We start from the raw sequence: 55682 nt of genomic DNA on the forward strand, positions 1-55682 counted from the left end.
CCCCGCTCCCCGGGTGCTCCAAACCCACACCCCCGCCGGTTCCCCCCCCCCCCCCCCCCCAACCACCACCCCCGGGGGGGCCCCGCGGGCCCCCCCCCCGCGGCCAACGCGATTAAACTAGTCGCCCGCTCCCGCGGTCTCTGAATCAGGAAGTTCAGAGCGCACGCCCCTGCATGGCCAAGACCTGCGACTACGCACACCAGTGGTTCAACACCCAAGGCTGGAAGCCCTTCACCTTTCAAAAGACGGTGTGGGCGGCGGTCAAGCGTGGCCAGTCGGGGGTGCTGCACGCCAACACCGGCGCCGGTAAAACCTACGCCCTGTGGTTCGCCGCGCTCAATCGCTACGCCAGCTCGACCGCACCCGGTACCAGCGATACTCCACGCCGGCGCAAGCCCGTGGCGCCCCCGCTGACCGTGCTCTGGATCACCCCGATGCGCGCCCTGGCCGCCGACAGCGCCCGTGCGCTGCAGGCGCCGCTGCCCTCTCTGGGCATTGCCTGGAGCGTCGGCCTGCGCACCGGAGATACCAGCGTCAGCGAACGCGCACGCCAGGGCCGGCGCCTGCCCACGGCGCTGATCACCACTCCGGAAAGCCTGACCCTGCTGCTGGCCCGCGCCGATGCCGAAACCGCGCTGGCGACCTTGCGCATGGTGGTGGTGGATGAATGGCACGAATTGCTTGGCAACAAGCGTGGCGTGCAGTTGCAACTGGCCCTGGCCCGCCTGCGCCAATGGCACCCGGAACTGATCGTCTGGGGCGTTTCCGCCACCCTGGGCAACCAGGCTTATGCCGAACAGGTACTGATCCCCCAGGGGCCGGCCCTCAGCGTGCAAGGCGACAACCGCAAGCCATTGCAGGTCGACACCCTATTGCCGGCGGTCATCGAGCGCTTCCCCTGGGCCGGGCACATGGGGCTGCGCCTGCTGCCCCAAGTGGTGGCAGAAATTGACGGCAGCCCCAGTTGCCTGGTGTTCACCAACACCCGCGCCCAGGCCGAGGTCTGGTATCAGGCGCTGCTCGAAGCACGGCCGGATTGGGCCGGCCTGATCGCCCTGCACCACAGCTCCCTGGCCCGGGAAACTCGTGACTGGGTGGAGCGCGCGCTCAAGGATGGGCAACTCAAGGCGGTGGTCTGCACCTCGAGCCTGGACCTGGGGGTGGATTTCCTGCCGGTGGAGCGGGTGCTGCAGATCGGTTCGGCCAAAGGCGTGGCGCGCTTGATACAGCGCGCCGGCCGCTCGGGCCATGCGCCGGGGCGCGCCTCGCGGGTGACCCTGGTGCCGACCCACAGCCTGGAACTGATCGAAGCCGCTGCCGCACAGGACGCGGTGGCCCAGCGCCGCCTCGAACCGCGCACCTCGCCGCACAAGCCCCTGGACGTGTTGGTGCAGCACTTGGTGAGCATGGCGTTGGGCGGCGGTTTCGAGCCGGCGCAACTGCTGCAGGAAGTACGCAGCACCTGGGCCTACCGCGACCTCAGCGACGCCGAATGGGCCTGGGCCCTGGCCTTTGTGCGCCACGGCGGGCTGTCCCTGACCGCCTATCCCGACTACCGCCGAGTGGAGCCGGACGAACAGGGCATCTGGCGCGTGCCGGATGCGCGCCTCGCCCGCCGCCATCGCATGAGCATCGGCACCATCGTCAGCGACGCCAGCCTGCAATTGAAGTTCTGGAGCAAGGGTGGTGGCGGCAAGACCCTGGGTAATGTCGAGGAAGGTTTTATCGCCCGCCTGCGTCCGGGAGATGGTTTTTTGTTCGCCGGCCGCCTGCTGGAACTGGTGCGGGTGGAAAACATGACTGCCTATGTACGTCGCAGCACCGCGAAAAAGGCCGCCGTACCGCGCTGGAACGGCGGACGCATGCCACTTTCCGGGGAGCTGGCAGCTGCGATGATCCAGCGTTTTGGCGAAGCTGCCCAAGGCCAGTATCGCGGCCCGGAAATGCAGCGGGTGCAGCCCCTGCTGGAGCTCCAGCAACGCTGGTCGAGCCTGCCGACGCCGCAGACACTGCTGGCGGAAACCCTGAAATCCCGCGAAGGCTGGCATCTGTTTCTTTACCCCTTCGCCGGCCGCCAGGTGCACCTGGGCCTGGCCAGCCTGCTGGCGTGGCGTATCAGCCAGCGCCAGGCCATCACCTTTTCCATTGCGGTCAACGACTACGGCCTGGAACTGCTCAGCGCCACGCCCATCGACTGGCACCACTCATTCAACGGCGAGCTGTTAAGCCGTGAGCAACTGCTGCCCGATGTCCTGGCCAGCCTCAATGCCGGGGAGCTCGCCCAACGGCGCTTTCGCGAAGTGGCCCGTATCGCCGGCCTGGTGTTCGCCGGCTACCCCGGCGCGCCGAAAAGCACGCGCCAGGTGCAGGCGTCCAGCAGCCTGTTCTTTGAAGTGTTCAAACAATACGACGCCGGCAACCTGCTGCTGGCCCAGGCTGCCGAGGAAGTGCTGCGCGAAGAACTGGATGTGCAGCGCCTGGAGCAGACCCTGGCCCATATCAGCCAGTTGCGGCTCGACCTGCATGCCATCAAACGCACAACGCCCCTGGCATTTCCGTTGCTGGTGGAGCGTTTCAGGGAAAGCATGAGTTCGGAAAAACTCGCCGACCGTATCGCGCGGATGGTCAGCGACCTGGAAACCTCGGCTGACCGCGCAGGCCGATCATGAGCGCGCACTGCCCGGTCACCCTGGCGGGTGAAACCCTGTGGTTGCTGGCGGAAAAAGCCATCTACTGGCCCGCCCGGCGTTGCCTGCTGATTGCCGATGCGCATTTCGGCAAGGCCGCCGCCTATCGCAGCCTGGGCCAGCCGGTACCCCGGGGCACCACCGCGAGCAACCTGCTGGTGCTTGAAGGGTTACTGGCCAAACTGGACTGTGAGCGGCTGATCTTTCTCGGCGACTTCCTGCATGGCCCGGGCTCCCAGGTCGAGGCCACCCTGGCGCCCTTGCGTGCCTGGCGTCAGCGGCATCAGGCACTGCAGGTGACCTTGATCCGCGGCAACCACGACCAGCGGTCCGGCGATCCGCCGGCCGACCTGGATATCGAGGTGGTCGATGAACCGCTCAGCCTCGGGCCCTTCGCGCTGTGCCACGACCCCGTCCCACGCGCCGGCCAGCACGTACTGGCCGGCCACGTGCACCCGGTGTATCGCTTGCAGGGCAAGGGCCGGCAAAGCCTGCGCCTGCCGTGCTTTCAACTGGGACATGAAGTCAGCCTGCTGCCGGCATTCGGCGCCTTTACCGGCGGCTATCGAATAGCGCCGATGCCGGACAGCCGGATCTATGTGGTGGGTGAGCAACGGGTCTGGCCAGTCAGTTGAGCGTCCAGCGCAGCGCCTGACTGGCCATCGACCGGCCTCAGGCCACGGGGACGGGAGGCGGTTCGTCCGGCAGGGTCGGTTCGCCGGGCTCGGTAGGCTGGTTGGGTTGCGGGGTATCGGGATCAGGCTGGCCAGGGATGCCGCCTGCCATGCTGGCCGGATGGGCCAGGAGGGACCAGGCCAGTACACCGACCTGATTGGGTTCAAGCCTCGCCAATTCGGCGCTTATTCGCGGATCGATCTTCATAGGACACTCCTGAGCTAAGCGCGGCCCGCCTTGCGCGAACCGGGGCAGTACACTCATAGAGTGCCTGCCGGCTCAGGAATTCCCACAGTTCGTCAGATCAATGACTCAGGTACGCGGCAGAGTCACGCCACGCTGGCCTTGGTACTTGCCGCCACGGTCCTTATAGGACACTTCACATTCTTCATCTGATTCCAGGAACAACATCTGTGCCACGCCTTCATTGGCGTAAATCTTCGCCGGCAGCGTGGTGGTGTTGGAGAACTCCAGGGTCACGTGACCTTCCCACTCGGGCTCCAGCGGGGTCACGTTGACGATGATCCCGCAGCGCGCGTAGGTGCTCTTGCCGAGGCAGATGGTCAGCACATTGCGCGGAATACGGAAGTATTCGACGGTGCGCGCCAGGGCGAAGGAGTTCGGCGGGATGATGCAGACGTCGCTTTTGATATCGACGAAGCTCTTTTCGTCGAAGTTCTTCGGGTCCACGGTGGCCGAATTGATGTTGGTGAACACCTTGAATTCATCGGCGCAACGCACGTCGTAGCCGTAGCTCGAGACACCGAAGGAAATCACCCGGTCGGCGCCTTCGCCACGCATCTGGCGCTCGACGAAGGGTTCGATCATCCCGTGTTCTTGCGCCATGCGGCGAATCCACTTGTCCGATTTGATGCTCATGGCGGGTGTCCTGAAATAGCGAGGTGGAAAAATTCTGTCCGGCATCTTACCGGGGCAGGTCGCCGGGTTCAAAGACTGGGGCGTTTTTCTCGCTAATCCCCGCAATCCCTGGGGCTTCCCGGGGTTGACCGACACCGTCAGTCACGAAAACAGAGAAACCTTCGCAAAGACCATTGGCACGTTCCGGAAAAAGGGTTAAGGTGGCGCCACTGTGCTGCTTGTGTCACTGAGAATCTCTACACGATGTTGAATTTCGATCCAACCATCTCCAAGAATTTTTCCTGCTCTTTGCACTCAGTCTCGGCCAGGGCTTTTCCTGAGTCGCAGTTAACTTTGTCCAAGGAGATACACCATGTCTAATCGCCAAACCGGTACCGTTAAGTGGTTCAACGATGAAAAAGGCTTCGGCTTCATCACTCCACAATCCGGTGACGACCTGTTCGTACACTTCAAAGCAATCCAATCCGACGGCTTCAAAAGCCTGAAAGAAGGCCAACAGGTTTCTTTCATCGCTACCCGCGGTCAGAAAGGCATGCAAGCTGAAGAAGTTCAAGTTATCTAACTTGTACTGATCCAGTAAAAAGCCCCGCCCTCAAAAGCGGGGCTTTTTTGTGCCCGTCTGTTTTGTCTGCAGCGCTGCAACTCAAGACGGACCGAGCCCTCAGGCCCGCCTTGAATCAGCCAACTACCAGGTGACGCCAAAACCTGCGGTGTAGCGAGTCTTGCTCAGGTCGCTGTCTTCGGTGCCACTGATCACGTCTTTCTCGGCCTTGAGATTGAGGGAAGCCCAGTCGGTAACCTTGTACCGCAAGCCCATCTCGGCATCCAACGCGTAATCCGCCACGCCCGATAATGGCCTGCCCACCTCGCCCGTAGTGAAGAACTCGACTCGCTTGCCGATCAGGAAGCGGTTGTAGTCCCACTTCATGGCCAGGGAATAGAAGTTGTCCTTGCCGCCATCGGAATATTCGTAATCGGTACGGTTGAGCAGCGAGCCCAGGGAGAATGCACCCAACTCGTCATCCCAGAACTGGTAGCCCGGGCCGGTACCCACCACCCGCTGACGAGACAGGTCTTCAACCTTGTCGCGCTTGTAGGTCAGCCGCCCCTGCCAGAACCACTGATCAGTGATAAAGCGATCCAACGCGTACTCGGCTCGCCAGTTGTCCGTGGTCACCACGTCATCCTGGAACTCGCGGTTGTACTCGCCTTCGGCGGTGTGCCGCCATTTGCCGTGACGGGCCGAGGTCTTGAAGTCGACGTCGTAGTCGTCTGTATCCTTCTCCGCGCGCTGATAATCCAAGGCCACGTCGACGTGCCCTTTCCAGATCAGATCCTCGACCACCGGCTTGGGCTTCATGATCTGCTGGATACTGGCCAGCTCGACCGTGCGCGGCGCCTCACCATTGGCCAAAACCACCTTGCCATCATCGGCAGGCGTCAGCGATTTGGCCTTCTCGCCGGTGTAGGCGTCTTGCTTGACCAGCAACTCCTGATCGCTTTCCAGGGTCTTGACCTGTTTCCAGTCGATCGGGATCGCCCCGGCGTAGTCGGTCTGGATCAACAGCTTTCCGCCGTCGAACACCTTGATCTTGCCGCTTAACCGGTCACCGTTCTTTAACCAGACGGTGTCGGCCAGCAAGGGCGTGGAGGCGCTGAAGACAGCGAGGCACAGCAGGGTTCTTGGCAACATAAGCAAATACAGGGCTCGAGTTTGCGAAAAAAAGCGGCATTATCCCGTTGGATCAGGCCTTAGCTAGGACTGACCCAGGCATTTATAGTGAGTTCAATTCTCACTCCCTATTAAATGACTGCCCCGACCAACGACCGACAGGCAGATCAGGAACCACAAACGTGACCGAACCGAGCGACGCCGCTGAAAGCCCCGCGCAAATCCGACGCACGGCACTCTACCTGACCCTGGCCCAGGTGCCATCCGGCAAGGTTGTGAGCTACGGCCAACTGGCGGACATGGCCGGCTTGGGGCGAGCGGCGCGCTGGGTCGGACGCACCCTCAGCCAATTGCCGGCCGACACCAGCCTGCCCTGGCACCGGGTCCTGGCCGCCGGCGGGCGTATCAGTTTGCCTGCGGGCAGCCCCTCGGGAGATGAACAGCGTGCGCGCCTGCGCGATGAAGGTGTCGTTATCCTGAACAATCGGGTGGATATTCGGTGCCATGGCTGGCGCCCGGTAGAGCACAGCGGTTAGAGTGCGCGCTTTGTTTCCGCAATCTGAGGCAGACTCCAGCCCATGCCCCGTAAAACCTGGCGCGCCGCGCTCGCCGCCTATGCCAGCCCCTCGACGCTCGTGCTGTTGCTGCTTGGTTTCGCCGCCGGCTTGCCATACATGCTGGTGTTTTCGACCCTTTCCGTCTGGCTGCGTGAGGCCGGTGTGGCCCGCGAGACCATCGGCTATGCCAGCCTGATTGGCCTGGCCTATGCCTTCAAGTGGGTGTGGTCACCCCTGCTCGATCAATGGCGCCTGCCACTGCTGGGCAAACTGGGCCGCCGCCGCTCCTGGCTGGTGCTGTCCCAGACCCTGGTGATTCTCGGCCTGATCGGCATGGGTTTCTGCGACCCGCAAAAACATTTGTCCTGGTTGATCGCCATTGCCGTGGTCGTGGCCTTCGCCTCGGCCACCCAGGACATCGCCGTCGACGCCTATCGCCTGGAAATCGCCGATGACAGCCGCCAGGCCGCCCTGGCTGCCAGCTATATGTCCGGCTACCGAATTGCCGCGCTGCTGGCAACCGCCGGCGCGCTGTTCTTCGCCGAAGGTTTCGGCTCCACCGGCTTCAACTACAAGCACTCAGCCTGGACCGGCACCTACGTCCTGTTTGGCTTGCTGATGGTGCCGGCCTTGCTGACCACCCTCTTCATGCGCGAGCCGCCGGTGCCGCTGCGCACTCAGTTGTCGGCCGGGCGCTACAGCTTTGTTCACCAACTGATGTCGGTCTTCGTGCTGATCGTGCTGCTGGTCTCGGTACCGGCCATGTTCACCCAGCTGTACAACACCGACTTCGCCAGCGTGCTCTTCGGCGCTGCCAGCCCGCTTGACCTGCTGCTGGACGACCGCGCCTTCCTGCGGGCGATTCTCTACATCACCCTGACCACCCTGTGCTTGTCCACCATGGGCCGCCGTGGCCTGGCGCCGGTACTGACACCGGTCAACGACTTTATCCTGCGCTACCGCTGGCAGGCCTTCCTGCTGCTGGGCCTGATCGCCACCTACCGCATGTCCGACACCGTGATGGGCGTAATGGCCAACGTGTTCTACATCGACCAGGGCTTTACCAAGGACCAGATCGCCAGCGTGAGCAAGATTTTCGGGCTGATCATGACCCTGGTCGGCGCCGGCATGGGCGGTCTGCTGATCGTGCGCTTCGGCATTTTGCCGATTCTGTTCATCGGCGGCGTCGCCTCGGCCGGCACCAACCTGCTGTTCCTGATGCTGGCCGACATGGGCGCCAACCTGCAGATGCTGGTGGTGACCATTTCCCTGGACAACTTCAGCTCAGGCATGGCCACCTCGGCGTTCGTCGCCTACCTGTCGAGCCTGACCAACCTCAAGTTCTCCGCCACCCAGTACGCCCTGCTCAGCTCGATCATGTTGCTGTTGCCGCGCCTGATCGGTGGCTACTCCGGGGTCATGGTGGAAAAGTTCGGTTACCACGACTTTTTCCTGATCACCGCCCTGCTCGGCGTGCCGACCTTGATTCTGATCGCCCTGCACTGGTTCCAGGAAAGTCGCCGCTCCGGGCCGACTGCCACGCCGGAACCCGTCACGACGCCTGCCGCCGCCAGCGAAAATTCATAGCAAACCCCGGGGGTTGCGGGCTTTGGCCTGCCTCCCCCGCCCGGCCCGGCCACACGCCTGTACGCCAGCGGATCTCGCCCGTACAATGCTCCGTCATTTCTCGTCATCAGCAACCGACAACGGCCAACCATGCGCACCAGTCAATTTTTGCTCGCCACACAGAAAGAAACGCCTTCCGACGCGGTCGTCATCAGCCACCAGCTGATGCTGCGCGCCGGCATGATCCGCAAACTCGCCTCGGGCCTGTACACCTGGCTGCCGATGGGCTTGCGAGTGATGCGCAAGGTCGAAGCCGTCGTTCGTGAAGAAATGAACGCCGCCGGCTCGCTTGAAGTGTTGATGCCGAGCACCCAGCCGGCTGAGCTGTGGCAGGAATCCGGGCGCTGGGAAGAGTACGGCCCCGAGTTGCTGCGCTTCAAGGATCGTCACGGCCGCGACTTCTGCGCCGGCCCGACCCACGAAGAAGTGATCACCGATCTGATGCGCAACGAGTTGAGCAGCTATAAGCAGCTGCCGATCAACCTGTACCAGATCCAGACCAAATTCCGCGATGAAATCCGCCCACGCTTCGGCTTGATGCGCGGCCGCGAATTCATCATGAAGGACGCGTACTCCTTCCACGCCGACCAGGCATCGCTGCAAGTCACCTATGACCGCATGCACCAGGCCTACTGCAACGTCTTCACCCGCCTGGGCCTGAAATTCCGCCCGGTTGAAGCCGACAACGGCTCCATCGGTGGCGCCGGCTCCCACGAGTTCCACGTATTGGCCGAATCCGGCGAAGACGACATCGTCTTCAGCAACGGTTCCGACTACGCGGCGAACATCGAGAAAGCCGAAGCCGTGCCACGGGAAACGTCCCGCCCTGCACCAAGCGAAGAGCTGCGCCTGGTAGACACCCCGGAGACCAAGACCATCGCGGCCCTGGTGGATAAATTCAATCTGCCGATTGAAAAGACCATCAAGACCCTGATCGTGCACGCCGAAGAAGAAGGCAAGCTGATCGCCCTGGTGATCCGTGGCGACCACGAACTCAACGAAATCAAAGCCGCCCAGCAGCCAGGCGTGGCCAGCCCGCTGGTCATGGCCTCGGATGCCGAACTGCGTGACGCCATCGGCGCCGGCGCCGGTTCCCTGGGCCCGCTGAACCTGCCTCTGCCGATCATCATCGACCGTTCGGTCGAGCTGATGAGCGACTTCGGCATCGGAGCCAACATCGACGACAAGCACTACTTCGGCGTCAACTGGGAACGCGACCTGCCAGTTCCGACCGTTGCCGACCTGCGCAACGTGGTGGCCGGCGATCCGAGCCCGGATGGCAAGGGCACTCTGGAAATCAAGCGCGGCATCGAAGTCGGGCACATCTTCCAGCTGGGCAACAAGTACAGCAAGGCGATGAAGTGCGAAGTGCTGGGCGATAACGGCAAGCCGGTGACCCTGGAAATGGGCTGCTACGGCATTGGCGTATCCCGCGTGGTAGCCGCTGCCATCGAGCAGAACAACGACGCCAACGGCATCATCTGGAGCGACGGCCTGGCCCCGTTCCAGATCGCCCTGGTGCCACTGCGCTACGAAACCGAACAGGTGCGCGAAGCCACTGACAAGCTGTACGCGGAACTGACCGCTGCCGGCTTTGAAGTGCTGCTGGACGACCGCGACAAGAAAACCAGCCCGGGCATCAAGTTCGCGGACATGGAGCTGATCGGCATTCCTCACCGGATCGTGGTCAGTGACCGCGGCCTCGCCGAAGGCAACCTGGAATACAAGAGCCGCACCGAAGCCGAGGCACAAGCGTTGCCGGTGGCTGACGTACTGTCCTTCCTCCAAGCCCGTATCCGTCGCTGAAACCAGATCAAGAGAAGTCATGTTCAAGCGAAACACCTTAAACCTCGGTGGTGCCGCCCTGTGCGGCACCCTGTTGCTCAGCGGCTGTGCCAATCAGATGTCACAACGCAGCGAGCACGAGGAGCGGGTCGAGCGTAAATTGCTCGATCACAGCCTGCAGATCGATGTCGGTGAGCCTAAGGTGCTTGAGCTGCCGCAACGCCGGGTTCGTATCCACGAGCAGAAGACCTTCGAAGTCACCGAATTCGAGGTCACCCGCCGCTATGATCGCTATACGCCCTACCAGCCCTGGCGCGAACTCTATGAGATCCCGGCAGGCCTGGTGGCGGTCGTCGCCGGCGTCGGCGCCAATGTGGTCAACGTCTTCGCCCTGGGCAACCTGCCGGACAGCGTCACCAAGGACTGGATCAGCTACGGCGTAGCCGGGCTCAACCCGTTCATGAACGTGCAGTCCCACGGTCGCGCGCAGCAGAACCTGGCGGGCATCGATGAAGTCCAGCGCGACAAGCGCGTGGAGTATTCGAGCCTGCCTTGGAGCGAGCGCCCGGTGCAGGTCACGGCCGGCAAGCTGACCCACGAGCTGAGCACTGACCGCAACGGCGTGTTGCGCCTGAACCTGCTGGACAGCCCGTTCTCCGAACAGGACCTGAACCACGTCGGCAAGCTGCTGATCCGTGTCGAAGATGCCCAGGATGACGTGCACACCGACTCCTCCCTGGCCATCAGCGGCAACCTGCGCAACAAATTGCTCGAAGCGCACACGCTGATCTACGACGACCTGGAAGACGACGAAGTGAGCCAGTGGGTACACCGGGTCAAGCGCCTGTCGGAACTGGGCCTGGAAGAAGAAGCCAGTGAGCTGGAACAAAGCCTGATCGAACTGACCCGCAACGACCCGGAACTGCAAAGCGAATTTCTCAAGTCGCTGACCAAGAACGCCGGCCGTCTGGTCGCCGACCCTGGCGCCAACTGACCCCCTGCGCAACCGATCGCCGGCTTACCGGTGATCGGCTTGCCACCTCAGCGATTGAACAACTCCAACTGTTCATGCCCGCCGCGCAAATCCTGCAATCGCACGCCAATCCCCAGCAAGCGTACCGGCTTGCCGCCGCGCTTGAACGCCTGGGTCAGCAACTGCTGATAGCTTTCCAGATCCCTGCCGGCCCCCGCCTGCTCCAGCGTGGTTTGGGTGAAGTCGTGGAATTTCACTTTGACGAACGGCTTGCCAGGTCGATAGCTGCTGTCGATACGTTCGATGCGCCCGGCCAGGGTCGCCATCAGCTCGGGCAGCTTGTCCAGGCAGGCTTCCAGATCCGGTAGATCGACGTCGTAGGTATTTTCCACGCTGATCGATTGCCGGCGGCTGTCGTTCTGCACCGGGCGCTCATCGATGCCACGCGCCAACCCCCACAGCCGCTCGCCAAAACTGCCGAACTCGCGCACCAGCGCCAGCTTGGTCCAGTCGCGCAACTCCTCACAGTTGACGATACCGAGCCGGCCCAGCTTGTCGGCGGTGACCTTGCCCACGCCATGCAACTTGTTGACCGGCAGCGCCGAGACAAAATCCTCCACCAGGTCCGGGGTGATCACAAACAAGCCGTTGGGCTTCTTCCAGTCACTGGCGATCTTGGCCAGGAACTTGTTCGGCGCGACCCCGGCCGACACCGTGATATGCAACTGATTGGACACCCGGCGCCGAATATCCTGGGCGATGCGCGTGGCACTGCCGGCGAAGCTCTGGCTGTCGGATACATCGAGGTAGGCCTCATCCAGCGACAGCGGCTCGATCAGGTCGGTGTAGTCGCGAAAGATCGCCTGGATTTCCTTCGACGCCTCGCGGTAGGCGTCCATCCGCGGCTTGACGATGGTCAGGTCCGGGCACAGGGTCAGCGCGTGCCGCGAAGACATTGCCGAACGCACGCCATAGGCCCGCGCTTCGTAATTGCAGGTGGCAATCACCCCGCGCCGCTCCGCCGAACCGCCCACCGCCAGCGGCTTGCTGGCAAGCGTCGGGTCATCGCGCATTTCGATGGCGGCGTAGAAGCAATCACAGTCGATATGGATGATTTTGCGCTGCGTCATATAAAGGCAGAGTTCACGGACAGAGGTAACTATAAACCGGGCCGGCAGTATCTCACTGACACCTGTATATAGCACCAGTGCTTTGATTCCTCTGATATGAATGTAGGAAAAATCCGCGATGAATTTATTTCTTCAATCGTTCGCCCCCCTTCAATAGAGCTGAAAGCCCCGTGCGACAGGCCTCGCAGCCCCTTCCAAGGCCCCACCAGAGGCGCTAAGCGATTGAAGGAGAAGAGGTTTTCTTGAATTAGCATTTGACAGCCCAGCATTCCTCTGTAGAATGCCGACACACAGACGCGGGATGGAGCAGTCTGGTAGCTCGTCGGGCTCATAACCCGAAGGTCGTCGGTTCAAATCCGGCTCCCGCAACCAAACATCAAAAAAGGCTACTCGAAAGAGTGGCCTTTTTTGTGTCCGCAGGTTTTACCCCTTCCCGGCTCAGCCAGTCCGAAGCAAAAGCAAAACCCCTTGCAGGACCATGACTTACCCGCACTGATAACCGTTCAACGCTTATTTGACCCGTTTCTGCATTAACGGTTGACACTCAAGCGTTCGTCTGTAGAATGCCGCCACACAGACGCGGGATGGAGCAGTCTGGTAGCTCGTCGGGCTCATAACCCGAAGGTCGTCGGTTCAAATCCGGCTCCCGCAACCAAACATCAAAAAAGGCTGCTCGAAAGAGTGGCCTTTTTTGTATCCGTCGAAAAAGTTCTTTCGCAACAATGATCTGGCAATGTATGGCGATGCGTCAGCCGGCGCCCCCGACTCTTCTTATGCAGACTATGCTCAGTCGCAAACGACACCCTTTTGACACGCAAGGGTGCACAGTCGTCGACCATGGCAAGACGCGTTAATATTTGAAATTATTTTTTCTACAGGGATTGGTAACTTGGCTGGATACCTCCATCCTGTCGCGCACAATCCAAGAGGTGATTGATGCGCGCCAACTCGTCTGATTCACAAGACACCGATACCGTTACAGCGACCCAACCGATCACAGTCACTCGTTTGCGCTGGCTGGACCTATTGAGCAAATACCGCCAGCCCATCGGCCTGGCCGTGACCCTGCTGCTGTTCGCCATCGCCCTGATCGCCTGTCGCCACCTGCTGAGCGAGCTCGACCTCTACGCCCTGCATGACTCGATTCTGGAAGTGCCGAAACCGGCGCTGCTGGGCGCCTTGGGCGCAACCATTGTCGGTTTCATCATCCTCCTGGGGTATGAATGGTCCGCCAGCCGTTATGCCGGCGTCGACTTGCCGGCGCGGACCCTGGCCCTGGGCGGCTTCACCGCCTTTGCCATTGGCAATGCCATCGGGCTGTCACTGCTGTCCGGCGGTTCGGTGCGCTACCGACTCTATGCCCGGCATGGCGTGGGCGCCTCCGATGTGGCCCATATGACCCTGTTCGCCAGCCTGTCCCTGGGCTGCGCGCTGCCGCCGCTGGCTGCATTGGCCACCCTGAGCAACCTGCCGGCGGCCTCCGCGGCCCTGCGCCTGCCGGAAAGCCTGCTGGGCGGGATTGCGCTGGCGGTCCTGTTGCTGGCTGCCGTGCTGACCATCGGCATTTACCGTCGGCGCCTGCCGGAACAACCGCTGCGCGACAACCTGCTGGTCAAGGCCGGGCGTCGCACCCTGCGCCTGCCGGGCCGACGCCTGACCCTGCTGCAATTGCTGATCACCGCATTCGACGTCGCCGCTGCCGCCACCGTGCTGTACCTGCTGTTGCCCGAGGCTCCGCCCTTTGGCGCGTTCCTGCTGGTGTACCTGCTGGCCCTGGCCGCCGGTGTACTCAGCCATGTGCCCGGCGGTGTCGGGGTGTTCGAGGCGATTCTGCTGGCCGCCTTCGCCGATCAATTGGGTGCCGCGCCCCTGGCCGCCGCCCTGCTGCTGTACCGGCTGATCTATGTGGTGCTGCCGATGCTGGTGGCGTGCATTCTGCTGCTGATCAATGAGGCGCAACGGCTATTTCAGTCTCGCCAATCGCTACGCGTCGCCTCTGGCCTGGCCGCGCCGATCCTGGCGGTGCTGGTATTCCTGTCCGGGGTGGTGCTGCTGTTTTCCGGGGCCACGCCGGAGATCGACACCCGCCTGCAACACATCGGTTTTCTGATCCCCCATCGCCTGGTGGATGCCTCGCACTTTGGCGCCAGCCTGATCGGCGTGCTCTGCCTGCTATTGGCCCAGGGCCTGCGCCGTCGCCTGTCGGCGGCCTGGATGCTGACCACCATTTTGCTGCTGGTGGGCGCCCTGCTCTCGCTGCTCAAGGGCTTTGACTGGGAAGAAGCCTGCCTGATGACCCTGACCGCCAGCCTGCTGGCGGTGTTCCGGCGTTCGTTCTATCGCCCGAGCCGTCTCACCGAACTGCCGTTCTCGCCGCTGTACCTGGTGGCCAGCGTCTGCGTCTTGGGGGCCTCGATCTGGCTGCTGCTGTTCGCCTATCAGGACGTGCCCTACAGCCATCAGCTGTGGTGGCAGTTCACCCTGGACGCCGATGCCCCACGTGGCCTGCGCTCCCTGCTGGGTGCCGCGGTGTTGCTGGTGGTGGTCTCGCTGACCTGGCTGCTGCGCACCGCGCGCCCGGTGATCCACCTGCCCACCCCCGAAGAGCTGGAAAAAGCCGCCAAGATCCTTATGGCCTCCTCCCAGCCCGATGGCGGCCTGGCCCTGACCGGTGACAAGGCGCTGCTGTTCCACCCCAACGACGACGCGTTCCTGATGTACGCCCGTCGCGGGCGCAGCCTGGTGGCCCTGTACGACCCGATCGGGCCGACCCAGCAACGGGCCGAGATGATCTGGCAGTTCCGCGACCTGTGCGACATCCACCATGCGCGCCCGGTGTTCTACCAGGTGCGTGCGGAGAACCTGCCGTACTACATGGACATCGGCCTGACCGCGATCAAGCTCGGTGAAGAAGCCCGGGTCGATCTCAAGCGCTTTGATCTCGAAGCCAAGGGCAAAGAGATGAAGGACCTGCGCTACACCTGGAACCGAGGCACCCGCGACGGCCTGTCGCTGGAGATCCACGAACCCGGTCTTGCGCCGATGGACGAGCTGAAAGTCATCTCCGACGCCTGGCTGACCGGCAAGAACGTGCGCGAGAAAGGCTTCTCCCTCGGCCGTTTCAGCGATGAGTACCTCAAGCACTTTCGCATCGCCATCATCCGCTTCGAAGGGCGCCCGGTGGCCTTTGCCAATCTGCTCGAGACCTACGGCCATGACCTGGCCAGCCTCGACCTGATGCGCGCCCACCCCGACGCGCCCAAGCTGACCATGGAATTCATGATGGTCGGCTTGATCCAGCATTATAAAAACCATGGCTACGCCCGTTTCAGCCTGGGGATGGTGCCGTTGTCAGGCCTGCAACCGCGTCGCGGCGCACCGCTGACCCAACGCCTGGGTTCGATGGTGTTCCGCCGCGGCGAGCAACTGTATAACTTCCAGGGCTTGCGCCGCTTCAAAGACAAATTCCAGCCTGACTGGGAACCCCGTTACATGGCCGTGCCCGCCGGACTCGATCCGCTGGTTGCCCTGGCCGATACCGCCGCCCTGATCGCGGGCGGCTTGACTGGATTGGTGAAACGCTAATGATTCAACGCTCTTGGCGGTATGTACTGGCCACCCTGGTGGTGCTGGCCCTGATGGCGGGCGGTGGTTACTGGTTCTGGAATCGTCCAGCCCCCGAGCCGACCCTGGAACACCTGAGCCAGGCCGATGGCTCGACCATGACCCGCGTCATCCCCGGCACCACGCCCAAGGCCCAGGTGGCCGTGGCGGTCCTGGCCGACGCGACCCTCAGCGACAACCAGCTGCTGGCCCTGAGCCGGGGCGGTGCCGCGCAGATCGTGCAAGTGATCGTGCCCAAGGACGACTGCAAGGCCCAGGAACAAGCCCTGCAAAACGCCCTCGGCCAACTCAACGGTCCAGCGACCCTGGTCAGCGGCATCGGCCCAGGCGCAGCCCTGGCCTGGCGCTGGGTAGCGACCCAGAACAATGACAAGGCCCAGGCCGTGTCGGTGGGCTTCACCATCAACGAGCCGGGCTGCAGCGACCCACTGCCGAAAACCCTGGCCCACGGCCATTGGCTGGTGGCCTGGAACGACAACCCGGACGACGAAAGTGCCGGTTTCGTACGCGACACGCCGAACGCCACCACCAGCATCAGCGACTACGACATCCACCTGCCCCAGGTGCTGAACAACGAACTGCGCAAACTGCTGGTGGGCTCGGAAAACGGCGGCCTGAATATTCCGGTGGTGGAAGTCCCGGCCGGCCAGGCCAAGGACACCGTGACCCTGTTTCTTTCGGGTGACGGCGGCTGGCGCGACCTGGACCGCGATGTGGCCGGGGAAATGGCCAAGATCGGCTTCCCGGTCGTGGGCATCGACACCCTGCGCTACTACTGGCAGCACAAGACTCCGGAACAAAGCGCCACCGACCTCACCGAGCTGATGCAGCACTACCGGCAGAAATGGGGCACCAAGCGCTTTGTGCTGACCGGTTACTCGTTCGGTGCCGACGTCTTGCCGGCCATCTACAACCGCCTGCCGGAAGCCGAGCAGCAGCGAGTGGATGCCATTATCCTGCTGGCCTTCGCCCGCACCGGCAGCTTCGAGATCGAAGTCGACGGCTGGCTCGGCAACGCCGGCAAGGAAGCCGCCACCGGCCCGGAAATGGCCAAGCTGCCCGCCGCCAAAGTGGTGTGCATCTACGGTGCCGAAGAAGTCGACGAAAGCGGCTGCACCGACAAGACCGCCGTGGGCGAAGCGATGAAGCTGCCCGGCGGCCACCACTTCGACGAGAACTACCCGGCCCTGGCCAAGCGCCTGGTGGATGCCATCGAGAAGCGCCAAAGCAAAGCCGAGGAGTGATCCTGACGCTGCGCAAACAGCCTCCGCCGCCTTAGGGTTGCGGGGGCTTTTTTACGCGTGCTGCAGCCGGGAACCGAGGGTCGGCGGCAACATGCCGTACCGTTTGGCTGCGCAATACCGGATGACTCCCGATGACCTCGTAGGCAAACTCCGAGAATTGCGTAGGGGGTGCGTTTTGGGCACTTTGCTGCCTTGTTGGCCTGCGCTTCGACGGGCTAGGCTCCGGGTGTCGCTGACTATTCAGTGACCGGGCTTGGAAACCCGAAGAATCTGGGCAACTAGCACCCCCGTTGTGATTGCAGACGAATTAACGCCTGCAGTCCATCAGTTATGGCGGCTGTGCGCGGGAGACCTTCGAGGTCTGCCGGTTTCCTGGTTCCCGGTTTTCCAACCTGCGCACAGCTGCCACCCATTCGCTTGGAAACGAACGTGGCAGCTCCTCAAATTCAGGAGTTGGACCATAAACAAAGCAAACCCGCCTCAGCTATCAAACCTGAAAACTGTCGGCTTAACCCATTTCATCTACTGCTCAGACCATCCCCTATTCCAGGTCAGCCCCGGCGCCCCCATCGGCGAAGCCCTGGCCCAAGCCTCCGACCTGCTGTCCCTGGCCAAGGCCTTCGCCGAGGACGCCGTCTACAGGAGAGACAGCGACCGCCACGCCTGGGCCGCCCATTACCTGACCGCCTTGGGCAAGGCGGTGATTGACGATGTGCTGCAAGGGCTGAGCCTCGAAGTCGCCTGCCATTGATCCCCCAGAAACCAAAAAGCCCCCGCTGCCGGCAGGCAACGGAGGCTTTTTTGGGGGAGCGCTTACATCTCGACCTGGGTCCCCAGCTCGATCACCCGGTTCACCGGCAGATTGAAGAACCGCAGGTTGCCGTTGGCGTTTTTCAGCATGAAGGCGAACAGCGCCTCGCGCCAACGGGCCATGCCCACCAGCTTGGAGGCAATCACCGTCTCGCGGCTGAGGAAGTAGGTGGTACGCATCGGGCTGAAGTCCAGGTCGTCCAGATGGCACAGCTTCAGGGCTTCCGGAACGTCCGGCTCGTCGGTAAAGCCAAAGTGCAGGATCACCCGGAAGAAGCCCTCGCCGTAGGAGTCGACCTCAAACCGCCGCTGCGCCGGCACCCGGGGAATATCCTCATACACCACCGTCAGCAGCACCACTTGCTCGTGCAGCACCTGGTTATGCAGCAGGTTGTGCAACAAGGCGTGGGGCACCGCGTCCGGGCGCGCAGTGAGAAACACCGCCGTGCCCTGGACCCGGTGCGGCGGCTGCACGCGGATACTGCTGATAAAGATCGGCAGCGGCAGGCCACCTTCGTCGAGGCGATCCACCAGCAATTGCTTGCCGCGCTTCCAGGTGGTCATCAGCACGAACAGCACGATCCCGGCGATCACCGGGAAGGCACCGCCCTGGACGATTTTCGGCACGTTAGCGGCGAAATACAGGCCGTCCACCAGCAGGAAACCAATGGACACCGGCACCGCCAGGATCGGTGGCCATTTCCACAGCAGCAGCATCACCGCCGACACCAGCACCGTGGTCATGAGCATGGTCCCGGTCACCGCGACGCCGTAGGCCGAGGCTAGGGCCCCGGAGGACTCGAAGCCCAGCACCAGCAGGATCACGCCGACCATCAGCGACCAGTTCACCGCGCCAATGTAGATCTGGCCTTGTTCGGCACTGGAAGTGTGTTGAATGTGCATGCGCGGGATGTAGCCGAGCTGGATCGCCTGGCGAGTCAGGGAGAAGGCGCCGGAAATCACCGCCTGCGAGGCAATCACCGTGGCCAGGGTCGACAGGCCGACCAGGGGAATCAGCGCCCAGCTCGGTGCCAGCAGGTAGAACGGGTTGCGCGCGGCTTCCGGATCGCCCAGCAGCAAGGCGCCCTGGCCGAAGTAGTTCAGCACCAGCGCCGGCAGCACCAGGATAAACCAGGCACGGGCAATCGGCTTGCGGCCGAAGTGGCCCATGTCGGCATACAGCGCTTCAGCACCGGTCAGGGCCAGGACCACCGCGCCGAGGATGGCGACGCCGATGCCCGGGTGCACGATAAAGAAGCGCACGCCCCATACCGGGTTCATCGCGTTCAGGACTTCCGGGTGCTGCAGGATGCCGTACACCCCCAGGGCGCCGAGCACCACAAACCAGGTGACCATGATCGGCCCGAACAGGATGCCGATGCGCGCAGTGCCATGGCTCTGAATCAAAAACAGCGCCACCAGCACCACCAGCGACAGCGGCACCACCCAATGGTCGATGCCGTCGAACGCCAGCCCCAGGCCCTCGACCGCCGAGAGCACGGAGATAGCCGGGGTAATCATGCTGTCGCCGTAGAACAGCGCCGCACCGATCAGCCCGCACACCACCAACAGGCTGCGCAGCTTCGGGTGCCCCGCCGCCGCGCGCCGCGCCAGGGCGGTCAGGGCCATGATCCCGCCTTCACCCTGGTTGTCGGCCCGCAGCACGAACATCATGTATTTGAATGACACGACCCAGATCAGCGACCAGAAGATCAGCGCCAGGATCCCCAACACCCCATCATGGTTGACCTGGACTCCATAGCCGCCGGAAAACACCTCTTTAAGGGTATAGAGCGGGCTGGTACCGATATCGCCATACACCACCCCGACTGCGGCTACCAGCATCCCCAGAGGCTTGGCCGCAGAATGCTCGCCGCCCACCGCCTGACTACTTGCCTGACCCATCTACCACCACTCCTACTACCCAGACCGGGGCTTGATATGAAAAGCCTGGCAACAAAAACACGCCAAGCCTTAAAACCTGCGCAGCATGCGCTGTTTTACCTGTTGTTACAGACGAACGGTTGACTGCGTCATTTCACTAGCAAGCAACGGCGCGAAGCATAGCGCAGCACTCGTCGTATTTCCCTGCATAAAGCTGGTCAAGTGCTTTCAGCATCGCTAGAATTGCGCACTTTTTGATCAGAGGCGCAGCCAGCGCCCAACCGTCGCACTTGCCCCCCAAGTGATTCGACACCATACCGAGGTTAGACATGTCCACCCCCTCCACGCCGGCCAACCCGAAAGTCGGCTTCGTTTCCTTGGGCTGCCCGAAAGCCCTGGTCGACTCCGAGCGCATCCTTACCCAACTGCGCATGGAAGGCTATGACGTGGTGTCCACCTACCAGGACGCTGACGTCGTGGTCGTCAACACCTGCGGCTTTATCGACTCGGCCAAGGCTGAATCCCTGGAAGTGATCGGCGAAGCCATCAAGGAAAACGGCAAGGTCATCGTCACCGGCTGCATGGGTGTGGAAGAAGGCACTATCCGCAACGTGCACCCCAGCGTACTGGCCGTCACCGGCCCGCAACAGTACGAGCAGGTGGTCAACGCCGTGCACGACGTGGTGCCACCGCGCCAGGACCACAACCCGCTGATCGACCTGGTGCCGCCCCAAGGCATCAAGCTGACCCCGCGCCACTACGCCTACCTGAAGATTTCCGAAGGCTGCAACCACAGCTGCAGTTTCTGCATCATCCCGTCGATGCGCGGCAAGCTGGTCAGCCGCCCGGTGGGTGATGTGCTCGACGAGGCCCAGCGCCTGGTCAAGTCCGGCGTGAAAGAGCTGCTGGTGATCTCCCAGGACACCAGCGCCTATGGCGTCGACGTCAAATACCGCACCGGGTTCTGGAACGGCGCGCCGGTGAAAACCCGCATGACCGAGCTCTGCGAAGCCCTGAGCAGCCTCGGCGTCTGGGTCCGCCTGCACTACGTGTACCCGTACCCGCATGTGGACGAGCTGATCCCGCTGATGGCCGCCGGCAAGATCCTGCCGTACCTGGACATCCCGTTCCAGCACGCCAGCCCGAAAGTCCTCAAGGCCATGAAACGCCCGGCCTTCGAAGACAAGACCCTGGCGCGGATCAAGAACTGGCGCCAGATCTGTCCCGAGCTGATCATCCGCTCGACCTTTATCGTCGGCTTCCCGGGTGAAACCGAAGAAGACTTCCAGTACCTGCTGAACTGGCTGACCGAAGCCCAGCTCGACCGCGTCGGCTGCTTCCAGTACTCGCCGGTGGAAGGCGCGCCGGCCAATGACCTGGACCTGGACGTGGTGCCCGATGACGTCAAGCAGGACCGCTGGGAGCGCTTTATGGCGCACCAGCAGGAAATCAGTTCGGCGCGTCTGCAACAGCGCATCGGCAAGGAAATCGAAGTGCTGATCGATGAAGTCGATGAGAATGGCGCGGTCGGCCGCTGCTTCTTCGACGCTCCGGAAATCGACGGCAACGTGTTTATCGATGGCGCAGGCGATCTCAAGCCGGGCGACAAAGTCTGGTGCCGGGTTACCGATGCAGACGAATACGACCTGTGGGCCGAAACCCTGTAACGGGTAAAAAAATCGAAAAGCCCTGCTCTCTTCCCGAGATGCGGGGCTTTTTTAGGTCTATCGTTTGCTCAACAGACGGCCTCCATCAAGGCGGCCAGGCACAACACAGGACCCGGCGGCATGCGCCAGCACGCGATCATCCACACCCCGAAAAACAGCGACTACGCGGAACTGACCCGGGTCTGGGAGGCGTCGGTACGCGCCACCCACGACTTCTTGCCGGACAGCTACATCGAACTGCTGAAAAATCTGGTGCTGACCCGCTACCTGGATGCGGTGATGTTGATCTGCACCCGCGACCATCGCCTGCAGATCACCGGGTTTGCCGGGGTGGCCGCGGGCAAGATCGAGATGCTGTTTATCGACCCGGCCCATCGCGGCCAAGGCCTGGGCCGGCAGTTGCTCAAGTACGCCGTCGAGCACCTGAATGCCTGCCAGCTGGACGTCAACGAACAGAATCCGCAGGCCCTGGGGTTCTATTTCAAGCAAGGCTTCGAAGTCATCGGCCGCACGGAACACGACGGCATGGGCCAGCCTTATCCGCTGCTGCACATGCGCTTGAAACAGCCGCACCTGCAAGCCGGACGCGGCTAAAAGCCACAACCGGCAAATGGACCCGGGATTAACCGGCGCCGGGCAGGTACAATGCCCACCCCCTTTTACTGCGGCCCCTGTCATGACTGACCCGATTCGTCTCTCCAAACGCCTCATCGAACTCGTCGGCTGTTCCCGCCGGGAGGCTGAGCTGTTCATCGAGGGCGGCTGGGTCACGGTGGATGGCGAGGTGATCGACGAGCCGCAGTTCAAGGTCGAGAACCAGAAGGTCGAGCTCGACCCGGAGGCCAAGGCCACCGCACCGGAGCCGGTGACGATTCTGCTGAACGTGCCGGTGGGCATGGATGCAGACAGCGCCATGGCCAGCATCAGCGCCGACACCCTGAGCGAGGAGCATCGCTACGGCAAGCGCCCGCTCAAGGGGCACTTCCTGCGCCTGACCGCCAGCAGCGACTTGCAGGCCAACGCCAGCGGCCTGCTGGTGTTCACCCAGGACTGGAAGATTTTGCGCAAGCTCACCGCCGACGCCAGCAAGATCGAGCAGGAATACGTGGTCGAGGTTGAAGGCGACATGGTGGCTCATGGCTTGAACCGCCTGAATCACGGCCTGACCTACAAGGGCAAGGAGCTGCCGCCGGTCAAGGCCAGTTGGCAGAACGAAAACCGCCTGCGCTTTGCCATGAAAAACCCGCAACCGGGCGTGATCGCCCTGTTCTGCCAGGCCGTCGGCCTGAAGGTCGTCGCCATCCGTCGGATCCGCATCGGCGGCGTGTCCATCGGCAAAGTGCCCCTGGGGCAATGGCGCTACCTGTCCGGCAAAGAGAAGTTCTAAGACCTCTGCCGCCGCCTTACATTTCGGCGCCGCAGCCTATGCGGCGCCCACTGCTGAATATCAGGATTGCACACCATGATTCATAACGACGTACTGCGCAGCGTGCGCTACATGCTCGACATCAGCGACAAGAAAGTCATCGAGATCATCAAACTCGGCGGCATGGACGTGGCCCTGGCCGACCTGGTGACCTACCTCGACAAGAAAGAGGAAGACGAAGAAGGCTTCGTCCGTTGCCCGGATGAAGTCATGGCGCACTTCCTCGACGGCCTGGTGATTTTCAAGCGTGGCAAGGACGAAAGCCGTCCGCCGCAGCCGATCGAAGTCCCGGTGACCAACAACATCATCCTGAAAAAACTGCGGGTGGCCTTCGAACTCAAGGAAGACGACATGCACGCCATCCTCAAGGCCGCCGAGTTCCCGGTGTCCAAGCCTGAGTTGAGCGCGCTGTTCCGCAAGTTCGGCCACACCAACTACCGTCCGTGCGGCGACCAGTTGCTGCGCAATTTCCTCAAGGGCCTGACCCTGCGCGTCCGTCCCTGAGCACCTCGGAGGCGGCTGACTACGGTCACCGCCTCCGCGCATGACGCCGTATTCCCTGTAAAAATAGTGGCTCCGCTGCACCCACCTGACGACTAGGGTAACCCCTTACTCCAAGCCCTCAGGACTCGCCATGCATCCCTACTTCTCCCTGCAAGGCCGCACCGCCCTGGTGACCGGCGGCACCCGTGGTATCGGCAAAATGATCGCCAAGGCCTTTGTCGAGGCCGGCGCCAGCGTTTACGTGTGCGCGCGCGATGCCGAGGCCTGCCGGCAGACCGCCGAAGAACTCGGCGCCCTGGGGCAATGCCGCGGGCTGGCTGCCAACCTGGCCACCGAAGAAGGCGTGCAGCAATTGGTCGCGCAGCTGGAGCAGGAGGTCGCCCAACTGGACATCCTGGTGAACAACGCCGGCACCACCTGGGGCGCACCGCTGGAAAGCTACCCGGTCAAGGGCTGGGAGAAGGTCATGCAGCTCAACGTGACCTCGGTCTTCACCTGCATCCAGCAATGTCTGCCGCTGCTGCGCAAAGCCGGCTCGGCGCAGAACCCGGCGCGGATCATCAATATCGGCTCGGTGGCGGGCATTTCTTCCTTTGGCGAACAGGCGTACGCCTACGGCCCGAGCAAGGCTGCCCTGCACCAGTTGTCGCGGATCCTGGCCCGCGAGCTGGTCAGCCAGCACATCAACGTCAATGTGATCGCTCCGGGGCGCTTTCCGAGCAAGATGACCCAGCACATCGGCAACGATGAGCAGGCACTGGCGGAAGACACCGCGCTGATCCCCATGGGGCGCTGGGGGCGCGAAGAGGAAATGGCCGCGCTGGCCATCAGCCTGGCGAGTACCGCCGGGGCCTACATGACCGGCAACATCATCCCGCTGGATGGCGGCTTCAGCCTCTGAAGGAGCGGCGTTCGCGGGCGCTGGCCGCCGGGTGCGCTATCATGCGCGCCTCACCCGGCCTCGACCCCTGACCATGACCTACAGCGTTTCCCCCATCGGCTTCGTGCGTTCCTGCTTCAAGGAAAAATTCGCCATCCCGCGCCAGCCACAACTGGCCCCGGCCGCGCGCGGCGTGCTGGAGCTGGTGGCGCCATTCGATCAAGGCGACGCGGTCCAGGGCCTGGAGCAGGTGAGCCACGTGTGGCTGCTGTTTGTGTTCCACCAGGCGCTGGAGGACAAGCCGCGGCTCAAGGTGCGCCCGCCGCGCCTGGGCGGCAATAAATCCATGGGGGTGTTTGCCACCCGCGCCACCCACCGCCCCAACGGCATCGGCCAATCGGTGGTCAAGTTGGACAGAGTTGAAGCCGGCCGTCTGTGGATCTCCGGCATCGATCTGCTGGACGGCACGCCGATCCTCGACATCAAGCCCTACGTGCCGTACGCCGACATCATCGACAGCGCCCACAACAGCATCGCCAGCACCGCACCGCAACTGATCCCGGTGCATTGGGCCGACGAAGCGCTGCAACAGGCTCATACGCACGCTCAGCGCCTGCAAGAGCCCTTGGTCGAGCTGATCGAGCAGTGCCTGGCCCAGGATCCGCGTCCGGCTTATCAGGCACCCACGCCGGAACGCCAGTACGGCGCGCAATTTTGGGACCTGGACGTGCGCTGGCATTATCCGGAGCCGGGCTTGATTCGAGTGCTGGAAGTGGTCCCCGCCGCCTGAACCGCAGAAACAAAAAAGCCCGCGCTGCCTTCTCAGGCAACGCGGGCTTTTTAGTGGAGCGAGGCGCTTACTTCTCGACGAAGGCGCGCTCGATCAGGTAATCCCCCGGCTCGCGCATACGCGGCGAAACCTTGAGGCCGAAGCTGTTGAGCACTTCGCTGGTCTCGTCGAGCATGCTCGGGCTGCCGCACAGCATGGCGCGGTCGTCCTGCGGGTTGATCGGCGGCAGGCCGATGTCGCTGAACAGTTTGCCGCTACGCATCAGGTCGGTCAGGCGGCCTTCGTTTTCGAACGGCTCGCGGGTCACGGTTGGGTAGTAGATCAACTTGTCACGCAGCGCCTCGCCGAAGAACTCGTTCTGCGGCAGGTGCTCGGTGATGAATTCGCGGTAGGCGACTTCGTTGACGTAGCGCACGCCGTGGCACAGGATCACTTTTTCGAAACGCTCGTAGGTTTCCGGATCCTGGATCACGCTCATGAAGGGCGCCAGGCCAGTACCGGTGCTGAGCAGGTACAGGTGTTTACCAGGCTTCAAATCGTCCAGCACCAGGGTGCCGGTCGGTTTTTTGCTGATGATGATCTCGTCGCCTTCCTTCAAGTGCTGCAGTTGGGAAGTCAGCGGACCATCAGGAACCTTGATGCTGAAGAACTCGAGATGCTCTTCCCAGTTAGGGCTGGCAATCGAGTAAGCGCGCATAAGCGGGCGGCCGTTGGGTTGTTGCAGGCCGATCATCACGAACTGACCGTTCTCGAAGCGCAGGCCCGGATCGCGGGTGCACTTGAAGCTGAACAGCGTGTCGTTCCAGTGGTGAACACTGAGGACACGTTCGTGGTTCATGTTGCTCATGTACGGGGAACTCCTGGAAAGTTGTCTGCGCAAGCTCAGTGCACAATGAGCTGAGCACAATTGCATAGCATTCTAATGGCGGCGACAATATCTGTTAAATGGATTATTAAGATAAGGGTTATCGGTTATATCGATATGCGATTTACTCTCCGTCAACTTCAAGTATTCGTCGCCGTTGCCCAGCAAGAGAGCGTGTCTCGCGCTGCCGGGTTGCTGGCCCTTTCCCAATCCGCCGCGAGTACCTCGATCAGTGAGCTCGAACGGCAATCGAGTTGCCAATTGTTCGACCGCGCCGGCAAGCGCCTGAGCCTCAACGCCCTGGGCAAACAGCTGTTGCCGCAGGCGGTGGCGCTGCTGGACCAGGCCAAGGAAATCGAGGACCTGCTCAACGGCAAATCCGGCTTCGGCTCGCTGTCGGTGGGCGCCACCCTGACCATCGGCAACTACCTGGCCACCTTGCTGATCGGCAGCTTCATGCAGGTCCATCCGGAAAGCCAGGTGAAGCTGCATGTACAGAACACTGTGCATATCGTGCAACAGGTCGCCCACTACGAAATTGATCTGGGTCTAATTGAAGGTGACTGCAGTCATCCTGATATCGAAGTCCAGACCTGGGTCGAAGATGAGCTGGTGGTGTTCTGCGCCCCGCAGCACCCCCTGGCCAAACGCGGGCACGCCACCATGGAGGAGTTGACCCAAGAGGCCTGGATCCTGCGGGAACAGGGTTCAGGTACGCGCCTGACCTTCGACCAAGCAATGCGCCATCACCGTAGCGCGCTGAATATCCGCCTGGAACTGGAGCACACCGAGGCCATCAAGCGCGCGGTGGAGTCTGGTTTGGGGATTGGCTGCATCTCTCGGCTGGCCCTGCGCGATGCCTTCCGCCGTGGCAGCCTGGTGCCGGTGGAAACCCCGGACCTGGACCTGGCCCGGCAGTTCTACTTCATCTGGCATAAGCAGAAGTACCAGACCTCGGCCATGCGCGAGTTCCTGGAGCTGTGCCGCGCGTTCACAGCTGGCGTGCAACGCAGCGACGAGATCGTGCTGCCGAGCATTCCCTAGATCAGGATCACCGCCCATACGGCGGCAATCATGCTCAGTGCCACGAACTGCGCGGCGCTGCCCATGTCCTTGGCGTTTTTTGACAGGGGGTGGCGATCCAGGGAAATCCGGTCGATCGCCGCTTCCACCGCCGAATTGAGCAGTTCGACAATCAGCGCCAGCAGACAGACCGCAATCAGCAACGCGCGCTCGACCCGGCTGACGGACAGCAAGAAGCTCACCGGAATCAAAATGACGTTGAGCAGCACCAGTTGACGGAATGCGGCTTCGCCAGTGAAGGCGGCACGCAAACCATCGAAGGAGTAGCCGGAGGCGTTGAGGATGCGTTTAAGACCGGTTTGACCCTTGAAAGGCGACATAAGGTAGGCAACTGAGCAAAAAAAGAAGTGGGAAAACTAGTTCAACAAGAGTCAAAAAAGCGTGAACAAACCGACCATCAGTGGCTGGAAATTGACTCAAGTTGTTGCAGGAGCAAGGCGGCCTGGGTCCGGGTACGCACCCCGAGCTTACGGAAAATGGCCGTGACGTGGGCCTTGATCGTCGCCTCCGATACGCTCAGTTCGTAGGCTATCTGCTTGTTCAGCAACCCTTCGCAGACCATGGTCAACACCCGAAACTGCTGCGGCGTGAGACTGGCCAGGCCCTCGCTGGCGGCCTTGGCTTCGGCAGAAACGCTGACCTGTTCAAACGCCTGCGGCGGCCACCAGACGTCACCGTCGAGCACGCTGCGCACTGCTTTCTGGATGACTTCCAGTGGGCTGGATTTGGGAATGAAACCGCTGGCACCGAACTCACGGGAACGCACCATGACCGAGGCTTCTTCCTGGGCCGAAACCATCACCACCGGGATTTGCGGGTACTGACCGCGCAACAGCACCAGCCCGGAAAAACCGTAGGCACCGGGCATGTTCAGGTCCAGCAGCACCAGGTCCCAGTCGGCCTTCTCGCTCAAGCGCGATTCCAGCTCGGCGATACTCGCCACCTCCACCAGCCGCACATCAGGGCCAAGGCCCAGGGTCAGCGCCTGATGCAGTGCACCACGAAACAGTGGATGGTCATCAGCTATCAGGATTTCGTATGTGGCCATTTTTCAAATGATCCTGTTTTTTATGGCTGAACCGATGCATTCGGTCCTCACCAAAACAACACAGATGCGCGCCAGAATGCGCCATCTGAAAACAGCACGATCAACGCCAAGAGCCCGGGAAAGCGGCGTTTCAAACTTCGGTCGCGCCCTAATCGGCGCCAAGCATGCCCAGCGAAGCCGGGGTGGTCAAGTTCCAAGCTTTGCGGCATCGTAGCCGGCTAACTAATAAGAGAGCCATCATGCGAAGCCGAGCCTTGCGTGCCGATGTCCTGATGCTGGTCACCGCCATTATCTGGGGCTCAGCCTTTGTCGCCCAAACCACGGGCATGGACCACATCGGTCCTTTCCTTTATTCCGGCCTGCGTTTTGCCCTCGGCTCGCTGTGCCTGCTGCCCTTGGTGCTGCGCCGCCAGCGCGGTGAGTCCAAGGCTGAGCCACTGCTGACCCGGGGTCTTTTGCTCGGAGGCAGCCTGATGGGCCTGGCCCTGGCTCTGGGCATCAACCTGCAACAAGTCGGACTGATGTTCACCAGCGTCACCAATGCCAGCTTCATCACCGGGCTCTACGTCATTGTAGTGCCACTTCTGGGGCTGCTGATCGGGCAAAAGACCGGGTTGGGTACCTGGCTCGGCGCAGTGCTGGCGGTGGTGGGGATGTTTCTGCTGAGCGTCAACGAGGGCTTCACGGTGGCCTCCGGGGACTGGCTGCAGTTGATTGGCGCCTTTGTCTGGGGTGGGCACGTGGTGCTGGTCGGCATCTTCGCCAGCCGTCACGACCCGATTCGCCTGGCCTTTCTGCAATTCGCCACCTGTTCGGTGGTCAGCCTGATCCTAGCCCTGTGCCTTGAGCCCATTGAATGGACCGCGATCATCGCTGCCGGCCCGGCCATCGTGTATGGCGGGGTGATTGCCGTGGGGATCGGCTACACCTTGCAGGTGATCGCGCAAAAGGACGCGATCGCCTCCCATGCGGCGATCATTCTCTCGCTGGAAGCGGTGTTCGCCGCCATTGCCGGCGCCTGGCTGCTGGATGAGTCCCTGCAGATGCGCGGCTATATAGGCTGTGCGCTGATGCTCAGCGGTATGCTGGTGGCGCAACTCTGGCCCAGAAAGCCGCAACGGCTTAGGGCGCAGACGGCAGAAAGGGCTTGAGCCGGTTATGGACCTCATCATCGGGGTCGATGACCAATTGATACTTGGCCGCCAGATAATGAGTGCTGAACACGTCCAGATAGGCGTCCAGCACCTCACTGGCAAGCGGGTCCTGGGCCAGTTCCAGGCATAACGCGGCCACCTCCGCAGTGCAAAAGTGGTCGTCGCGCTTGGAGCGTCGCAGCTTATAGCGCGACAGTTGCTCGGGCTCCAGGCTGAGCACTGGCAAGTGTTCCAGGTACGGGCTCTTGCGAAACATCTTGCGCGCTTCGCTCCAGGTCGCGTCCAGCAGAATAAACAGTGGGCGCTTGCCTTCTTCCAGGTGAACTTCGCTCACCACCCGCTCCGGCGCCACGAACTCCCCCGGAAAAACGATGTACGGCTGCCATTGCGGATCGGCAATCAGCGCCAGCAACTCGGGATCGACTTCGGTCCGCGACCAAGGGAATGCGCTGGTCTCATCGATCACGTCAGCGATCAGCCAGCCGGTATTGCTGGGTTTGAGCGGCTCCACATCATGCATCACCAGGCACATGGCCGATCTGGCCGAAACCTTGGGCCGCCAGGCACACATGCAATGGGAGGGAATAACCCGGCAGCCGGGGCAGCGTTCGGCCCGCGAACCTCGTGCAACGAAGGGTTTGACGGCACGGGCCAGGCGCTGGGCGCGCAAACGGGAAACAGCGTGGCTCATCGCAAGCAGCCCCGGCAAAGCAGAAGAATCGACACGAAAAGCACTCGGCAGGGTAAAAGTCGCGCAAGTTTATCAGAGCTATCTGCGCAAACCTGTACCGCCTTCCCAGCACTCCCCTATAATTCGCGCCACTGAACGCACAGCCCAGCGGCTGGTCGAAGCATCAGTCACTGCACCAGGAGAGTTTCATGTTGCGCTTTATCGTCCCCACCGTTGCCCTGCTGCTGGCTCTGCCCTTCAGTGCCCAGGCTGCGTCGTTGCAAGACTTCGAACTGAACAAAACGCTGCAGAAAGTGGCTGAAGAAAGCAATGTCGGTACCCCCCGGGAAGTTAACGAGAACATCCTGGACCAAGGCTACACGGTTGAAGGTAAAGAGCTGATCAACCACCTCAGCGTGCAAGCCGACCACGCGGCAAAAATGCGTGAGAACCCCAAAGCGGTGTATCTGCAATTGGGCGCCAGCGTTTGCCGTAACCCGAACTACCGCAAGTTGATGGCCAGGGGCGCGATCATGCGTTACGAATTCACCGAGAACCGCACCAATCGCCCAGTGGCCTCGGCGCGCTTCCAGGAATCCGACTGCCCCGCAGCCACCCCCGCCAAGAAAAAGTAATTACCCACTGACTGGCGCAGCTGCCGATCATCGATCCGCAGCTCGACCGGCAAGCCTGCATCTGACGTACACGGCGCTTCCATCCAGCAAGCGCCGCCGCCGATGCCCTTGATGCTCGATGACATCGGCCCTCAAGCTGACGACGACCGAGTTCTCCTATCCCTCTCTGCGATACCCCTCTGACGCTGACACCTGCATGTCTTGTTTGCGCGATAGGGTGCTTATCTGCTCATAGCGGGTTGGCGGCTCACATTGATCTGTCGCTGAATCACCTGGCAAATCGCCAATATCCTGTTGCCAGGCAAGACTTTGTGGGCACATGATCGAGTCATTCAGAGCGTACTGCCGTTAACTGTCCCGGGCAGTTGGAGGAGCCCGATCACGTCTTGCCGTGCAACTGTTGTCTCAAACAAGGAAAAGCAGAATCGGTATTCATGACTGCTCGTCAGGCCACTCAGTGACGGCCACGACCAGTCAGAAGTCTCAGCCAAAATCTGGGCGAATAGCGACACATGCAGTGTCGTGGCGCTGGTGAATACCTCGCCCGTGCCGAAGGTTCTGTGCAGAAGGAGAAGTTTTTAATGCCTTATGAATCGAGTGACCTACTCAGCCGTCATTTTCAAAACGAGGGTATCGACCTCACTAGCAAGGTCGAAGAGCAACTCAACCTGATTGCCCCCAACAGCCCGAATATCCCTCTTTATCGCGACATGATCCTGACCGTGCTACGCATGGCCCAGGATGACCTGAACCGCTGGAACGCCAAAATTACCTTGCAGGCCCTGCGCGAACTCGAGCATGCATTCCGCGTGCTGGAACAGTTCAAGGGGCGACGCAAAGTCACGGTATTCGGTTCGGCACGCACGCCGATCGAACACCCGCTCTATGGCATGGCCCGGGAACTGGGGGCCGCCCTCGCCCGCTCCGACCTGATGGTAATCACCGGCGCCGGCGGCGGCATCATGGCGGCAGCCCATGAAGGTGCGGGCCTTGATCACAGCCTGGGGTTCAATATCACCCTGCCCTTCGAGCAGCACGCCAACTCAACGGTCGGCGGCACCCACAACCTGTTGTCGTTCCACTTCTTCTTCACGCGCAAGTTGTTCTTCGTCAAGGAAGCCGATGCACTGGTGCTATGCCCTGGCGGTTTTGGCACCCTGGATGAAGCCCTGGAAGTCCTGACCTTGATCCAGACCGGCAAAAGCCCGCTGGTGCCAGTGGTACTGCTGGACGTTCCCGGAGGCAGTTTCTGGCAAGGCGCGCTGGACTTTCTCCAGCAGCAACTGGAAGCCAATCATTACATCCTGCCCACCGACATGAAGCTGATGCGCCTGGTGCACAGCACCGAGGAGGCAGTGGCAGAAATCAACCAGTTCTACGCCAACTTCCACTCCAGCCGCTGGCTGAAGCATCAGTTTGTAATCCGCATGAACCACAAACTCAGCGATGAGGCACTGGAGCAGATGCAGGCCACCTTTGCCGATTTGTGCCTGAGTGATCACTTTCATCAGCATGCCTACAGCGGCGAAGAGCACGACGAACCCCAGTTCAGCCACCTGGCTCGCCTGGCATTCACCTTCAATGCTCGCAACAACGGTCGCCTGCGAGAACTTATCGACTTTATCAACCTGCCGGAAAACTGGGCCAATACTCAGGCCAAGACGCAACATCGAGTCAGGGAGCCGATCAAGGTCACTTGATCAGCACGTGGTGGCCCGAACCTTTCAGGGCAGGGCCACACTGTCAGTCGTCTGATCGACCGCTGAACAAGCGGTTGATCAACTCCATCGAATACCCCCGATAACTCAAAAAGCGCCCCTGCTTGGCGCGCTCACGGGCATCGATCGGTAAATGGCCGGCAAACTTGCGGCGCCAGACATCCTGCAATTGTTCTTGCCAGTCGATACCTGACTCACGCAAGGCCAGTTCGATATCGCCGCGCTGCAAGCCACGCTGACTCAGCTCTTCGCGGATACGCAAAGGGCCGTAACCAGAACGGGCACGGTAGGAGACAAAACTTTCGAGGTAACGAGCTTCGGAGAGCAGGCCATCTTCGGTCAGACGGTCAAGTGCTTCTTCGATCATTTCGGGAGAGGCGCCGCGCTGACGCAGTTTACGCGTCAGCTCGACTCGACCATGCTCGCGTCGCGCGAGCAGGTCCATTGCAGTTCGCCGCACCGCGACGAGGGTATCGAGTACGGCGGTCATTGGCTCAATCAGCTATCAGCATCAGCCAGGTCAGCAACGCTTTCTTTGGCTGGCGAAGCTTTGACATCTGGAGCCGGGGTCAGCAGCTTGTCGCGAATCTGCTTCTCGAGGGCTGCCGCGATATCCGGATTGTCCTGCAGGAACTTGGCCGAGTTGGCCTTGCCCTGGCCGATCTTGTTGCCGTTGTAGGCATACCAGGCGCCGGACTTCTCAACGAAGCCATGCAGCACGCCAAGATCGATCATCTCGCCGTTGAGGTAGATGCCCTTGCCGTAGAGAATCTGGAACTCGGCCTGACGGAACGGCGAAGCCACCTTGTTCTTCACGACTTTGACGCGGGTTTCGCTACCAACGACTTCATCACCTTCTTTCACCGCGCCGGTGCGACGAATATCCAGACGAACCGAGGCATAGAACTTCAGCGCGTTACCACCAGTGGTGGTTTCCGGGCTGCCGAACATCACGCCGATTTTCATACGGATCTGGTTGATGAAGATAACCAGGCAGTTGGCGTTCTTGATGTTACCGGTGATTTTACGCAGCGCCTGGGACATCAGACGGGCTTGCAGGCCCACGTGCATATCACCCATTTCGCCTTCGATTTCAGCCTTTGGTACCAGAGCGGCTACGGAGTCAACGATGATCACGTCAACAGCGTTGGAGCGCACCAGCATGTCGGTGATTTCCAGAGCCTGCTCGCCGGTATCCGGCTGGGATACCAGCAGGTCGTCGACGTTGACGCCCAGCTTGCCGGCGTACTCAGGGTCCAGGGCGTGCTCGGCGTCGACGAATGCGCAGGTGGCGCCGGCTTTTTGAGCCTGGGCGATCACCGACAGCGTCAGCGTGGTTTTACCGGAAGATTCCGGACCGTAGATTTCAACGATACGGCCTTTTGGCAGACCGCCAATGCCGAGCGCGATGTCCAGACCCAGAGAGCCAGTGGAAATAGCCGGGATCGCCTGACGGTCCTGATCGCCCATACGCATTACGGCACCCTTGCCGAATTGACGTTCGATCTGACCCAGGGCCGCAGCCAAGGCTTTCTTCTTGTTGTCGTCCATTAAAGTCCTCACGTAATCAATAAGGCCTGACGGCCAACACCTGTATAAGTAGCCAGTATTATTCCACAGCGCTTGAGGATCGCCTACCCCTGATTTGAGATTTCTGCCGCGGCATGTTGCAGCAGCCCCTCTAGCGCGGCCTTCACCGTTTGTCGGCGGACCTCATCCCGGTTACCGGCGAAGTGCCGCAGCTCACTGACCAGCGTCTCTCCCGCGCCCCAGGCGAGCCAGACGGTGCCCACCGGCTTCTGTGGCGAGCCCCCGTCCGGCCCGGCCACCCCACTCACCGCCACGGCAAAATGGGCCAGGCTTTTATCCTGGGCGCCGCGCACCATGGCCTCGACCACCTCGCGACTGACCGCGCCCACCGAAGCGAAAAGCTCGGCAGGCACTTCCAACTGCTGGGTTTTCTGCCGATTGGAATAGGTGACATACCCGGCCTCGAACCAGGCCGAGCTGCCGGGAATGCGAGTGATGGCTTCGGCAATTCCGCCGCCGGTGCAGGACTCGGCCGTCGTGACATGGGCATTGAGCACCTGCAGACGCCTGCCAAGTTCAGCGGCGAGTTGGGTGATTTCTTTCACGGAGGCTTCTCCTGATGGGGCGGGCAAGTGAGTTACCGTACACCAGCAGGTTGCGCTTGCAAGACACAGTCTGGATCAAAATGTCAGTGGAGGATTGCCCTGACATACGCCTGGCATGCCTGCAGGGCAATCAGTCCGCGGTCTCCGGCGTCGGTGATGGCGATAATTCGTTGAGCATGCGCCGGGTCAAGTCGGGCTCGTGAGCCTGCATGAACCAGGCCGCCGCTGGTGGCGGAGGCAGGCACTGCGCAGCCGGCGCGTGGATCGTCGGCGTCGAGTAGGACTGACAAGCGCAAATCAGCAGTGGCAAGGCGATCGCGCAAGCGACCTTGATCACGTTGTGCATCGGTTAATGCTCGGTAATGAACTTGCTCGCTGGCCTGCAGCTGTTGCTCCAGCACCATGCGTTTATCCTGCTCGGCGCGCTGTTGCGTAGCAGCCGACAGGGCCAATTGGTCCAGGGTTTCACTGTGCAATCGATGCTGTTCTGCCAATTGCCCGGCGTAACGCCAGCCCTGAATACGCCAGGCCAGCGCCGCCGAGCCGCCGGCCACCACGGCCAACAGCACGACAACACCTAGCACCCGATAAGTCGCGAAGTTCAGACCGAGGGCTGGCATAACACCGCCCTCGCTCGAGCCCAGAGCTGCAAGCGATCCTGCAGCCCATTCAAGCCGCCATTGATGCGGCGGGTAATGCTGTTGAACTCGTCGCGATCGGCCAGGGCATTGAGCCCGCCCTGTTCCCAGAACCAGGCCGCTGACTCGGCGGCCCATTGCGGCTGCTCCAACAGTTGCGGCAACTCCAGCAGGCGCTCATCACCGAACAGCGCCAGGCTGCAACGACGATAGTTGCTGCGCCCGGTGACCTGGATCAGTCCGCGCCCACGAAAACGCTGGCCATCGCCATCGGCTTCGGGGGTATTACCCAGCCGCGCCGCGAGAGTACCGGTGTCGTATTTGCTCAGGTATTGATCGCTGCCCAGTTCACGCACGTATTGCAGTTGCCCGGATTCATGACCGATCTGCGCAAGAAAGGCCGCCTGGCGCTTCGGCGTATCGATCTGCCGACGGGCCATGGCGGTGTTAAGTGGAGAAACAAAAACGCCCGCTTGGCGGCGGGCGTTGGGGAGGATTTGTTGCAGTTGTTGTTCGGTGATTGGCATGGTCAGGATTTCTGGGATGGATAAAAAACGCCCCATCAGTGCGGGGCGTCTATTCAGTCTGTTCAACCACCCAGGGTGGCGCTAAAGGGCGATACAGAGGATCAGGAAAGTCCGGTGACTGCGGCCAGTCGCGTAGAGCCTGCATGTACACAAGCAGTTCCTTGAACTGAGCACCTGCGAGCGTTGTCACTACTTCAAGTTCCGTCTGGTCACGGTGTCGATCGCGCAACCACATCACCAAAGCCAGTGTTGAGTCTCGCCAGTTGCGCTCGTCTTCTGCCTGTACAGGCGACGTCGCTGTCGCACTTTCGATATGAACTCGAACCTCCTCTTCGGACATCGGCACCAGATGGCTCAAGATGAAATGCGTGGGGGCGTCGTCATCATAAGCGTGAACATTATTTGTCTCCGGGTTATGGAAATACTTCATGTACGCAACTCCGACCAGACTGGATTCACTGGACTATTAAAGGTCACTGTATAGGTTGCACCGGTCGGGACGACGAACGATGCGTGAAAGGCGGAAGTTGCCACGGTCACACCACCACAGGTTGCAAAAACCGCACCGGTCGTAATGGATGCCTGGACCTGAATCGGGCGACCCGTAGTGTTTGTATAAACAGTGCCAGAAACACGACTAGCCGTTACGTTCTGCCAAGCTTGTCCATCACCCACTCCCCGCGGCCGCGTCTCTAGCGCTGAGACATTTGCAGACAAGGCGGCAATATCGATACTTCCCTGGTTGATAGGCGCGTTCCAGGCCTTGATGCACCACATGACCGATAAGTTTCGTGGACGAGAGACTCCCACAAGATCGTTGGTAATTGGCAGTCCATACCCCTGGGCAGCAATACCAGCAAATCCCATCTTCAAATTGTATGAAAATTGGGATGAAGAAAAATCATCGACACCGATGGACGTAGCCCGACTTCCTACAGGCCCACCCATACCGACAACAGCGGTAAAACCGTCAGCATCGGCGTCATAAGCGACCAAAGAGCCTCGTTGCAAACTCCCGAGCGCTCGCCCCGCATCCACCCCCCGCCCATGATCCCACCCACGCAAAAACTCCCCACGCGACTCCGGCAACCGGAAGTTGCCCGCCCCTTCGCCACCGGTATTGAACGTAGTCCCCAAATACGCCGCCAGATCCGGCAACGCCGCAATGCTCTGCACACTGCCATCCACCTCCAGGAACCCCGCCGGCACCGTCCCTTTGGGAAAAGGCACCATGGCTCCCACCGGCAACGCCGACATGTTCTTCAGCAGTGCCTCGATCTCTGCTTTGGTGTAGGTCACCGACTTGGTGTAAGCATCGGTAATCCCGTACGCCGCCAATGTCGTCCTGATCTTTTCCGGTGGAATGGAGTCTTTGACGATCGCCTTGATCGCCGCCAATAGCTGGTCATGCTCGGCCTCGACCGGCTCATCGCCGCCGGCACGAATCACGTTCAGCAACTCATCGGTCACCGCGTTGCCCCACTCGGAGGAAATCAATGATCCGACCTGGCCCGTGATCGGGTTCTCGTCGACAAACTTGCCATTCACCAGCCCTACGCTGGGCACACTCTTCGGGTAATCCATTCGTCTGTCCTTTGGTTATCATTGATATGCGCCGATCAAAGTTCGACGCAGTGCCATAAATCAGATAATTCGGGTTGCAGCGTTTTACTCGGCGACTGACGTCCGTACATTGCTAACTGACAGGATTCACTCCGCTATGTGTAGCGCGACGGGAGGCTTCAATTACCGAGCTTTCAACGATTGGGATAAGAGTTATAACCAGTATCAAATCGACACCGGCATACTTGGAACTTAACAACGATGCGGAAGAAAAAGATGGCAGGCTTAAGTCAAATCGATAAAGTTACTTGAGCTGGTCTGGGGACATTGGCCACTCCACATCCACTGGAAACTTCTCCTGCTTCTCGATTCGGTTAAGCGCAATCCGGTAACGTTTCCACCTGAGCAAGCTTTCTACTTCTTCCTCAGTCGCATTTTCGGTGTCGACTGCATCTTGCAAGGGCCCCATGCGGTTGCCTGCAATAGCCAATAATTGGTCCCGCTGCGCCTTGATTTGTGCGCTAAGTTCTTCAACAGAAAATTGCGCTACGGATACATTCAACGGCTGCTTATCAGTGAAGATTTCATTGGTCATCAATTCACTGATGTTATCCACGGCACGCCATCCGGCAGTGCCATCATTTCGAACGGCAAAACTCATACATCATCCTCCCAGCCATAACACATAAGTCCTGCGGTTCCCGCGCCGAAGTAATAGACCTTGGACTCTTCCAGCAAGAACTGCCCCTGGGTGTTGTGCTGGGTGCTTGTTGAACCAATGCTATTGAGTGGCGGACAGTTTGGCCCGCTGTAGCCGCCCGAATAATTTGCACTGGGTGCAGCAGATGAGTTGCTGTTGGTGGCCCCAAGCAATTGAAGCGCAATGCCAATGGCAGTGACCGAAACAAACGGAATAATACTGACCGGGACCAGGCTGGTTCCCGTCCCCATTGCTCCGGACGCCATCATCGGAAGGGCCGCCAGGTTGGAGCCGATGGCGACTTTGTAACGGAAATTCTTTCCCAACTGCACGAAGGACAACGGGAACTTGTTTGCAGATGCATCGGTAAAAAATGCATTCACCCGCACAGCCACATAATCAGCAGGCAAGACCGGCTCATACACAAAACGCAGCGTAGTGCTCGCACTGGTCGCGGTCGCAGGCATGCTGGCCGTAATCTGCCCCGCCGAGTCCACGGACTTGATAAAAGCCCCCGGCGCAAAATTCACCCCGCCAAACGGCATGCCCGGGCGCATCGACGCGGTACTGGAAATACCGGTGACAATCGCTGAACCCGCCGTGGTGGAGCACGAGATAAGCGGCATCAGCGCTGCAATCCCCGCGACTCGGGTGCCGTTGCTGACAACCCAGGTGCTGTAGCAACTGGACGCTGCCAGCGCGCCTGTATCCAGGCCATCCAGTCCAGTGGTCTGAAGATTGATACTCAAATCCACGCCGTTCAAGGCCTGAGCGGCACCGCCGCTGCCCACGATCAAACTGCGGGCCTTGACCGAGATCAGCGCGTTGGTTCCGCTAGCAGAAACGCAGAGCCCTTTGTAGGGGGCACCCGAGAGGTTCTTGAGCCTTTGCACCTCTGCCGCCAGCGTGGCGATATCGATATTTCCCTGATTGATCGGCGCGTTCCAGGCTTTGATGCACCACATCACTGCCACGTTGCGTGGACGGGTTTCAATGCCGCCAGCGGCTCCCGTCACCGCTACCTGACCTTGATTGCCTGCTATCCATCCATTACCGCCGGTACCGGGGGTCGAGTTCAGCATAATTGCCGGCGAGTTCACATGTGTATGGCTCCTGAACTCGTCAGCCTGAGAACTGCCAATCGAGCGGCCGGCGTCAACACCGCGTCCATGATCCCACCCCCGCAAAAACTCCCCACGCGACTCCGGCAAACGGAAATTACCCGCCCCTTCGCCCCCCGTGTTGAACGTCGTGCCCAGATACGCCGCCAGATCCGGCAACGCCGCAATGCTTTGCACACTGCCATCCACTTCAAGAAACCCCGGCGGCACGCTGCCCTTGGGGAACGGCACCATGGCGCCGACCGGCAAGGCCGACATGTTCTTGAGCAGGGCCTCGATCTCGGCCTTGGTGTAGGTCACCGACTTGGTGTAGGCGTCGGTGATCCCGTATTGCGCCAGCGTGGTTCTGATTTTTTCCGGTGGGATGGAGTCTTTGACGATGGTTTTGATCGCGGCCAGCAACTGGTCGTGATCCGCCTCGGAGGGTTGCTCACCCCCTGCGCGAATCACGTTCAGCAACTCGTCGGTCACGGCATTGCCCCACTCGGAGGAAATCAGCGAACCGACCTGGCCGGTGACCGGGTTTTCATCAACAAACTTGCCATTCACCAGCCCTACGCTGGGTACACTTTTTGGAAAATCCACTCGTTTTCTAATCTCTAGTCATAGTTGATGTACACCTGCGTATGCGCCGGTGCACTGCGATGAATCAGGCATTCCAGGGCGCTGCCCGGGTTGGTGCCAAAACGTTCTCCCCAGTAGCTGGCGCCGAAGCGCCGGCCCAGCAGCAGTCGGCCGCCGGTGTTGAGGGTCCACATGAAATGCGCCTGCCAGGTGCCGAAGTGCGCGTCGCCAAAACGCGAGCGACCCATGCGCGGGGTGCGCAATTCAGTGACGCTGGCGTTGGGGTAGCCCTGGCTGCGGGCGATTTCGACGAAGTAGCTGGCGCGCTGGCTGCCGACGGCCAGCAAGCGGCGGCGCACCGCCAGGCGGCGGTCGTCGAACAGCGGGGTCAGGCCCAGGCAGGGGTCGGGCAGGTTCATGACCTTTTCCCAATCCGGCACCAGTTCGCTGACGCTCGCCGGGTCCATTTCGTTTTGCAGGTCGACGGCGCGGGCGTCGATGCGCGCCAGTTCCTGGGCCACGCCTTGCAGCACCTGCTGCAATTCCGGCAGGCGCTCCGGGTCCCAGGCCGGGCCGCTGGGCAGCAGGCTGCGCAGTTGGCCCTGGTATTGCGCGGCGCTTCTTATTCCAGCCATACACAACCTCCGAACACCAACAGTTGGTTGTTGGCCGCGGGCACATCCTGGGTGGGCGCCAGCAACCGGTGATCGCGCTCGCCGGTGGCACTGCTGATGGCCTCGCTGATATGGGTCAGCAGCAGGCTTTCGCCCAGCCCGGCTTCGCGGCTGTGCAGGTCGCGCAGTTCAGCCTCGACAGCGGCGCGCACGGCGCTGGTGTCGGGGGTCAGGCGCAGCCTGTAGGTCACGGGTTGCATCACCGGCGCCAGTACATAGAGCTCGGCGGTCACCGGACGCAGAGGTTCGATGTAGGCCTGAACCTGCGCCAGTTGCTCGGCATTGGGGATCGGCTGCGGGTCGTCGTCGCGCATCACAAACAGGCCGACGGTGCCCGGGCCCAGGTAGTTGCGGCGGCACCAGGCACGGGTGATCCCGGCGCATTCCAGGGCCCAGGTCTCGTAGTCGTCGGCGGCGCCACCATGGGGAATGATGCGGTACGACCGAATCACCCGAGCCCGCAGCGACTCAAGGCTTTCCTCGGCCACGCCGCCACTGACGCCCGGCGCCAGCACCGTGAAGCTGTTGCCGATGCCCTGGATCGGCTGCACCGGAATCAGGCTCAGGCCCTCTTCGGCATTGCCCAGGGTGCCGGCGTCCACGGCCTGGATGCTGGTGCTGTTCAGGCCGGCGCTGGTGGTGCGCGCCGCGGTCACTTTGTAACTGCGGCCGTCACTGCTTTGCAGCAGGGTATCGACATCCAACACGGCACCGGCCACGGCACTGAAGCTGACACTGCCGCTGCCGGCCTGGGCCGCTTTGCGCGGCTGGTTCAGGCGCAGCGCGGCGATGCGTTCCAGGGTCGACTCATCGGCCTTGTCCGGCAGGATCTGCTCGGCGATCCAATCCAGGTAGCCATACAGGCCAAAGGCGGCGCCGCTGAGGGTGCGGGCCAGCACTTGCGCATCGGACTGGCGCAGCGCATCGCTGGCCAGGTCGCTTTGGGTGCGCTTGATCAGCACCGGCAGCGAAGGCGTTTCAAACGGCATAGGTCACCTGCCAACTGTGAGTGGGGTTGATGTCCAGGCGCTCGCCATCGGCCAGGGTCAGCACCGTGCGCAGGTTCAGGCGCTGGGCGTCGAGGCGTTCGCTGATGATGTCGATGGCGCTGCAATGGCCGTCGTCGATCAGCCATTGCAGGGCTTCGCGGGCATAGAATTCAGCGTCGAGCTGGGTCTGCCGGGTCAGCTTGACCCGCCGTAGCAACCACAAACGCGAGCCGATGCGGTCGTCGGCGACACTGGGAAAGCTGTCGCCCCACCAGCCGAAACGCTCGTCGTCATCGAGGGCGTCGTCATCGGCGGCGCGGCGCCAGGTAAACAGGCTGATCAGCACCGACCGGGTCAGCGCGGCTTTCAGGTTCAGAGAGGTCAACATACTCAGCCCCCCACCGGCATGCCGGTCTGCCCCGGGCCCGGCTGCACACCAGAGTGCACGTGCTGGATCTGGCTGATGCCACCTGCGATCTGGTCGCCCTGGGAGACGATCTGGCCGCTCTGGGTCAGGGTCGGCGTGTCGATATTTACCGCACTGCTGGCGCGGATGTTCAGGGTCGCGGTGTCGATGTCGATGATCCGCCCGCGCTTGAAGTGGATCTTGTCGCCCTCGTCGGTGTAGATCGCCACCTCGCCCTCGGCCAGGGCCTTGAGCCGGTAGCGACGATCGGCGACCACCAGCACCACGGCATGGGAACGGTCGCCGCCGAGAAAGGTGGCGATGCCTTCAGCCCCGGCCAGGGGGTTGCTGGTAAAGCCGTAGGGTTCGAAATGCTCCATGTCATCGCTCACCTCACCGGCGGTCAGGCGCATTTGCAGCGATTGCAGTTTATTGGCCGAGTTGGCGAGCACGACGGTGCCGCGCGCCAACAGGCGTGTCAGTAAGCTCATGGTGGAATCCTTTGCAGCAGGTCGCCGCGGGTGAGAAGCCGATGGGCTGGCCATGGATGCTGAGCAGAACCGATGGAGCGCCAATGCCGGCAAGCGGCGTCTATAGCGCTCAATCGGGCCCGGGGTCAGCGTTTGGTCGGCACCGGGTTGGCGTCGAAGGTTGAGGGCGGCGCCACTTGCAGGGTGGTGATGGAGCCGCGCTCGGACAGCGAGTAAGTGACCTTGGAGATCAGCATCTCCTGATCGAAGCCCAGCACCTTGTCGATCACCCGTACCAGGCAGTTATGACGCCAGAGGTCGCCATTGGCCTGACGCCAACCTTGCACGCTGTAGGTGGTGGTCAGCGCCTTGCCCTGGCGGGTGGCGCTTTCCCAGTCGGCCCGTTGCTGGGCCAGCTCCGGGGTCAGTTGCGCCGCCTCGCTGATCACCGTGACCCGCTTGCGGGTGGTCTGCGCATCGCTCGCCACACCGGACACTTCACTGACCGCGCTGCCGCTTTTCTGGTCGCTGCCCTTGTGCTGGCCGATCACCCGGTACTCGGAAAACACCGCGGAGAAATCCATCGCTGCATTCGCCGACAGGATGTTCTTGCCCAGCTCCAGCACATCACTGGCGCGCCCGCCGCTGCCCGGTGCCGCCAACAGCAACGCACCCTCGACATCGTCGGTGGAGAACACCCGGTACAGGGTCAGCAAGCGGTCGATGGAAGCGAACACCGTTTCCCCCGGGACGATGCTGTGGGTGTGCAACTTGCTGGTGGTGGGGATTTCGCTGCGCACGGTCACCCCATAAGGCTGGGCCAGGGCGCGAACGATGTTCAGCAGGTCCTGCTCGCGCCATTGGCTGGGGCGATTGATGGCGGCGCAATCCACCAGGTCCTGGGTCAGCGAACTGCCCTGGATACTCAGGCTGATTTGCTTGCCGTCGTAACTGATGGGCGCCTTGTACACGTGCCCGGTGAGCACCAGGTCGCAGCCGATACGCACCTGGCAGCGCGCTCCGGGCTTGATCCGCACCTGCTGGTCCTGCCCCGGCCACTGCCAGGTGATGTTCATGCTGAAGGTGCGAAACTGACGCTCCAGATCGGCAACGATTTCCACGTTTTTCCAGCCGCTGTAATCCAGGCCGTCAACGGTCAGGGTCACGGTATTCTGCAGTTCGGTCATGGCTTACTCCCGGGCGACTTTAAGGTCTTTGGCCGGCAGGAACCCGGGGTGCGCCGCGCCATTGCGCTGGATCACTTCGCCGACCCGCGTCGCATCGGCAAAACGCTGATAGGCCAGGACCAGCGCCGGTTGGCTCTGCGTGGGCGACAAGGTAATCAGGCGTACCCCGGAGGACGCCACCGCGGTCAGGTGACCGAACAGTTGCTGGCGCAGTGCGTTGAGCACTTCGTAGTGCCGGGCATCGGCCTTCAGCGCCGCGCCCCAGATCACCTCATTCAGGGCATCGCGCAGGGCCAGCACATCGTCGGCCACCGGCACCTCAAGACGCTGCACCGGTTGTACCGCCTGCTGCCCGACGGCCGGCGTGGAGTTGAGCTTGACCACCGGCGTCGCCACCGGCATCTGCGCCACCTTGTAGCCCAGCTTCACCAGCAGTGCGTCCTGCACCAGGTTGGCCATGGCCTGGGCTGCTGCCGTGGTGTCCTTGCCAGTGGTGAGTTTGGGCGTATCGATCTGCTTCGCCGCCTCGACCTGCTGCGAAGCATTGGCCAGAATTCCGCGATAGCCCTCCCGGGCGAAATCCTTGAGCTCGCGGATATCCCCCAGCAGGCCTTCGAACTCGGCGCTGACTTCACGCGGCAGTTCCTTGATCGAACGCACCAGCAGGCTGAGGTCACGGTAGGTGTCGAGCACTTGTTTGAACTCATGCTCGATCACTTGATAGACGTCCTTGAGGCTGTCGCGCAGCTCCTTGACCCCTATCCGCACCGCCTTGATCAGGCTGACCGCTTCTTCAAAACGGCTCACCGCCGAACCCAGCAGGCTGTCGGAGGCCACCAGCAACTGCTGCTGGGTGTTGACCGCTGCCGAGGGAAAGCGCAGCGGCTGATCCGGGTAAAACTTCAGGCTGAAGGTCACCAGTCCGCCGTCCTGGCGGGTCTGGGTCATCTCGCACTCGCCGACCTTGACCTGCATCCTCCCCAGCCACGGGTGCACCAGCTCACCGGCGCCCTCCTCCAGGGCCTTGAGCAGTTTGTCGCGCTGCTCCAGGCAATCGGCGCCGACGATAAATGCCGTCAGGTCATGGATCTTCGCCTGCTGCCCCAAGCCCTCGAAAAACGGCTGGTCGCGTTGTGGGTATTCGTGCAGCTGGCCCTTTTGGCCGACCGGGGTTTTCGCCTGATCCACCCAAAACGCCACGCCACGAAACGACGCCGGCAATAAACGATCACGCCAGGAATCAGACATTGGAACCTCCCAGGGAAAGCGAGCGATAGCCGACGGTGGAGGCCACGGTCAGGCCTGGCTGGTTGGTTTGGGCTTGGTCGACGCGTAGGCCGGCAGGGGCGTTGGCGAAGCTCACCATCAAGCCGCCTTCGAGTTGAGTACGGTTATTGGCGGCGGTTTGCTGGATCAGCGCACTGGAGTTTTGCGTCAGCGCGCCGCCCTGCATTGAAGCCAGCCCGTTGCCCGCGGCATTGATGGTCCTTTGTGCCTCGGTGAGGCCTTCAACCTTGCCGGTGACATTGGCGATCACCCCGGCGAACCCGCCCTCAAACAGCTCTTTGATCGGTGCGATCACGTCCTGGAGTCGTTGCCACAACCCCACGAACCACTCGGTGATCGGCTCCCAGTTATTGATCACCATCCCCAGCGGCGACCAGTCGAACAGCGTGCCGAAGAACGCCTTGACGGCCTCGGCCGGCGGTTGCAACGCAGCCCAGATCGAACTGAAGTAATCGCCGATGGCTCCCCAATTGTTGATGACCATCCCCAGAGGAGAAAAATCGAACAACAGGCCGAAGAAGTCCTTGATGATTTGAGCCGCCGATTGCAGGCCCGCCCAGATCGAACTGAAGAAACCGCCAATAGCCCCCCAGTTGTTGATGATCATCCCCAGCGGAGAAAAATCGAACAACAGACCGAAGAAGGTCTTGATCACTTGGGCAGCCGGTTGCAACGCTGCCCAGATCGAGGCAAAGAACCCGGTGATCGCCCCCCAGTTGTTAATGATCATGCCCAACGGCGACCAGTCGAACAGCCCCTTGAGAAACGCCATGACCGGCACCGTCAACGCCTTGAGCAGATCCCAGATCGCCGAAAACAAGCCGGTCAGGCCGCTCCAGTTATCCATGACCAACCCCAACGGCGACCAGGAAAACACCGCCTTCAGGAAATCGACAACCGAGCCCGCCAGCGCTTTGATCCCGTCCCACAGACTGGAAAAAAACGCCGTGATCGAGCCCCAGTTGTTAATCACCATGCCCAGCGGAGTCCAGCTGAACACTGTGCTCAGCACATCCATCGCCGTCGCCGCGGCGCTTTTGACGCTCTCCCAGAGGCTGACAAAAAAGCCTGAAATCGGAGTCCAGTTGGCCACGATCAAGCCGGCGGCCAAGGCGATGCCCATGGCGATCAACATCACCGGGGAGGCACTGAGCACTGTGCTTATCAGGCCAAACACCTGAGTCGCCCCGGTGACCGCCGTCTGCATCGCCGAGAAAGCAATGGCGCCAGCAGCCAACCCTTCAACCAGCGCCGGGTTGTCGTTGAGCAGGCTGCCCACGCTGTTAAGCATGGGCTCCAGGCCCACCACCAGTGCACCTACTGCCGGCAACAATGCCGCATCGATGGCGGCTGAAACCTTGCCCATCGACTGGCTGAACACATTCATGTTTTGCGCAGCGCCCGGCATATCGGTACCGCTGGCCGAATCGCCAACCTCGGCCAACTTGCCCTTGAATGCATCGCAGGCCTTGATCCCTTCCACGAACGGCGTCATCAGGCTGCCGCCCTTGAACAGACCGCTGATATCCAGCTTGCCCAGCCCCGTCTGCTCAAGGTTCTTCTTGAACGTGTCGACCTTGCCCTGAAGAGAAGCGAGTTTGGGGGACAGCTCATCGATGCCGCTGAGCAGCACCGATTTCTTTTCTACGGTTTGTGTGTCTGCCATCACTGCACCTGCTGCATCGCATTGATCCGTTGCGCGTGCTCCAGGGATTCCCGGAGCACATCCAGTGGCCTGGCCAGCATCTGTTCGGGGTCTACCTTCCAGAACCAGGCCAGGTCATAGGCGACAGCGATCAGGTCGGCGATGGCTGCGATGCCGCACTCATGAAAAAACTCGCCACCGCCCAGCTCAAGGCATTGAGGTCAGCCAGGTCCAGTTGGTTGACCGAGGACGGCGGAATGCCGGCGCAGACCGCGATGTATTTGGCCGCGACGTCCATGTCCAGGCTGACTTCCTCACCCTTGTCGATCTTGTACGGCAGCGCCTTGATCGTGCGCACTTCCTGCACCGTCGGCCGGCGCAGGGTGAGTTCCAGCAACGGCTCGCCGTGAGCTTCGATCGGCACTTGCAGCTTTACCAGGCTGCTCATTGCCAGGTCCCCTTCTGCCCTTCGAAGCTCAGCTCGATGGTGGCGTCATCGCCCTTGGCCACCGGTTCGTCCACCAGGTAGGCACCGGCCAGCACGTAGACCTTGCCGTTGGCGAACTCGCAGGTGACGGTCATGTCGGAACCGGCAATCAGCTGCTTGAGCGGGAAGTCCGGGGTGTGCAGCGCGGTGACTTTGAACGACGGGGTGAGGTCGGTTTCCTTGTAGAAACCCGGGACCACGGTTTCCCGCTTGACGGCCATCAGCGGTGCTTCGCAGCCGCCGTTGATGGTCAGTTGCGCGCCGTCCACTTTGACGTAGCAGGTGCCTGCAATCAGTTGACCCATGATATTTCTCCGAAAAAATAAGCCCGCTCGAGGCGGGCTGAAAAAACGCTATGCAACAGGCCCGATTCAGGCCGCCGCGTCGTACTGCAGGCGGAACTGGTTGAGCAGCGCGAACACCCGCAGGCCATTGATGTAGTCCGGCGGGAACAGCACGTTGACCCGGCTCGGGTCCTGCACGTCGCGCTCGACGATCAGGTGCTCGGCGAACAGCTCGGCGTTCTCCACGTGGCCTTCCATTTCCAGCTTGGCGTACTGGGCAATCAATTCGCCGCGGATGGTGCTCGGGGTCACGATCGGTTGCCCGGCGCCAAAGCGGGTGCCATCGGAAGCCAGCTTGTGTCGCCCGTATTTGCTGGTGATCACGCTTTGCAGGCGACGCACGATAAACGCCGACTGGTGCATGGTTTCGCTGTCCAGGTAGGAGTTGTCGGCCTGGCCGTAGGCGTTTTTCTGGTAGGTGGTGATCGAACGCTGGATCCGCACGTAACCGCCTTCGTAATAGGCGGTGGCGATGCCGTAGTTGAGCAGCGACTGACGCTCGGTCAGGGTGAAACGCTCGCTGGCCGGTGCCGGATCGACACCCGGCAGGCTGCCACTTTGAGTCGGACGGCTGGCGTCGGCAGAGATAAACACCGAGGTCCGCGCAGCCAGGGCGGCGGCTTGCACCCACACCGGTTGCGGCACGCCGGCTTCCAGGGCCTGGATGGTCATGTGCTGGTCATTACGCGCCTGGCCCGCTGCTACCAGCGTGCCGACGGTGCCGCGCTTGGCGCTGTAGACATGGCCGAACAGTTGCTTGGCCCAGGACCAGCGACCGGTGCTGTCATCCATGACCGCTTGCCAGGCGTTGAGGGTCGAGGTGTCGGTCCAGGGCATGCAGATAAATTCGAAAGGCTCGTCGCCCAACGCCGCCAATGCCGCGACCTGATCCGGCACACCGGTGCCGCCGGCCATCTTGCCCAGGGTCAGCGACAGGCCGGCCGGGGTTTCCTCGCCATTGCTCTTGCCCAGGCGATTGAGTTGCAGGCTGATGTCATTGCCCGTGTCGCCGGTCCACTTGGCGCTCAGGGTGACGGTGCCATCAACGGCAGCCGCCGTGACCGGCAGATCGACCGCGGCGTTGATCTTCAGCGCCAGCGCCGCGGCGGCCTGAGTGGCTGTGGCGCCGGTGACGATCGAGGCCTGCACCCGCACACCGCCGACATACAGATTGAGCAAGCCGCTCTGGGTCGCCGCGCCGGTGAGCTTCAGCTCGGCCTTGGCCATGCTGCCCTCGGTGCTGTGCAGCGGCAGGCACCAGATCTCGCCGACCGGGTCGGTCTTGCGCCAGGTTTCGTACATGGCGGCGAGCATCGAGCCAGTGCCGCCGATGCTTTTCGCCAGGGCCACACTGGATACCAGCACCAGGCTGCCGACTTCGGTGCTGGTGGCGTTGTCGTTGACCTGGGCCACGATCAGGCGGCGCATGGACGACGAAGCACTATTGGCTGCCGAATTGTCCATCTCGGCGTAGAACAGCGGTACACGAATGTCCGCAGGGATATTGCTGAAACCGATCGCCATTATTTGGCTCCTTGTGATTTCGCCGCTTTCACGGCTTTGCTGGTGATATCGCCATCGGCCAGACGTCGACGCCACCAGGCGTTGTCCGGTACTTCACGGCCGGTGACAGGCAACAGATCGCCCGCTTCCGGGTCCGGCACCGCGCGGCCAGCGGCCGGCAGCACAGTGATGCGTTTAGTCATGGGGTTACGTCTCCTGAAAAAGTCAGCTCCAGACGCCCGTCGGGCCCCGGACGTTGCAGATTGGGGTCGGCCGGATCGATGGCATCGACCCGCACCGTGACCCCGGTAAAAGACGGCAAGCCGTCGAGTTCACGTTCATGCCAGGTTTCCGCCGGCTGGCTGGGCAGGTTGCGACCCAGCTGGAACTCAGCGAAAAAGTGCAGGCGGTAGAGCAAGCGGGTGGCACTGAGCGACACCAGCTCGCCGCCGTCGTATTCGATGGGGTTGTAGTCGAGGCCGGGTTTGAAACCGACCAGGGCCCGCCAGACTTCGGCGCGCAGGTCGTGGAGCTGGTCGAGGGCTTGTTGGGGGTGACTGGCATCGATGGCCAAGAGGACTTCGAAGAGATCACGGATGACTTGGTAGTTAGTATTTTTTCCAGACTCTAGAGAAGCCTGATCAGCTCTAACCAACAGAAAAACAATAGGAGACTGCGACATAAAATCAACTTTCAACGCATCAGCAACATCACCAAAAAATATCCTGGACTCTAGACCACGACAATATTCTTTGAGCTGGCTTAATATCGACGTAACTCTCACTCATCCTCTCCCTTAAACCCTGACACAAGATACAAACCCCTCAACCAATTAAAACTAAAGCACTGCTTTTTCCTAGACAAACTCATACCCCAACCCTTCAACACTAGAGCCTTTTAATAAAAAAACTACTGCAGCCGGAATATAAAAACAGGGAAAAGCCTGAAACCACTCGACTTAAAAATCACAAGCTATATTTATTCCCTAGAAAAATCACCAATAGGCTCCTTAGGGTATTTTTCCTTGACAGCAAGTATACTTGAATAGAAAGGCTCAACCTTATCAAGCAAACTGCAATTCATCCCATGCCAAATCATATCAAGCTGATCCTCCACACTTGGATAGGAAATAGCGCGAGCCTTTGCATAACTAACTGAGTGTTTTATTTTCATAGAAAACCCCTTCATCCACATACGGCCAAATGCAAATCTTAATATAATGAGTCTTTTCCAGATCAAACTCCAATTCGATATCCGTACCATCAGCCTCATAAATAGAGTCATCAATAAATAGCTTAGCTCCTTTTACAACCCCCTTTAAAACCCTACCTTCAACAGTAACTGACTGCATAGGCCGGTTTACTACGACACCACCGACCACAATATGAAGCTCATCTGTAACCAATACTTCGGAAGATACTATAAGGGCCTCTGGATATAAGCGCTGAGCAATATGCTTATCCCAAAAGTCTATAACCCGATAAATTTCTCCAGTTTGCATACAATACTCAACTACCTTAATCATCGCTTAACCCCCATAAACATAAGAGAACGCTGAGAAAGAACCTGAGTGAAACCAGCCGCACCACTCATATTGGGCTGAGCAGCCACTTGAAATGATATCGTATACAGCCCTTTCGTTAGTGACGTCCCATAGTTAAATCCAGCCATACCTATATAGTTCAGCCCTCCACCGACTACATGAGCACCATTGATAAGCAACCGCCATTGCGCACCACCACCAATACCACGCCCACTTCCATCAGCAGAAAATGACCCTGACACATTAGCAAACAAGTCCTGATCAAGATCCACCACAACCTTCTGAACATCTACAAAGTCATAATATCTTTGATTTGCGCCTGCGAACAAAGTCATAGACCCAGCGGTATAGGCCTGCGCAGGAATGGTTACAGCATTCCCTTTAATCTTAAGAGTGCTAACACTCAGATCTTGAATCTTAGCTGCTGTCACGGACAAATCTTCAATCTTAGAAGTTGTAATTGACGCATCTTGTATTTTTGCAGATGTAATGGCCGCACTTTCAATTTTTGCACTAGAAATTGAGCCACTTTCAATCAATGCCGAATTTATATAAACCTCATCACCCTGTATAACAAATGGATAAAACACTTCAGATCTATTTGGATCAACAATAGCAAACCGACTTGCCGCAATAAGCACCTGACTAGTGATGACCCCTTCATCGTTCTCTACTCCGATACCAATACCTGCCAGGTAAGGTTTTCCATTGACGGTGAGCTGAGTCTTGATGCTGTACATCGCCGCCAACTCACCCTTCAGCGCCTCCACCTCAACCTGAGCGCCTCCACCTGAGTCGATCCTCTCCAGTAGGTGCTGGCTCAACTGAGTCTCGGTGATCTGGTCATTGAGGTAATCCAGAATCGGGCCAGCATCAGCCGAGGACTGGCCTGTCACAGGCCCGAAGAACGCTCCTACGTTGCCGATACGATCCACCAGCCGCGCCCAGAAGAAAAACCGTACGCCGGCGGCCAACCCCATGATCGTCAGATCCGTCTGCGGATAGGCGTAATCACCAAACTTGGTAGCTGTTCCAACTTCATTCGTCTGGCTGTACCAGATCTCAGTTCGCTGCAGGTCGGCAGTACCAACTCCTGCTGGAATCGCCCACTTCAACTTGATGCCAAACACAATCGACTCAGCAGTGAACGCCACCACCACCGGTGGCGGTGTGGTCTTGCCATTCAGGACGGTCTCAGTGGAGGTTGCGAATACCGAGCCAATATCCAGCGAGTTGATCGCTCGAACCTTGGCCACATAACGCCCGGCATAGATCCCGTTGACTTCAATCGAGGTCGCACCGGTACGTCCGGCGAACACCCACTCAGCATCGTTCTTGCGCCAGTACACCTCGTAAGCAATTGCGCTTTCGGGGCGATCCCATTCGATGGTCATGACGCTGACCGCACTGCCTTGGTCAACAAAGTGATCGTTGCTCACCCGCACGTTGCTCGGCGGCCGTTGCACACTTGGCGGAATCACCGTCACCGGCGGCCGTTCAATTCGTGCACCGTTATCAATCGCTTCAAACTTGCTGGCGACATGCTTGACAGCACTGATGCTGTACTTGATGGAGTCATCAGTGAAGTCTTCAGCCACTGACAGCACTCGAAACTGTTGGGCTGCCAACGTCGGCGAATCAATCGCCCACATCGAATGCACTGGCGGCAGCTCATCCAGATCCGTGCCCAGTACCACACGTTGAACTTCAGCCGGGAACCCGGTGGTGTCGAAGGTGATATCCCCGTTGTCCCAAGTGATTCCGGTACTGTCCCAGGTCAGCGGATAACCCACCGACTTGATCACGCGCGAGATGGCCTTGCCGGTGGGCATGATCAGCGTGACGGTGTCACCCGGATAGGCTTTCACATCGGCATCGAGCACCAGGGTGTCCAGAGTCGCAGAGCGCAGTCGCCCGCCAATTCTGCGCCCGGCCCTGTCGTTATCGGCTACCCGGATGATCTGGCCCGGACGGGCCAGGGTGCCATCCAGGCCCACGGAGAAACTCACGCTTTCGGTTTCCAGGCGGTTAGTCAGCAGCGCCCATTTGCCAATGCGCTGGGCCTGAGCCTGTGAGGTGCAACCGGTGGCGGTGATTTCGGTCTGTTGTACCCCGTAGCGGGCAATGCCTTCCGGGTCATCGACGTACTGCACCTTCTGCCGGTAGAAGTCCGTCGGGTCGTTCCAGCTGACCAGCGCTACGCTGTAGCGGGTCTTTTTCGCCGAGCCACCGTAGACGAACTTGCCGTCGACCACGTTGGCATTGCTGTAGGTGTACACCGGGTCTTCCGGCATATCGGCCACGGCCATCACCGAGCCTGCGCCCCAATAAGCCATGCCGCGGAAGGTGGTCGCCAGGTCCTGCAGCACTTTTAGGGCATCGGCACGGACCGACAGATAGAGGTTGCAGGTGAAGCGCGGCTCCGTGCCGCCCTTGCCGTCGGAGACCGGTTGGTCGCAGTACTGGCCAATGCGGTACAGCTCCCACTTGTCCACCTGGGCGGCGTTGAGCAAATGCCCCAGGCCATAACGTGGGTGCAACAACAGGTCGTAGTAGATCCAGGCCGGGTTGTCGGTCCAGGCCGACTTGAAGGTGCCATCCCAGACGCCGCTGTAAACCCGGGTCAACGGGTCATAGTTGCTGGGCACGCGGATGATCCGGCCCTGCAATTCAAAGGAGCGGGTGGGGATCGACTGGAACTGCGAGGCATCGAATTGCAGGCCGATGATCGCCGACCCTGGGTAGCGCAACTTGGCATCGATCACATCGGTGATGGATTCGACACTGGTGGTGTCGGCAATCGCACCGCTGGTGGAATTCGGCGTCAGGCGGCGCACACGAACCGTCCAGCCGGCGGTAGCAGCAGGCAGATCGACACGATGGGAACGCTCATATTTGCTCGAAGTCTTGCCACTGAACGCCGCTTGCAGCACTTCAACGAAGGCAGCGCCATCAGTGGAAAGGTCAATGGCATAACGAACGGTATAACCGTTGGTATCACCGTTGCTGGTATTGGTCTGCGCCAGCCGCGAGACTGCCAGGCGGATACGCACCGCCGACAGTTGCAGGTTGGTGATGGCCTTGCTCCAGGGCTGATCGCTGCGCAACTCCACCGCCACCGAGGCCTCGTTCTCCACCGCCGGAAATCCCGGAATGTAGGTCTGGTCCTGGCTGCCGTTGCGGGTTTCGAGGCTGACCCCGGAGAAGTTCAGGCTACCGTCAGCATTGGCCAGGGGCGTCTCGTTGAGAAACACCGAGCGTTTGCCGTTCTTCAAGCCCACGATCTCGCCCTCGCTGACGAGGTCGAGAATCCGAGCGTAAGCCGTGCTTTGCAGGCTGTCTGGCGCCTCCACGGAGGGACGGGGCTTGGAGCCGCCGCCTTTGCTGCCAGCGAGAATAAGGTCAGTCATGGCTTTCCTTCAGGCGAAATAAGGCCCACGCAATGGCAGGCTGATTGAAGACGGGAGGGGTTAGAGTTGGTCTTCGGCGTAGATGCCGGAGCTGATCACGGCGCTACCGACGGTCAACTGGCCGTAGAGCAATCCCACCGGATTCCCCTGGACGCTGGTGTTGACCGGGCCATTGAAGCTGTAGCTGGGGCGGTTTTCCGGGCTGTCCTGGGCGGCTAGCCCCTTTGGCACCGGAGCCAGCATCTGCATGACGCCCCCCATCGCCATGGTCGCCCCAGTCATCATCAAAAACGAGGCGGCTGGGCCGGTCAGGTAACCGAAGGGGTTGAAGTAAGCCACTGCCATCAACACCGCCCCGAGAATGGTCTGCAAACCTCCAGCACGCTTCGAGCCGCTTAGAACCGGCGCGATACGGATCACTTCCTTGCCCAGGGGCTGATGAATCTCGGTCTCGGAAAGGTTGTGCCGCCCTTTGAACACGGCGAATCGCAATCCTTTATCCGCACTCTGCACCATGTAGCGCTCGAAGCCGGGAAACTGCCGGAAGTACCCCATCACTTCCTTGAAACCGCCGGCGATGGCCACCCTGTGCTCACGCCCGAACATTCTCGCCAGGGAGCCTGACAGCAGCACGGTTTGCATCTTTTGTCGTTCTACGGCCAAGCCCATGGGGTTCTCCTGGCAATAAAAAACCCGCCGAGGCGGGCTTCAACGGAAGGACGGATACAGCCTGGTTCAGAGCTGATCCTGCGCATAAATCCCGGCACTGATCACCGAACTGCCGACAGTCAACTGACCGTATAACAGCCCCACCGGGTTGCCTTGGGCGCTGGTGTTAACCGCACCGTTGAAACTGTAGCTGGCACGATTGTCGGGGCGATCCATGGCACCGAGGCCCTTTAGCTGCGGCGACATCATCTGCATGACCCCGCCCATGGCCATGGAAATTCCGATATTGGCCGCGATGGTCCAGCCTGTAGTGCTGCTGCCACCGATCAGTGCCGAACTGCCTCCGGCGGCAAACATGCCCCCTGAAAAGTAGGAAGCAGCTACCACCAAGGCAACGCCGATAATGGTTTGAAGCCCGCCCGAACGTTTACTGCCGATCACTACCGGAGCAATACGGATATCGCTGTTTCCACTGGGCGCGTTCAAACGGTCGTGACCGATATTGTCGCGGCCGAGAAACAGCGAGTAGGTCAGCCCGCGGTCCTTGGACCCCATCAGGAAAGCCTCGAACCCCGGAATCAGGATGCACAAGGCACGTACCGCTTCCGAGGCATTGCTCACCGCCAGCCTGTGCACTCGGCCAAAGCGCGCTCCCAGGGTCCCGTAAAGACGGATGACCCTGATTTTTTGCTGATTCATCACATCACTCCCAGAAACAAAGATCCTCGGTTTAACTCAAGGAAAGGCGATGGGTTTCAAGCCTTCGCCATAAGCCGGCGATGGCGCCAGATGCTGACCGTGACTTCGTCCCAGTAACCGCCGTAGGTATCGCGCTTGCTGTCACGTCCGTAAAGGTGATGCAGGATCGAGCCCGGGGCTGGAAAATGTTGCGGTTCGCTCTTGAGCATGCCATCAGCCAGGTAGATCGCCGCGTGATTGGGGACTGGCGAGCGAATTTGCATCAGCACCACATCGCCCTGACGCAAATCACTGACGCGCTCGAAACCGGCCTGCGGCAGGTGTTGCAGGTAAAGGTTGCCGCCCTTATCCCACCAACCGTCTTCACGCTGATAACTTCCCAGCTCAATACCCAGCTCCCGGCGGTAGTAATCCAGGATGATGCTCAAGCAATCATGTATGCCGTGGGCAAAGGCACGGCCGATCAGGGGGGCTTGATACCCGGTGGGCACCAGGCTCGCCCACTCGCCCTTGCACACCTTGCCGTCGTCGCCCTTGCGCACTTCAAGAATGTGCCAGGGCAGGCCCGACGCCTCACAAGCCACCCGATCCGCCTCGCTGGGCGCCGGCGGATAATCCGGGTGGCTGTGAATCACTGCCAGCACCTCGCCGCGCTCTTCCGCTGCCGCATAATCTTCGGGCGCCAAGCGAAAATGCTCGCTGGGCGTGGTAGCAGTATTGCGACACGGCACGTAGACGCGCTTGCGCCCCTCACGAATCAGCAACCCGCAACACTCATGGGGGTACTCGGCCAGGGCATGGCGCTCGATGGCCGCCAGGTTTGCCTTGTTCATGGTCAGCTCCGTAGCAGCCCAGCCGCTGGAAATGAGCCAAAGGGCAGCGGATTGTTTTCACCGAAACGCAGCTTGCAGCTGCTCAGGCGCCCACCGCATTTGTCCTTGGCGGCGTCCGTGACAATCACATCGTTGCTATCCGCCACCGGGCCGCCGTTATAACCGCAATAGGGCCCGCGATAGCCACCACAACTCAGCCACCAGCAGACGTTGGCGACAATCTGCCGCCGCGGCAGCTGCACGCCGTTAAAGTCCAGGGCGCTGGCCAACTCGAACTTCACAACCTCGTTGTCTTCGGATGA

The 55682-nt window shown here is 60.8% G+C and carries 57 protein-coding genes and 2 tRNA genes (1 of these 59 cut by a window edge); 22 read left to right on the forward strand and 37 right to left on the reverse strand.

What is annotated here, in order from left to right; translation table 11 throughout:
• The first annotated feature begins 173 nt into the window (after nucleotides 1-173).
• Nucleotides 174-2669: a ligase-associated DNA damage response DEXH box helicase gene (locus ACOZJV_RS14520; RefSeq protein WP_421547923.1), complete on the forward strand. Its 2496-nt coding sequence runs from the start codon at nucleotides 174-176 to the stop codon at nucleotides 2667-2669.
• A complete protein-coding gene (pdeM, locus tag ACOZJV_RS14525) occupies nucleotides 2666-3322 on the forward strand; it encodes a ligase-associated DNA damage response endonuclease PdeM (protein WP_078470134.1) in 657 nt (218 codons plus the stop codon). Before ACOZJV_RS14520 ends, pdeM begins: the two co-directional genes overlap by 4 nt.
• Nucleotides 3323-3359: 37 nt before the next feature.
• On the opposite strand, the gene ACOZJV_RS14530 is transcribed toward pdeM, so the two are convergent.
• Both ACOZJV_RS14530 and dcd read right to left on the reverse strand, forming a co-directional pair.
• On the reverse strand, nucleotides 3360-3569 hold the full coding sequence (locus tag ACOZJV_RS14530; RefSeq protein WP_078470133.1) for a hypothetical protein: 210 nt from the start codon (nucleotides 3567-3569) through the stop codon (nucleotides 3360-3362).
• Nucleotides 3570-3674: 105 nt separating this feature from the next.
• The gene (gene dcd / locus ACOZJV_RS14535; RefSeq protein ID WP_017129950.1) at nucleotides 3675-4241 is read right to left on the reverse strand and encodes a dCTP deaminase; all 567 of its coding nucleotides are present in this window, start codon (nucleotides 4239-4241) and stop codon (nucleotides 3675-3677) included.
• A 352-nt stretch (nucleotides 4242-4593) separates the two neighbouring features.
• On the opposite strand from dcd, the gene ACOZJV_RS14540 reads away from it, so the two are divergent.
• Nucleotides 4594-4803, forward strand: coding sequence for a cold-shock protein (locus ACOZJV_RS14540; RefSeq protein ID WP_002554837.1), 210 nt, complete (start codon nucleotides 4594-4596; stop codon nucleotides 4801-4803).
• A gap of 123 nt (nucleotides 4804-4926) precedes the next feature.
• Here the strand turns inward: ACOZJV_RS14540 and ACOZJV_RS14545 are convergent, their stop codons facing one another.
• Nucleotides 4927-5934, reverse strand: a complete 1008-nt coding sequence (locus ACOZJV_RS14545) for a DUF481 domain-containing protein (protein WP_421547924.1) — start codon at nucleotides 5932-5934, stop codon at nucleotides 4927-4929.
• A 161-nt stretch (nucleotides 5935-6095) separates the two neighbouring features.
• Between ACOZJV_RS14545 and ACOZJV_RS14550 the strand changes: the two genes are divergently transcribed.
• The 4 genes from ACOZJV_RS14550 to ACOZJV_RS14565 all read left to right on the forward strand — a co-directional run bounded on the left by ACOZJV_RS14550 (nucleotide 6096) and on the right by ACOZJV_RS14565 (nucleotide 10875).
• Complete coding sequence (locus ACOZJV_RS14550) at nucleotides 6096-6449, forward strand: MGMT family protein (protein ID WP_421547925.1); 354 nt, start codon at nucleotides 6096-6098, stop codon at nucleotides 6447-6449.
• A gap of 42 nt (nucleotides 6450-6491) precedes the next feature.
• Nucleotides 6492-8057, forward strand: coding sequence for an AmpG family muropeptide MFS transporter (locus ACOZJV_RS14555; protein WP_201129714.1), 1566 nt, complete (start codon nucleotides 6492-6494; stop codon nucleotides 8055-8057).
• 129 nt (nucleotides 8058-8186) lie between these two features.
• A complete protein-coding gene (locus ACOZJV_RS14560; protein WP_201129712.1) occupies nucleotides 8187-9902 on the forward strand; it encodes a proline--tRNA ligase in 1716 nt (571 codons plus the stop codon).
• A gap of 19 nt (nucleotides 9903-9921) precedes the next feature.
• Nucleotides 9922-10875, forward strand: a complete 954-nt coding sequence (locus tag ACOZJV_RS14565; RefSeq protein WP_421547926.1) for a hypothetical protein — start codon at nucleotides 9922-9924, stop codon at nucleotides 10873-10875.
• Between the two features lie 47 nt (nucleotides 10876-10922).
• Here ACOZJV_RS14565 and dinB read toward each other — a convergent pair whose 3' ends face one another.
• Nucleotides 10923-11984 carry a DNA polymerase IV gene (gene dinB, locus ACOZJV_RS14570; RefSeq protein ID WP_020296533.1) on the reverse strand — a complete coding sequence of 354 codons (1062 nt, stop codon included), beginning with the start codon at nucleotides 11982-11984 and terminating at the stop codon, nucleotides 10923-10925.
• A 295-nt stretch (nucleotides 11985-12279) separates the two neighbouring features.
• On the opposite strand from dinB, the gene ACOZJV_RS14575 reads away from it, so the two are divergent.
• From ACOZJV_RS14575 to ACOZJV_RS14595, 5 genes are all read left to right on the forward strand, one after another.
• A tRNA-Met gene (locus ACOZJV_RS14575) sits at nucleotides 12280-12356 on the forward strand.
• A gap of 206 nt (nucleotides 12357-12562) precedes the next feature.
• A tRNA-Met gene (locus ACOZJV_RS14580) sits at nucleotides 12563-12639 on the forward strand.
• A 281-nt stretch (nucleotides 12640-12920) separates the two neighbouring features.
• Nucleotides 12921-15569 (forward strand): bifunctional lysylphosphatidylglycerol flippase/synthetase MprF, encoded by a 2649-nt coding sequence (gene mprF / locus ACOZJV_RS14585; RefSeq protein ID WP_078470126.1) that lies wholly within the window; start codon nucleotides 12921-12923, stop codon nucleotides 15567-15569.
• Nucleotides 15569-16852: a virulence factor family protein gene (locus ACOZJV_RS14590; protein WP_078470125.1), complete on the forward strand. Its 1284-nt coding sequence runs from the start codon at nucleotides 15569-15571 to the stop codon at nucleotides 16850-16852. The genes mprF and ACOZJV_RS14590 overlap by 1 nt, the downstream gene beginning before the upstream one ends.
• Before the next feature lie 460 nt (nucleotides 16853-17312).
• Nucleotides 17313-17603, forward strand: a complete 291-nt coding sequence (locus ACOZJV_RS14595) for a DUF3077 domain-containing protein (RefSeq protein ID WP_421548323.1) — start codon at nucleotides 17313-17315, stop codon at nucleotides 17601-17603.
• A gap of 62 nt (nucleotides 17604-17665) precedes the next feature.
• Here ACOZJV_RS14595 and ACOZJV_RS14600 read toward each other — a convergent pair whose 3' ends face one another.
• Entirely contained in the window at nucleotides 17666-19507 is a 1842-nt protein-coding gene (locus tag ACOZJV_RS14600; RefSeq protein WP_421548324.1) for a potassium transporter Kup, read from the reverse strand.
• A gap of 368 nt (nucleotides 19508-19875) precedes the next feature.
• Here ACOZJV_RS14600 and rimO point away from each other — a divergent pair, with 368 nt between their 5' ends.
• The 6 genes from rimO (at nucleotide 19876) to tsaA (ending at nucleotide 24813) form a co-directional block, all read left to right on the forward strand.
• Entirely contained in the window at nucleotides 19876-21213 is a 1338-nt protein-coding gene (gene rimO / locus ACOZJV_RS14605; protein ID WP_201129708.1) for a 30S ribosomal protein S12 methylthiotransferase RimO, read from the forward strand.
• 120 nt (nucleotides 21214-21333) lie between these two features.
• Nucleotides 21334-21807: a GNAT family N-acetyltransferase gene (locus tag ACOZJV_RS14610; protein ID WP_078470121.1), complete on the forward strand. Its 474-nt coding sequence runs from the start codon at nucleotides 21334-21336 to the stop codon at nucleotides 21805-21807.
• Between the two features lie 82 nt (nucleotides 21808-21889).
• On the forward strand, nucleotides 21890-22600 hold the full coding sequence (locus ACOZJV_RS14615; protein ID WP_020296541.1) for an rRNA pseudouridine synthase: 711 nt from the start codon (nucleotides 21890-21892) through the stop codon (nucleotides 22598-22600).
• Between the two features lie 75 nt (nucleotides 22601-22675).
• Entirely contained in the window at nucleotides 22676-23143 is a 468-nt protein-coding gene (locus tag ACOZJV_RS14620) for a DUF1456 family protein (protein ID WP_020296542.1), read from the forward strand.
• Nucleotides 23144-23273: 130 nt separating this feature from the next.
• Complete coding sequence (locus ACOZJV_RS14625) at nucleotides 23274-24044, forward strand: SDR family oxidoreductase (RefSeq protein WP_201129702.1); 771 nt, start codon at nucleotides 23274-23276, stop codon at nucleotides 24042-24044.
• Nucleotides 24045-24117: 73 nt separating this feature from the next.
• Nucleotides 24118-24813 (forward strand): tRNA (N6-threonylcarbamoyladenosine(37)-N6)-methyltransferase TrmO, encoded by a 696-nt coding sequence (gene tsaA, locus ACOZJV_RS14630; protein WP_078470230.1) that lies wholly within the window; start codon nucleotides 24118-24120, stop codon nucleotides 24811-24813.
• Nucleotides 24814-24880: 67 nt separating this feature from the next.
• Here the strand turns inward: tsaA and fpr are convergent, their stop codons facing one another.
• Nucleotides 24881-25660 (reverse strand): ferredoxin-NADP reductase, encoded by a 780-nt coding sequence (gene fpr / locus ACOZJV_RS14635; protein WP_003443014.1) that lies wholly within the window; start codon nucleotides 25658-25660, stop codon nucleotides 24881-24883.
• A 135-nt stretch (nucleotides 25661-25795) separates the two neighbouring features.
• Here fpr and ACOZJV_RS14640 point away from each other — a divergent pair, with 135 nt between their 5' ends.
• Nucleotides 25796-26722, forward strand: a complete 927-nt coding sequence (locus ACOZJV_RS14640) for a LysR family transcriptional regulator (RefSeq protein ID WP_421547927.1) — start codon at nucleotides 25796-25798, stop codon at nucleotides 26720-26722.
• Here ACOZJV_RS14640 and ACOZJV_RS14645 read toward each other — a convergent pair.
• Complete coding sequence (locus tag ACOZJV_RS14645; RefSeq protein ID WP_078470118.1) at nucleotides 26719-27081, reverse strand: diacylglycerol kinase; 363 nt, start codon at nucleotides 27079-27081, stop codon at nucleotides 26719-26721. The two genes, ACOZJV_RS14640 and ACOZJV_RS14645, sit on opposite strands and share 4 nt — an antisense overlap.
• Nucleotides 27082-27158: 77 nt before the next feature.
• The gene (gene erdR / locus ACOZJV_RS14650) at nucleotides 27159-27809 is read right to left on the reverse strand and encodes a response regulator transcription factor ErdR (protein ID WP_020296547.1); all 651 of its coding nucleotides are present in this window, start codon (nucleotides 27807-27809) and stop codon (nucleotides 27159-27161) included.
• A gap of 239 nt (nucleotides 27810-28048) precedes the next feature.
• On the opposite strand from erdR, the gene ACOZJV_RS14655 reads away from it, so the two are divergent.
• Nucleotides 28049-28960, forward strand: a complete 912-nt coding sequence (locus tag ACOZJV_RS14655; RefSeq protein WP_421547928.1) for a DMT family transporter — start codon at nucleotides 28049-28051, stop codon at nucleotides 28958-28960.
• On the opposite strand, the gene ACOZJV_RS14660 is transcribed toward ACOZJV_RS14655, so the two are convergent.
• Nucleotides 28932-29654, reverse strand: coding sequence for a tRNA-uridine aminocarboxypropyltransferase (locus ACOZJV_RS14660; RefSeq protein ID WP_421547929.1), 723 nt, complete (start codon nucleotides 29652-29654; stop codon nucleotides 28932-28934). The genes ACOZJV_RS14655 and ACOZJV_RS14660 overlap by 29 nt on opposite strands.
• Nucleotides 29655-29842: 188 nt before the next feature.
• On the opposite strand from ACOZJV_RS14660, the gene ACOZJV_RS14665 reads away from it, so the two are divergent.
• Nucleotides 29843-30268 (forward strand): PA3611 family quorum-sensing-regulated virulence factor, encoded by a 426-nt coding sequence (locus ACOZJV_RS14665; RefSeq protein ID WP_020296550.1) that lies wholly within the window; start codon nucleotides 29843-29845, stop codon nucleotides 30266-30268.
• A gap of 581 nt (nucleotides 30269-30849) precedes the next feature.
• Nucleotides 30850-31968 carry an LOG family protein gene (locus ACOZJV_RS14670; RefSeq protein ID WP_421547930.1) on the forward strand — a complete coding sequence of 373 codons (1119 nt, stop codon included), beginning with the start codon at nucleotides 30850-30852 and terminating at the stop codon, nucleotides 31966-31968.
• A 43-nt stretch (nucleotides 31969-32011) separates the two neighbouring features.
• Here the strand turns inward: ACOZJV_RS14670 and recX are convergent, their stop codons facing one another.
• From recX to ACOZJV_RS14810, 28 genes are all read right to left on the reverse strand, one after another.
• Entirely contained in the window at nucleotides 32012-32476 is a 465-nt protein-coding gene (gene recX / locus ACOZJV_RS14675) for a recombination regulator RecX (protein ID WP_201129693.1), read from the reverse strand.
• 8 nt (nucleotides 32477-32484) lie between these two features.
• Nucleotides 32485-33537, reverse strand: coding sequence for a recombinase RecA (recA, locus tag ACOZJV_RS14680; protein WP_020296553.1), 1053 nt, complete (start codon nucleotides 33535-33537; stop codon nucleotides 32485-32487).
• A gap of 83 nt (nucleotides 33538-33620) precedes the next feature.
• A complete protein-coding gene (locus ACOZJV_RS14685) occupies nucleotides 33621-34121 on the reverse strand; it encodes a nicotinamide-nucleotide amidohydrolase family protein (RefSeq protein ID WP_201129691.1) in 501 nt (166 codons plus the stop codon).
• Nucleotides 34122-34204: 83 nt separating this feature from the next.
• Nucleotides 34205-34741: a lysis protein gene (locus ACOZJV_RS14690; protein ID WP_421547931.1), complete on the reverse strand. Its 537-nt coding sequence runs from the start codon at nucleotides 34739-34741 to the stop codon at nucleotides 34205-34207.
• On the reverse strand, nucleotides 34723-35286 hold the full coding sequence (locus ACOZJV_RS14695) for a glycoside hydrolase family 19 protein (RefSeq protein ID WP_421547932.1): 564 nt from the start codon (nucleotides 35284-35286) through the stop codon (nucleotides 34723-34725). Before ACOZJV_RS14695 ends, ACOZJV_RS14690 begins: the two co-directional genes overlap by 19 nt.
• 49 nt (nucleotides 35287-35335) lie before the next feature.
• Nucleotides 35336-35716 (reverse strand): phage tail assembly chaperone, encoded by a 381-nt coding sequence (locus ACOZJV_RS14700; protein ID WP_421547933.1) that lies wholly within the window; start codon nucleotides 35714-35716, stop codon nucleotides 35336-35338.
• Nucleotides 35713-36870: a phage tail protein gene (locus ACOZJV_RS14705; RefSeq protein ID WP_421547934.1), complete on the reverse strand. Its 1158-nt coding sequence runs from the start codon at nucleotides 36868-36870 to the stop codon at nucleotides 35713-35715. Before ACOZJV_RS14705 ends, ACOZJV_RS14700 begins: the two co-directional genes overlap by 4 nt.
• Before the next feature lie 283 nt (nucleotides 36871-37153).
• Nucleotides 37154-37510, reverse strand: coding sequence for a tail fiber assembly protein (locus ACOZJV_RS14710; protein ID WP_421547935.1), 357 nt, complete (start codon nucleotides 37508-37510; stop codon nucleotides 37154-37156).
• The gene (locus tag ACOZJV_RS14715) at nucleotides 37507-39255 is read right to left on the reverse strand and encodes a phage tail protein (protein WP_421547936.1); all 1749 of its coding nucleotides are present in this window, start codon (nucleotides 39253-39255) and stop codon (nucleotides 37507-37509) included. The genes ACOZJV_RS14710 and ACOZJV_RS14715 overlap by 4 nt, the downstream gene beginning before the upstream one ends.
• Nucleotides 39256-39269: 14 nt before the next feature.
• Complete coding sequence (locus ACOZJV_RS14720; protein WP_201129680.1) at nucleotides 39270-39869, reverse strand: YmfQ family protein; 600 nt, start codon at nucleotides 39867-39869, stop codon at nucleotides 39270-39272.
• On the reverse strand, nucleotides 39857-40897 hold the full coding sequence (locus tag ACOZJV_RS14725; RefSeq protein ID WP_201129678.1) for a baseplate J/gp47 family protein: 1041 nt from the start codon (nucleotides 40895-40897) through the stop codon (nucleotides 39857-39859). Before ACOZJV_RS14725 ends, ACOZJV_RS14720 begins: the two co-directional genes overlap by 13 nt.
• Nucleotides 40887-41285, reverse strand: a complete 399-nt coding sequence (locus ACOZJV_RS14730; RefSeq protein ID WP_020296564.1) for a phage GP46 family protein — start codon at nucleotides 41283-41285, stop codon at nucleotides 40887-40889. Before ACOZJV_RS14730 ends, ACOZJV_RS14725 begins: the two co-directional genes overlap by 11 nt.
• A gap of 2 nt (nucleotides 41286-41287) precedes the next feature.
• The gene (locus tag ACOZJV_RS14735) at nucleotides 41288-41794 is read right to left on the reverse strand and encodes a phage baseplate assembly protein V (protein WP_078470107.1); all 507 of its coding nucleotides are present in this window, start codon (nucleotides 41792-41794) and stop codon (nucleotides 41288-41290) included.
• Between the two features lie 125 nt (nucleotides 41795-41919).
• A complete protein-coding gene (locus tag ACOZJV_RS14740) occupies nucleotides 41920-42960 on the reverse strand; it encodes a phage baseplate assembly protein (protein ID WP_421547937.1) in 1041 nt (346 codons plus the stop codon).
• Nucleotides 42961-42963: 3 nt separating this feature from the next.
• A complete protein-coding gene (locus tag ACOZJV_RS14745; protein WP_421547938.1) occupies nucleotides 42964-44208 on the reverse strand; it encodes a DNA circularization protein in 1245 nt (414 codons plus the stop codon).
• Complete coding sequence (locus ACOZJV_RS14750) at nucleotides 44201-45913, reverse strand: phage tail protein (RefSeq protein WP_421547939.1); 1713 nt, start codon at nucleotides 45911-45913, stop codon at nucleotides 44201-44203. The genes ACOZJV_RS14745 and ACOZJV_RS14750 overlap by 8 nt, the downstream gene beginning before the upstream one ends.
• A gap of 130 nt (nucleotides 45914-46043) precedes the next feature.
• On the reverse strand, nucleotides 46044-46340 hold the full coding sequence (locus ACOZJV_RS14755; protein WP_078470103.1) for a phage tail assembly protein: 297 nt from the start codon (nucleotides 46338-46340) through the stop codon (nucleotides 46044-46046).
• A complete protein-coding gene (locus ACOZJV_RS14760) occupies nucleotides 46337-46684 on the reverse strand; it encodes a phage tail tube protein (protein WP_020296570.1) in 348 nt (115 codons plus the stop codon). Before ACOZJV_RS14760 ends, ACOZJV_RS14755 begins: the two co-directional genes overlap by 4 nt.
• A 66-nt stretch (nucleotides 46685-46750) precedes the next feature.
• Nucleotides 46751-48247 carry a phage tail sheath subtilisin-like domain-containing protein gene (locus tag ACOZJV_RS14765; RefSeq protein WP_078470102.1) on the reverse strand — a complete coding sequence of 499 codons (1497 nt, stop codon included), beginning with the start codon at nucleotides 48245-48247 and terminating at the stop codon, nucleotides 46751-46753.
• A complete protein-coding gene (locus tag ACOZJV_RS14770) occupies nucleotides 48247-48429 on the reverse strand; it encodes a DUF2635 domain-containing protein (RefSeq protein WP_078470101.1) in 183 nt (60 codons plus the stop codon). Before ACOZJV_RS14770 ends, ACOZJV_RS14765 begins: the two co-directional genes overlap by 1 nt.
• The gene (locus ACOZJV_RS14775) at nucleotides 48426-49010 is read right to left on the reverse strand and encodes a phage tail terminator protein (RefSeq protein WP_421547940.1); all 585 of its coding nucleotides are present in this window, start codon (nucleotides 49008-49010) and stop codon (nucleotides 48426-48428) included. The genes ACOZJV_RS14770 and ACOZJV_RS14775 overlap by 4 nt, the downstream gene beginning before the upstream one ends.
• A 194-nt stretch (nucleotides 49011-49204) precedes the next feature.
• Entirely contained in the window at nucleotides 49205-49399 is a 195-nt protein-coding gene (locus ACOZJV_RS14780; RefSeq protein WP_421547941.1) for a hypothetical protein, read from the reverse strand.
• Nucleotides 49377-49751 (reverse strand): hypothetical protein, encoded by a 375-nt coding sequence (locus ACOZJV_RS14785; RefSeq protein WP_421547942.1) that lies wholly within the window; start codon nucleotides 49749-49751, stop codon nucleotides 49377-49379. The genes ACOZJV_RS14780 and ACOZJV_RS14785 overlap by 23 nt, the downstream gene beginning before the upstream one ends.
• Nucleotides 49748-53179 (reverse strand): host specificity protein J, encoded by a 3432-nt coding sequence (locus tag ACOZJV_RS14790; protein ID WP_421547943.1) that lies wholly within the window; start codon nucleotides 53177-53179, stop codon nucleotides 49748-49750. Before ACOZJV_RS14790 ends, ACOZJV_RS14785 begins: the two co-directional genes overlap by 4 nt.
• Before the next feature lie 60 nt (nucleotides 53180-53239).
• Nucleotides 53240-53848: a tail assembly protein gene (locus ACOZJV_RS14795; protein WP_421547944.1), complete on the reverse strand. Its 609-nt coding sequence runs from the start codon at nucleotides 53846-53848 to the stop codon at nucleotides 53240-53242.
• Between the two features lie 66 nt (nucleotides 53849-53914).
• A complete protein-coding gene (locus tag ACOZJV_RS14800) occupies nucleotides 53915-54547 on the reverse strand; it encodes a tail assembly protein (RefSeq protein ID WP_201129658.1) in 633 nt (210 codons plus the stop codon).
• Nucleotides 54548-54603: 56 nt separating this feature from the next.
• Nucleotides 54604-55380 carry a C40 family peptidase gene (locus ACOZJV_RS14805; protein ID WP_421547945.1) on the reverse strand — a complete coding sequence of 259 codons (777 nt, stop codon included), beginning with the start codon at nucleotides 55378-55380 and terminating at the stop codon, nucleotides 54604-54606.
• 2 nt (nucleotides 55381-55382) lie between these two features.
• A protein-coding gene (locus ACOZJV_RS14810; protein WP_201129654.1) for a phage minor tail protein L crosses the window boundary here: on the reverse strand, nucleotides 55383-55682 show its final stretch. 384 nt of this gene lie beyond the right edge of the window; only the last 300 of its 684 coding nucleotides appear in the window; its start codon lies beyond the right edge, outside the window; its stop codon occupies nucleotides 55383-55385.

Source organism: Pseudomonas sp. QD4 (assembly GCF_049199125.1).
In the GTDB taxonomy this organism is placed as follows: Bacteria; Pseudomonadota; Gammaproteobacteria; order Pseudomonadales; family Pseudomonadaceae; genus Aquipseudomonas.

Excerpts from the sequence above, each read along its gene's own strand:
- ACOZJV_RS14520 (WP_421547923.1), top strand. The coding sequence starts at position 174 with ATGGCCAAGACCTGCGACTACGCACACCAGTGGTTCAACACCCAAGGC.
- pdeM (WP_078470134.1), top strand. The coding sequence starts at position 2,666 with ATGAGCGCGCACTGCCCGGTCACCCTGGCGGGTGAAACCCTGTGGTTG.
- ACOZJV_RS14530 (WP_078470133.1), bottom strand. The coding sequence starts at position 3,569 with ATGAAGATCGATCCGCGAATAAGCGCCGAATTGGCGAGGCTTGAACCC.
- dcd (WP_017129950.1), bottom strand. The coding sequence starts at position 4,241 with ATGAGCATCAAATCGGACAAGTGGATTCGCCGCATGGCGCAAGAACAC.
- ACOZJV_RS14540 (WP_002554837.1), top strand. The coding sequence starts at position 4,594 with ATGTCTAATCGCCAAACCGGTACCGTTAAGTGGTTCAACGATGAAAAA.
- ACOZJV_RS14545 (WP_421547924.1), bottom strand. The coding sequence starts at position 5,934 with ATGTTGCCAAGAACCCTGCTGTGCCTCGCTGTCTTCAGCGCCTCCACG.
- ACOZJV_RS14555 (WP_201129714.1), top strand. The coding sequence starts at position 6,492 with ATGCCCCGTAAAACCTGGCGCGCCGCGCTCGCCGCCTATGCCAGCCCC.
- ACOZJV_RS14560 (WP_201129712.1), top strand. The coding sequence starts at position 8,187 with ATGCGCACCAGTCAATTTTTGCTCGCCACACAGAAAGAAACGCCTTCC.
- ACOZJV_RS14565 (WP_421547926.1), top strand. The coding sequence starts at position 9,922 with ATGTTCAAGCGAAACACCTTAAACCTCGGTGGTGCCGCCCTGTGCGGC.
- dinB (WP_020296533.1), bottom strand. The coding sequence starts at position 11,984 with ATGACGCAGCGCAAAATCATCCATATCGACTGTGATTGCTTCTACGCC.
- mprF (WP_078470126.1), top strand. The coding sequence starts at position 12,921 with ATGCGCGCCAACTCGTCTGATTCACAAGACACCGATACCGTTACAGCG.
- ACOZJV_RS14590 (WP_078470125.1), top strand. The coding sequence starts at position 15,569 with ATGATTCAACGCTCTTGGCGGTATGTACTGGCCACCCTGGTGGTGCTG.
- ACOZJV_RS14600 (WP_421548324.1), bottom strand. The coding sequence starts at position 19,507 with ATGCTGGTAGCCGCAGTCGGGGTGGTGTATGGCGATATCGGTACCAGC.
- rimO (WP_201129708.1), top strand. The coding sequence starts at position 19,876 with ATGTCCACCCCCTCCACGCCGGCCAACCCGAAAGTCGGCTTCGTTTCC.
- ACOZJV_RS14610 (WP_078470121.1), top strand. The coding sequence starts at position 21,334 with ATGCGCCAGCACGCGATCATCCACACCCCGAAAAACAGCGACTACGCG.
- ACOZJV_RS14615 (WP_020296541.1), top strand. The coding sequence starts at position 21,890 with ATGACTGACCCGATTCGTCTCTCCAAACGCCTCATCGAACTCGTCGGC.
- ACOZJV_RS14620 (WP_020296542.1), top strand. The coding sequence starts at position 22,676 with ATGATTCATAACGACGTACTGCGCAGCGTGCGCTACATGCTCGACATC.
- ACOZJV_RS14625 (WP_201129702.1), top strand. The coding sequence starts at position 23,274 with ATGCATCCCTACTTCTCCCTGCAAGGCCGCACCGCCCTGGTGACCGGC.
- tsaA (WP_078470230.1), top strand. The coding sequence starts at position 24,118 with ATGACCTACAGCGTTTCCCCCATCGGCTTCGTGCGTTCCTGCTTCAAG.
- fpr (WP_003443014.1), bottom strand. The coding sequence starts at position 25,660 with ATGAGCAACATGAACCACGAACGTGTCCTCAGTGTTCACCACTGGAAC.
- ACOZJV_RS14640 (WP_421547927.1), top strand. The coding sequence starts at position 25,796 with ATGCGATTTACTCTCCGTCAACTTCAAGTATTCGTCGCCGTTGCCCAG.
- ACOZJV_RS14645 (WP_078470118.1), bottom strand. The coding sequence starts at position 27,081 with ATGTCGCCTTTCAAGGGTCAAACCGGTCTTAAACGCATCCTCAACGCC.
- erdR (WP_020296547.1), bottom strand. The coding sequence starts at position 27,809 with ATGGCCACATACGAAATCCTGATAGCTGATGACCATCCACTGTTTCGT.
- ACOZJV_RS14655 (WP_421547928.1), top strand. The coding sequence starts at position 28,049 with ATGCGAAGCCGAGCCTTGCGTGCCGATGTCCTGATGCTGGTCACCGCC.
- ACOZJV_RS14660 (WP_421547929.1), bottom strand. The coding sequence starts at position 29,654 with ATGAGCCACGCTGTTTCCCGTTTGCGCGCCCAGCGCCTGGCCCGTGCC.
- ACOZJV_RS14665 (WP_020296550.1), top strand. The coding sequence starts at position 29,843 with ATGTTGCGCTTTATCGTCCCCACCGTTGCCCTGCTGCTGGCTCTGCCC.
- ACOZJV_RS14670 (WP_421547930.1), top strand. The coding sequence starts at position 30,850 with ATGCCTTATGAATCGAGTGACCTACTCAGCCGTCATTTTCAAAACGAG.
- recX (WP_201129693.1), bottom strand. The coding sequence starts at position 32,476 with ATGACCGCCGTACTCGATACCCTCGTCGCGGTGCGGCGAACTGCAATG.
- recA (WP_020296553.1), bottom strand. The coding sequence starts at position 33,537 with ATGGACGACAACAAGAAGAAAGCCTTGGCTGCGGCCCTGGGTCAGATC.
- ACOZJV_RS14690 (WP_421547931.1), bottom strand. The coding sequence starts at position 34,741 with ATGCCAGCCCTCGGTCTGAACTTCGCGACTTATCGGGTGCTAGGTGTT.
- ACOZJV_RS14695 (WP_421547932.1), bottom strand. The coding sequence starts at position 35,286 with ATGCCAATCACCGAACAACAACTGCAACAAATCCTCCCCAACGCCCGC.
- ACOZJV_RS14700 (WP_421547933.1), bottom strand. The coding sequence starts at position 35,716 with ATGAAGTATTTCCATAACCCGGAGACAAATAATGTTCACGCTTATGAT.
- ACOZJV_RS14705 (WP_421547934.1), bottom strand. The coding sequence starts at position 36,870 with ATGGATTACCCGAAGAGTGTGCCCAGCGTAGGGCTGGTGAATGGCAAG.
- ACOZJV_RS14710 (WP_421547935.1), bottom strand. The coding sequence starts at position 37,510 with ATGAGTTTTGCCGTTCGAAATGATGGCACTGCCGGATGGCGTGCCGTG.
- ACOZJV_RS14720 (WP_201129680.1), bottom strand. The coding sequence starts at position 39,869 with ATGGCTGGAATAAGAAGCGCCGCGCAATACCAGGGCCAACTGCGCAGC.
- ACOZJV_RS14725 (WP_201129678.1), bottom strand. The coding sequence starts at position 40,897 with ATGCCGTTTGAAACGCCTTCGCTGCCGGTGCTGATCAAGCGCACCCAA.
- ACOZJV_RS14730 (WP_020296564.1), bottom strand. The coding sequence starts at position 41,285 with ATGTTGACCTCTCTGAACCTGAAAGCCGCGCTGACCCGGTCGGTGCTG.
- ACOZJV_RS14735 (WP_078470107.1), bottom strand. The coding sequence starts at position 41,794 with ATGAGCTTACTGACACGCCTGTTGGCGCGCGGCACCGTCGTGCTCGCC.
- ACOZJV_RS14740 (WP_421547937.1), bottom strand. The coding sequence starts at position 42,960 with ATGACCGAACTGCAGAATACCGTGACCCTGACCGTTGACGGCCTGGAT.
- ACOZJV_RS14745 (WP_421547938.1), bottom strand. The coding sequence starts at position 44,208 with ATGTCTGATTCCTGGCGTGATCGTTTATTGCCGGCGTCGTTTCGTGGC.
- ACOZJV_RS14750 (WP_421547939.1), bottom strand. The coding sequence starts at position 45,913 with ATGGCAGACACACAAACCGTAGAAAAGAAATCGGTGCTGCTCAGCGGC.
- ACOZJV_RS14755 (WP_078470103.1), bottom strand. The coding sequence starts at position 46,340 with ATGAGCAGCCTGGTAAAGCTGCAAGTGCCGATCGAAGCTCACGGCGAG.
- ACOZJV_RS14760 (WP_020296570.1), bottom strand. The coding sequence starts at position 46,684 with ATGGGTCAACTGATTGCAGGCACCTGCTACGTCAAAGTGGACGGCGCG.
- ACOZJV_RS14765 (WP_078470102.1), bottom strand. The coding sequence starts at position 48,247 with ATGGCGATCGGTTTCAGCAATATCCCTGCGGACATTCGTGTACCGCTG.
- ACOZJV_RS14770 (WP_078470101.1), bottom strand. The coding sequence starts at position 48,429 with ATGACTAAACGCATCACTGTGCTGCCGGCCGCTGGCCGCGCGGTGCCG.
- ACOZJV_RS14780 (WP_421547941.1), bottom strand. The coding sequence starts at position 49,399 with ATGAAAATAAAACACTCAGTTAGTTATGCAAAGGCTCGCGCTATTTCC.
- ACOZJV_RS14785 (WP_421547942.1), bottom strand. The coding sequence starts at position 49,751 with ATGATTAAGGTAGTTGAGTATTGTATGCAAACTGGAGAAATTTATCGG.
- ACOZJV_RS14790 (WP_421547943.1), bottom strand. The coding sequence starts at position 53,179 with ATGACTGACCTTATTCTCGCTGGCAGCAAAGGCGGCGGCTCCAAGCCC.
- ACOZJV_RS14795 (WP_421547944.1), bottom strand. The coding sequence starts at position 53,848 with ATGGGCTTGGCCGTAGAACGACAAAAGATGCAAACCGTGCTGCTGTCA.
- ACOZJV_RS14800 (WP_201129658.1), bottom strand. The coding sequence starts at position 54,547 with ATGAATCAGCAAAAAATCAGGGTCATCCGTCTTTACGGGACCCTGGGA.
- ACOZJV_RS14805 (WP_421547945.1), bottom strand. The coding sequence starts at position 55,380 with ATGAACAAGGCAAACCTGGCGGCCATCGAGCGCCATGCCCTGGCCGAG.